Origin of the sequence: Streptomyces stoeckheimensis (assembly GCF_045822005.1) — a bacterium.
GTDB classification, from domain to species: domain Bacteria; phylum Actinomycetota; class Actinomycetes; order Streptomycetales; family Streptomycetaceae; genus Streptomyces; species Streptomyces stoeckheimensis.
Genome location: NZ_CP169550.1, coordinates 7,413,273 through 7,470,943 on the forward strand (window position 1 = coordinate 7,413,273; position 57,671 = coordinate 7,470,943).

General features: G+C 70.6%; 42 protein-coding genes, 3 rRNA genes, 1 pseudogene and 1 riboswitch (2 of these 47 cut by a window edge). Of the genes and pseudogenes, 32 read left to right on the plus strand and 14 right to left on the minus strand.

All coding sequences use genetic code 11. From position 1 onward, the window contains the following. A protein-coding gene (locus ACE1OC_RS33665; RefSeq protein ID WP_407840141.1) for a glycoside hydrolase family 31 protein crosses the window boundary here: on the minus strand, positions 1-1,550 show its 5' portion. The gene continues 901 nt to the left of window position 1, outside the view; the window shows 1,550 of its 2,451 coding nt (coding positions 1-1,550); its start codon is at positions 1,548-1,550; the stop codon falls past the left edge of the window. A 249-nt stretch (positions 1,551-1,799) separates the two neighbouring features. Between ACE1OC_RS33665 and ACE1OC_RS33670 the strand changes: the two genes are divergently transcribed. Continuing rightward, positions 1,800-3,779, plus strand: a complete 1,980-nt coding sequence (locus ACE1OC_RS33670; protein WP_407840142.1) for an acetoacetate--CoA ligase — start codon at positions 1,800-1,802, stop codon at positions 3,777-3,779. Positions 3,780-3,849: 70 nt separating this feature from the next. Further along, positions 3,850-4,773 carry a hypothetical protein gene (locus tag ACE1OC_RS33675; RefSeq protein WP_407840143.1) on the plus strand — a complete coding sequence of 308 codons (924 nt, stop codon included), beginning with the start codon at positions 3,850-3,852 and terminating at the stop codon, positions 4,771-4,773. 103 nt (positions 4,774-4,876) lie between these two features. Here the strand turns inward: ACE1OC_RS33675 and ptsP are convergent, their stop codons facing one another. Both ptsP and ACE1OC_RS33685 read right to left on the minus strand, forming a co-directional pair. Then, a complete protein-coding gene (ptsP, locus tag ACE1OC_RS33680; protein WP_407840144.1) occupies positions 4,877-6,547 on the minus strand; it encodes a phosphoenolpyruvate--protein phosphotransferase in 1,671 nt (556 codons plus the stop codon). A 74-nt stretch (positions 6,548-6,621) separates the two neighbouring features. Then, positions 6,622-7,071 (minus strand): PTS sugar transporter subunit IIA, encoded by a 450-nt coding sequence (locus ACE1OC_RS33685; protein ID WP_407840145.1) that lies wholly within the window; start codon positions 7,069-7,071, stop codon positions 6,622-6,624. A 736-nt stretch (positions 7,072-7,807) separates the two neighbouring features. Between ACE1OC_RS33685 and ACE1OC_RS33690 the strand changes: the two genes are divergently transcribed. From ACE1OC_RS33690 to ACE1OC_RS33750, 13 genes are all read left to right on the plus strand, one after another. Beyond that, positions 7,808-9,332: ribosomal RNA gene (locus ACE1OC_RS33690) — 16S ribosomal RNA — on the plus strand. Between the two features lie 283 nt (positions 9,333-9,615). Next, a 23S ribosomal RNA gene (locus ACE1OC_RS33695) occupies positions 9,616-12,739 on the plus strand. Positions 12,740-12,813: 74 nt separating this feature from the next. Continuing rightward, positions 12,814-12,931 (plus strand): 5S ribosomal RNA (gene rrf, locus ACE1OC_RS33700). The 16S, 23S and 5S rRNA genes sit together here, the layout of an rRNA operon. A 138-nt stretch (positions 12,932-13,069) precedes the next feature. Then, a complete protein-coding gene (locus ACE1OC_RS33705) occupies positions 13,070-13,660 on the plus strand; it encodes a CDP-alcohol phosphatidyltransferase family protein (protein ID WP_250745186.1) in 591 nt (196 codons plus the stop codon). 98 nt (positions 13,661-13,758) lie between these two features. After that, positions 13,759-16,254, plus strand: coding sequence for a mannose-1-phosphate guanyltransferase (locus tag ACE1OC_RS33710; protein WP_250745187.1), 2,496 nt, complete (start codon positions 13,759-13,761; stop codon positions 16,252-16,254). A 133-nt stretch (positions 16,255-16,387) separates the two neighbouring features. Continuing rightward, positions 16,388-17,290, plus strand: a complete 903-nt coding sequence (locus tag ACE1OC_RS33715; RefSeq protein WP_407840146.1) for a DUF881 domain-containing protein — start codon at positions 16,388-16,390, stop codon at positions 17,288-17,290. Continuing rightward, positions 17,287-17,619, plus strand: coding sequence for a small basic family protein (locus tag ACE1OC_RS33720; protein ID WP_112452698.1), 333 nt, complete (start codon positions 17,287-17,289; stop codon positions 17,617-17,619). Before ACE1OC_RS33715 ends, ACE1OC_RS33720 begins: the two co-directional genes overlap by 4 nt. Positions 17,620-17,624: 5 nt before the next feature. Beyond that, positions 17,625-18,569 (plus strand): DUF881 domain-containing protein, encoded by a 945-nt coding sequence (locus ACE1OC_RS33725; RefSeq protein ID WP_407840147.1) that lies wholly within the window; start codon positions 17,625-17,627, stop codon positions 18,567-18,569. Between the two features lie 483 nt (positions 18,570-19,052). Continuing rightward, the gene (locus ACE1OC_RS33730; RefSeq protein ID WP_274547808.1) at positions 19,053-19,592 is read left to right on the plus strand and encodes an FHA domain-containing protein; all 540 of its coding nucleotides are present in this window, start codon (positions 19,053-19,055) and stop codon (positions 19,590-19,592) included. Between the two features lie 19 nt (positions 19,593-19,611). After that, positions 19,612-20,385 carry a MerR family transcriptional regulator gene (locus tag ACE1OC_RS33735; RefSeq protein WP_407840148.1) on the plus strand — a complete coding sequence of 258 codons (774 nt, stop codon included), beginning with the start codon at positions 19,612-19,614 and terminating at the stop codon, positions 20,383-20,385. Between the two features lie 107 nt (positions 20,386-20,492). Next, complete coding sequence (locus tag ACE1OC_RS33740; RefSeq protein WP_250745191.1) at positions 20,493-20,966, plus strand: bifunctional nuclease family protein; 474 nt, start codon at positions 20,493-20,495, stop codon at positions 20,964-20,966. Between the two features lie 180 nt (positions 20,967-21,146). Next, the gene (locus ACE1OC_RS33745) at positions 21,147-21,803 is read left to right on the plus strand and encodes a MerR family transcriptional regulator (RefSeq protein ID WP_407840149.1); all 657 of its coding nucleotides are present in this window, start codon (positions 21,147-21,149) and stop codon (positions 21,801-21,803) included. Positions 21,804-21,892: 89 nt separating this feature from the next. Next, on the plus strand, positions 21,893-23,821 hold the full coding sequence (locus ACE1OC_RS33750; RefSeq protein ID WP_407840150.1) for a DNA polymerase IV: 1,929 nt from the start codon (positions 21,893-21,895) through the stop codon (positions 23,819-23,821). Positions 23,822-24,282: 461 nt separating this feature from the next. Here the strand turns inward: ACE1OC_RS33750 and ACE1OC_RS33755 are convergent, their stop codons facing one another. Continuing rightward, positions 24,283-24,648 (minus strand): PRC-barrel domain-containing protein, encoded by a 366-nt coding sequence (locus ACE1OC_RS33755; RefSeq protein ID WP_250745194.1) that lies wholly within the window; start codon positions 24,646-24,648, stop codon positions 24,283-24,285. 118 nt (positions 24,649-24,766) lie between these two features. After that, a riboswitch (glycine riboswitch) is annotated at positions 24,767-24,865 on the plus strand. A gap of 199 nt (positions 24,866-25,064) precedes the next feature. Here ACE1OC_RS33755 and gcvP point away from each other — a divergent pair. Next, positions 25,065-27,950, plus strand: coding sequence for an aminomethyl-transferring glycine dehydrogenase (gene gcvP, locus ACE1OC_RS33760; RefSeq protein ID WP_407840151.1), 2,886 nt, complete (start codon positions 25,065-25,067; stop codon positions 27,948-27,950). A 97-nt stretch (positions 27,951-28,047) separates the two neighbouring features. Here the strand turns inward: gcvP and ACE1OC_RS33765 are convergent, their stop codons facing one another. Together ACE1OC_RS33765 and ACE1OC_RS33770 are read right to left on the minus strand one after the other, a co-directional pair. Then, positions 28,048-28,254: a DUF5999 family protein gene (locus tag ACE1OC_RS33765; RefSeq protein ID WP_382979934.1), complete on the minus strand. Its 207-nt coding sequence runs from the start codon at positions 28,252-28,254 to the stop codon at positions 28,048-28,050. A 278-nt stretch (positions 28,255-28,532) separates the two neighbouring features. After that, positions 28,533-29,153, minus strand: coding sequence for a hypothetical protein (locus ACE1OC_RS33770; RefSeq protein WP_407840152.1), 621 nt, complete (start codon positions 29,151-29,153; stop codon positions 28,533-28,535). A gap of 513 nt (positions 29,154-29,666) precedes the next feature. Here ACE1OC_RS33770 and ACE1OC_RS33775 point away from each other — a divergent pair. Next, the gene (locus ACE1OC_RS33775; protein WP_407840153.1) at positions 29,667-31,202 is read left to right on the plus strand and encodes a glutamate-cysteine ligase family protein; all 1,536 of its coding nucleotides are present in this window, start codon (positions 29,667-29,669) and stop codon (positions 31,200-31,202) included. A 221-nt stretch (positions 31,203-31,423) separates the two neighbouring features. Continuing rightward, on the plus strand, positions 31,424-32,167 hold the full coding sequence (locus ACE1OC_RS33780; protein WP_274551693.1) for a CPBP family intramembrane glutamic endopeptidase: 744 nt from the start codon (positions 31,424-31,426) through the stop codon (positions 32,165-32,167). A 45-nt stretch (positions 32,168-32,212) separates the two neighbouring features. Here ACE1OC_RS33780 and ACE1OC_RS33785 read toward each other — a convergent pair whose 3' ends face one another. After that, positions 32,213-33,031 (minus strand): PhzF family phenazine biosynthesis protein, encoded by an 819-nt coding sequence (locus ACE1OC_RS33785; protein WP_407840154.1) that lies wholly within the window; start codon positions 33,029-33,031, stop codon positions 32,213-32,215. Positions 33,032-33,621: 590 nt separating this feature from the next. Here ACE1OC_RS33785 and ACE1OC_RS33790 point away from each other — a divergent pair. Then, positions 33,622-34,242 (plus strand): PadR family transcriptional regulator, encoded by a 621-nt coding sequence (locus ACE1OC_RS33790; protein WP_407840155.1) that lies wholly within the window; start codon positions 33,622-33,624, stop codon positions 34,240-34,242. Positions 34,243-34,366: 124 nt separating this feature from the next. On the opposite strand, the gene ACE1OC_RS33795 is transcribed toward ACE1OC_RS33790, so the two are convergent. Continuing rightward, positions 34,367-34,795: an SRPBCC family protein gene (locus ACE1OC_RS33795; RefSeq protein ID WP_266910679.1), complete on the minus strand. Its 429-nt coding sequence runs from the start codon at positions 34,793-34,795 to the stop codon at positions 34,367-34,369. 215 nt (positions 34,796-35,010) lie between these two features. Between ACE1OC_RS33795 and ACE1OC_RS33800 the strand changes: the two genes are divergently transcribed. Both ACE1OC_RS33800 and ACE1OC_RS33805 read left to right on the plus strand, forming a co-directional pair. Then, positions 35,011-35,973, plus strand: coding sequence for an EamA family transporter (locus ACE1OC_RS33800; protein ID WP_407840156.1), 963 nt, complete (start codon positions 35,011-35,013; stop codon positions 35,971-35,973). A gap of 171 nt (positions 35,974-36,144) precedes the next feature. After that, entirely contained in the window at positions 36,145-37,176 is a 1,032-nt protein-coding gene (locus tag ACE1OC_RS33805; RefSeq protein WP_407841764.1) for a DMT family transporter, read from the plus strand. Here ACE1OC_RS33805 and ACE1OC_RS33810 read toward each other — a convergent pair. Beyond that, on the minus strand, positions 37,163-37,864 hold the full coding sequence (locus ACE1OC_RS33810; RefSeq protein WP_407840157.1) for a pyridoxamine 5'-phosphate oxidase family protein: 702 nt from the start codon (positions 37,862-37,864) through the stop codon (positions 37,163-37,165). The two genes, ACE1OC_RS33805 and ACE1OC_RS33810, sit on opposite strands and share 14 nt — an antisense overlap. A 37-nt stretch (positions 37,865-37,901) precedes the next feature. Between ACE1OC_RS33810 and ACE1OC_RS33815 the strand changes: the two genes are divergently transcribed. Then, a complete protein-coding gene (locus tag ACE1OC_RS33815) occupies positions 37,902-39,233 on the plus strand; it encodes an aminotransferase class I/II-fold pyridoxal phosphate-dependent enzyme (protein WP_407840158.1) in 1,332 nt (443 codons plus the stop codon). A gap of 140 nt (positions 39,234-39,373) precedes the next feature. Here ACE1OC_RS33815 and ACE1OC_RS33820 read toward each other — a convergent pair whose 3' ends face one another. Further along, positions 39,374-40,354 (minus strand): DMT family transporter, encoded by a 981-nt coding sequence (locus ACE1OC_RS33820; RefSeq protein WP_407840159.1) that lies wholly within the window; start codon positions 40,352-40,354, stop codon positions 39,374-39,376. Positions 40,355-40,429: 75 nt separating this feature from the next. On the opposite strand from ACE1OC_RS33820, the gene ACE1OC_RS33825 reads away from it, so the two are divergent. Beyond that, the gene (locus tag ACE1OC_RS33825) at positions 40,430-41,341 is read left to right on the plus strand and encodes a LysR family transcriptional regulator (protein WP_407840160.1); all 912 of its coding nucleotides are present in this window, start codon (positions 40,430-40,432) and stop codon (positions 41,339-41,341) included. Here the strand turns inward: ACE1OC_RS33825 and ACE1OC_RS33830 are convergent. Further along, positions 41,338-41,841: a pyridoxamine 5'-phosphate oxidase family protein gene (locus ACE1OC_RS33830; RefSeq protein WP_407840161.1), complete on the minus strand. Its 504-nt coding sequence runs from the start codon at positions 41,839-41,841 to the stop codon at positions 41,338-41,340. The two genes, ACE1OC_RS33825 and ACE1OC_RS33830, sit on opposite strands and share 4 nt — an antisense overlap. Positions 41,842-41,917: 76 nt before the next feature. Between ACE1OC_RS33830 and ACE1OC_RS33835 the strand changes: the two genes are divergently transcribed. Further along, a complete protein-coding gene (locus tag ACE1OC_RS33835; RefSeq protein WP_407840162.1) occupies positions 41,918-42,538 on the plus strand; it encodes a cysteine hydrolase in 621 nt (206 codons plus the stop codon). Between the two features lie 185 nt (positions 42,539-42,723). On the opposite strand, the gene ACE1OC_RS33840 is transcribed toward ACE1OC_RS33835, so the two are convergent. Further along, positions 42,724-43,038 carry an anthrone oxygenase family protein gene (locus ACE1OC_RS33840; protein ID WP_407840163.1) on the minus strand — a complete coding sequence of 105 codons (315 nt, stop codon included), beginning with the start codon at positions 43,036-43,038 and terminating at the stop codon, positions 42,724-42,726. A gap of 161 nt (positions 43,039-43,199) precedes the next feature. Then, positions 43,200-45,218, minus strand: a complete 2,019-nt coding sequence (locus ACE1OC_RS33845; protein ID WP_407840164.1) for a glycosyl hydrolase family 8 — start codon at positions 45,216-45,218, stop codon at positions 43,200-43,202. A gap of 268 nt (positions 45,219-45,486) precedes the next feature. Between ACE1OC_RS33845 and ACE1OC_RS33850 the strand changes: the two are divergent. Next, positions 45,487-45,943 (plus strand): annotated as a pseudogene (locus ACE1OC_RS33850) (PHP domain-containing protein); the annotation flags it as partial. Positions 45,944-46,080: 137 nt separating this feature from the next. Here ACE1OC_RS33850 and ACE1OC_RS33855 read toward each other — a convergent pair. Beyond that, positions 46,081-49,440 (minus strand): CHAT domain-containing protein, encoded by a 3,360-nt coding sequence (locus ACE1OC_RS33855; RefSeq protein WP_407840165.1) that lies wholly within the window; start codon positions 49,438-49,440, stop codon positions 46,081-46,083. Between the two features lie 588 nt (positions 49,441-50,028). On the opposite strand from ACE1OC_RS33855, the gene ACE1OC_RS33860 reads away from it, so the two are divergent. From ACE1OC_RS33860 to ACE1OC_RS33890, 7 genes are all read left to right on the plus strand, one after another. Continuing rightward, on the plus strand, positions 50,029-53,457 hold the full coding sequence (locus ACE1OC_RS33860) for a CHAT domain-containing protein (RefSeq protein WP_407840166.1): 3,429 nt from the start codon (positions 50,029-50,031) through the stop codon (positions 53,455-53,457). Then, a complete protein-coding gene (locus ACE1OC_RS33865) occupies positions 53,454-54,200 on the plus strand; it encodes a hypothetical protein (RefSeq protein ID WP_407840167.1) in 747 nt (248 codons plus the stop codon). Before ACE1OC_RS33860 ends, ACE1OC_RS33865 begins: the two co-directional genes overlap by 4 nt. 14 nt (positions 54,201-54,214) lie before the next feature. Next, positions 54,215-54,886, plus strand: coding sequence for an RES family NAD+ phosphorylase (locus ACE1OC_RS33870; protein ID WP_407840168.1), 672 nt, complete (start codon positions 54,215-54,217; stop codon positions 54,884-54,886). Between the two features lie 74 nt (positions 54,887-54,960). Beyond that, positions 54,961-56,094 (plus strand): hypothetical protein, encoded by a 1,134-nt coding sequence (locus ACE1OC_RS33875; RefSeq protein ID WP_407840169.1) that lies wholly within the window; start codon positions 54,961-54,963, stop codon positions 56,092-56,094. Positions 56,095-56,231: 137 nt separating this feature from the next. Then, positions 56,232-56,462 carry a hypothetical protein gene (locus ACE1OC_RS33880; RefSeq protein WP_407840170.1) on the plus strand — a complete coding sequence of 77 codons (231 nt, stop codon included), beginning with the start codon at positions 56,232-56,234 and terminating at the stop codon, positions 56,460-56,462. Beyond that, positions 56,455-57,225: a vWA domain-containing protein gene (locus ACE1OC_RS33885; protein ID WP_407840171.1), complete on the plus strand. Its 771-nt coding sequence runs from the start codon at positions 56,455-56,457 to the stop codon at positions 57,223-57,225. The genes ACE1OC_RS33880 and ACE1OC_RS33885 overlap by 8 nt, the downstream gene beginning before the upstream one ends. After that, positions 57,222-57,671 carry the 5' portion of a protein phosphatase 2C domain-containing protein gene (locus ACE1OC_RS33890; protein WP_407840172.1) on the plus strand. The gene runs 381 nt beyond the window's last position, so only the first 450 of its 831 coding nucleotides appear in the window; it begins with the start codon at positions 57,222-57,224; the stop codon falls past the right edge of the window. The genes ACE1OC_RS33885 and ACE1OC_RS33890 overlap by 4 nt, the downstream gene beginning before the upstream one ends.

Consider the following 57,671-nt stretch of genomic DNA (forward strand, 5'->3'; position numbering starts at 1 on the left):
AGGGCGTACACGTTGTGCGCCTCGCGGTGGTCCCCGCCGGCCCCGTCCAGTGCGTGCCGCGCCGACCGGGGGAGCGTCCGCTCCCCGAACGGGGCGAAGGAGACCGGCTCGTTCATGTCGTGCCAGACCCCGGCGAAGCCCTGCGCGAGCCGCTCCTCGTACAGCCCGCCCCACCACCGCCGCACCGCCGGATCCGTGAAGTCCGGATACGCGCACTCGCCCGGCCACACCTCGCCCCGGACCTCCCGGCCCGCCCCGTCCCGTACGAAGGCCCCGTGCGCGCCGACCGCGAGCCCCGCGGTGTGCACCGGATCGCCGGCCTTGACCGCCGGGTCGACGATGGAGACCAGCCGGACGCCGCCGTCCGCCAACTCCCGGGCCAGCCCCGGAAGATCGGGGAAGCGCTCGTGGTCCACGGTGAAGACCCGGTGGCCGTCGTAGTGGTCGATGTCCAGATGCACGGCCGACAGCGGCAGCCCGTGCTCGGCGTACCCCGCCACGATCCGGCGCACCTCCGCCGCGCTGCCGAACCCCCAGCGGGCGTGCTGGTACCCGAGAGCCCAGTCCGGAGGTACGGCCGCGCCGCCCGTCAGCCCGGACCAGCCCTGCAACACGCGCCCGGGCGGCCCCACCAGCACCCAGCACCGCAAGGGGCCGCCCTCCATGCGCAGTTCACAGGAGCCGGGCCGGTCCGCCCCCGAGCCGGCGCCCTCCTCACCCTCCCGCAACACCACCCGGCCGTCCCAGGAGTTGTCGTGGAACACCAGGTGCGTACCCGCGTCCGCGACCACCAGCTGCACCGGCATCGTGATGTACAGGGGGTCCTCGCCGGGCCCGGACCCGAACCCGCCCTCGGGATCGGTGTTCCAGAGCCGGTAGCTCCCGTCCCGCAACCGCGGCCCCACCGCCCGCCCGCCCAGCCCGAACACCCGTGCGTCCGCCGCCACCTCGCTCCGCAACAGCCACCGCGCGCCAATGCCCCGCCCGCCCGCACCGTCGCCGCTGCCCGTTCCCCCGGCTCCGCCCGCCCCGCCACCACCAACGGAACCGGCCGCCGCACCACCCCCGGATCCGGCGGAGCGCCCCGGCACCGGGTCCCACCACCGCGGCGGCAGATCCCGCCTCAGCACCGTCCCGCCGGGGGTGCGCACCTCCACCGCCCCGTGCCGGGACACCGCCACCGTCACGCGCTCGGACACCACCCGCCACCCGCCGTCGGTGTCCGGCTCCAGCTCGGCGCGCGGATCCGGCTCCGGGCCGCTGCCCACCACCGCGTACGAGGGCGTCGGCGCGGCACCGTCCCAGCCCCAGAACACCGCCCCGCCCACGGTGACCCGGATCAGTAGCTCCGAACGGGTGAACCGGAGCACCCCACCGCCCGGCCGGGCCTCGGCACCGGTCAGCAGACCCGGCACACGCGCCCGCTCCGCACCCCGGGGTGCGAGCCCCACCGCGTCCACGCGCCGGTTGCGCCAGGCCGAGCGCCAGGCGCGCCGCCCCCGCTCGCCGCCGAGGTCCTTCACCGCACGCACCAGCCCACGACCGTCCATGGCGCCCACCCTGCCACCGCCACCCGGCCCAGAAGGCGCCGTTCAACTGCCGTTCACCCGCAAAAGGATCACTGCCGACCGCCGATGACGGCTCTGGTGCGGATGTCGATCACATGGCATCGTCCCTGTGAGCCCCCGTGCGCACACCCCGCGCGCGATGGCACCGTACGAACACCACATGTCACACCACACGCCAGACCACGACACGCCCACGAAGCGCGAACCGCAGACGTGACCGGGAGCCGACGCATGACCGCAGCAGCCACCTCCTCCGAGCCCCTCTGGTCCCCGGGCCCCGACCGGATCGCCGCGGCCCGGATCACCGCCTTCCAGTCCTGGGCCGCCGAACACCACGGCGCCCCCGCGGACGGCGGCTACCCGGCCCTGCACAGCTGGTCCGTCGACGAGCTGGACACCTTCTGGCAGGCCGTCGCCGAGTGGTTCGACGTACGGTTCACCACCCCGTACGAGTCCGTCCTCGCGGACCGCTCCATGCCGGGCGCCGTCTGGTTCAAGGGCGCCACCCTCAACTACGCCGAGCACGCCCTGCGCGCCGCCGAGGACCCGGCCCGCGCCGCCGACGCGGCGCTGCTCCACGTGGACGAGACCCACGAACCCACCCCCGTCACCTGGGCCGAGCTCCGCCGCCAGGTCGGCTCGCTCGCCGCCGAACTGCGCGCCCTCGGCGTGCGCCCCGGCGACCGGGTCAGCGGCTACCTCCCCAACATCCCCGAGGCCGTCACCGCACTCCTCGCCACCGCCGCCGTCGGCGCCGTCTGGACCTCCTGCGCCCCCGATTTCGGCGCGCGAAGCGTCCTGGACCGCTTCCAGCAGGTGGAGCCGGTGGTCCTCTTCACCGTCGACGGCTACCGCTACGGCGGCAAGGAACACGACCGCCGCGACACCGTCGCCGAACTGCGCGCCGAGCTCCCCTCGCTGCGCGCCGTCGTCCACATCCCGCTCCTCGGTACGCCGGCCCCCGCGGGCGCCCTCGAATGGTCGGCCCTCACCTCGGGCGAGGCCGAGCCCGTCTTCGAACCGGTCCCCTTCGACCACCCGCTCTGGGTCCTCTACTCCTCCGGCACCACCGGCCTGCCCAAGGCCATCGTCCAGTCGCAGGGCGGCATCCTCCTCGAACACCTCAAGCAGCTCGGCCTGCACTGCGACCTGGGACCCGAGGACCGCTTCTTCTGGTACACCTCCACCGGCTGGATGATGTGGAACTTCCTCGTCTCCGGCCTGCTCACCGGAACCACGGTCGTGCTCTACGACGGCAGCCCGGGCTTTCCCGACACCGGTGCCCAGTGGCGCATCGCGGAGCGGACCGGGGCCACGCTGTACGGGACCTCCGCCGCCTACGTCATGGCTTGTCGCAAGGCGGAGGTCCATCCCTCCCGCGACTTCGACCTCTCCGCGGTGAAGTGCGTGGCCACCACCGGATCCCCGCTGCCGCCCGACGGCTTCCGCTGGCTCCACGACGAGGTGGCCGAGGACCTCTGGATCGCCTCCGTCAGCGGCGGCACCGACGTCTGCAGCTGCTTCGCCGGCGCCGTCCCCACCCTCCCCGTGCACATCGGCGAGCTCCAGGCCGCCTGCCTGGGCACGGACCTCCAGGCCTGGGACCCCTCCGGCAAGCCCGTCATCGGGGAGGTCGGCGAGCTCGTCGTCACCAACCCCATGCCGTCCATGCCGATCCGCTTCTGGAACGACCCGGACGGCAGCCGCTACCGCGACAGCTACTTCGAGATGTTCCCCGGCACCTGGCGCCACGGAGACTGGATCACGATCACCGACCACGGCTCCGTCGTCATCCACGGCCGCTCCGACTCCACCCTGAACCGGCAGGGCGTCCGGATGGGCTCCGCCGACATCTACGAGGCCGTGGAGCGACTGCCCGAAATCAAGGAATCCCTGGTCATTGGCCTGGAGGAGCCGAACGGCGAGTACTGGATGCCGCTCTTCGTCCACCTCGTGCCCGGGGCCGTCCTCGACGACGCCCTCCGCTCCCGGATCAAGGCCACGATCCGCGAGGAGCTCTCCCCGCGCCACGTCCCCGACGAGATCATCGAGGTCCCCGGCATCCCCCACACCCTCACCGGCAAGCGCATCGAGGTCCCGGTCAAGCGCCTCCTCCAGGGCGCCCCCATGGCCAAGGCGGTCAACCCCGGTTCGGTGGACAACCTCGACCTCCTGCACTTCTACGAGGCGCTCGCCCGCACCCGCGGCTGACGCGAGAGGCCACTGTCAGTGGCGATGGTTACTCTGAGTGAGAAAGTGATCGCGCCACTCAGGGGGAACCATGCCACGCTCGAACGACACCGGGACCGCCACCACCACGGGGCGTCCCGCCCGCACCGGCAGGCGCCGCACCCTGCGCCGCGAAGTCCCCAGCACCGTCGGCCTCCTGGCCGACGCCGGGGACTTCGCGGCCATGCGGGCGTACCGCAGCTTCACCTTCGACGACCACCGCGACTACCTGGACCACGTGGACCGGCTGCTCCGCTCCCTCGCGGCCCGGGGCATCCACATCACCGTCGCCCTCTTCGACCCGGTGGAGTACGCCGACTTCTGCGCGGACCGCGGACTGGACCCGGACACCCCCGGGGCCCGCACCCGCTTCACCGCCGAACTGGGCGGCGCCACCGGCGGCCTCCCCTACGCCGGCCAGCCCATCGACGAACTGGTACCGCTCCTCGTGGACTCGGCCGTCCGGCAGGCCACCTGGGAGTACGCGAGCTCGCTGCTGGCCGAAGTGGGCCGCTGCGCCGACTGCGGGGAGGACATCGGGACCGCCTCCTTCGAGCGCGCCGCCGAGGCGCTCCGGCGCCTCGTGGACCGGGCCGGTCCGGGCCACCACCACCTGGTGTGCAGCGTCCCGGCCCCGGAGGAACAGCTCGTGGCGGTCCTGCACGCGGACACCGACACCGGCCCCGGCGGCCGGCCCCGGGTCGACGGCCGCGACGGCCTCGACTTCGTGACCGTCCTCGCCGCGGGCCTGGCCCTCGGCGGACCCGGGGGACTGGTCCTGCGCACCACCACCGAGGGAGACCGGGACCGCGTCCACGGCTGGCGCCTGGACTGCGGCCGCCTGGTACCGCTCTCGGCGGCGGCGGTCTTCAACGCCTACTGCACCGACGCCGACACCGGAGAGCCCGTGGGCCCCGAGCCCGGCGTCGAATACTGCCCCGGCTACGAGGTGGACGAACCGGGCCCGCACCACTGAGCCGGGCGCACCCCGCCCACCCGGCAACGGCCGAGGGGCCCCCGCCACCGGCGAAGGCCCCTCGAACGTCGCTCCACACCAACCGGCGCGGTCCTTCTACTTCCTACTCGCCGGACAGCACGGCCTGGGCGGCGACCCGGGCCTCCTCGGCGGTGTCCGAGGCACGCGCGGCGGCAGCCGCACGCTCGCACTGCGCGAGGGTGTACTTGGCCAGCGTCGCCCGCACGTAGGGAATCGAAGCGGCACCCATCGAAAGAGAGGTGACACCCAGACCCGTCAGCACACAGGCCAGCAGCGGGTCGGAGGCGGCCTCGCCACAGACGCCGCAGCTCTTGCCCTCGGCCTTGGCGGCCTCGGCCGACATGGCGATCAGGTCGAGCAGCGCGGGCTGCCACGGGTCCTGCAGCCGCGATACGGCACCGACCTGACGGTCGGCGGCGAAGGCGTACTGGGCCAGGTCATTGGTGCCCAGCGAGAGGAACTCGACCTCCTGGAGGATCGAGCGCGCCCGCAGCGCGGCGGAGGGGATCTCCACCATCGCACCGAACTTCGCCTTCAGACCGGCCTCGCGGCACGCGTCCGCGAACGCCTTGGCGTCGATGCGGTCGGCCACCATCGGGGCCATGACCTCGAGGTAGACCGGCAGCCCCTCGGCGGCCTTGGCCAGCGCGGTGAGCTGCGTACGCAGCACGTCAGGGTGGTCGAGCAGCGAACGCAGACCACGGACACCCAGAGCCGGGTTCGGCTCGTCGGCCGGGGTCAGGAAGTCCAGCGGCTTGTCGGCGCCGGCATCCAGTACGCGTACGACGACACGACCCTCGGGGAAGGCTTCGAGGACCTTGCGGTACGACTCGATCTGCTTCTCTTCGGTCGGCGCGTGCTTGCTGTCGTCCAGGAAGAGGAACTCGGTGCGGAACAGGCCCACACCCTCGGCCCCGGCATCGACGGCCGCCGGCACGTCCGCCGGACCGCCGATGTTGGCGAGCAGCGGAACCTTGTGACCGTCGGACGTGGCGCCCGGACCGGAAGAAGCGGAGAGAGCCGCCTTGCGCTCGGCGGCCGCCGCCTCCAGCTCGGCCCGCTTTGCCGCGCTCGGCTCCACGAACAGGTCGCCGGTGCTGCCGTCGACGGCGATGACCGTACCTTCGGCGATCTCACCGGCACCCGGCAGCGCCACGATGGCCGGCACGCCCAGCGCCCGCGCGAGGATCGCGCTGTGGCTGGTCGGGCCGCCTTCCTCGGTCACGAAACCGAGGACCAGCGCCGGGTCGAGCAGAGCGGTGTCGGCGGGAGCCAGGTCCCGCGCGATCAGCACGTACGGCTCGTCGCTGTCGGGCACACCCGGCATCGGCACGCCGAGCAGGCGCGCGACGATGCGGTTGCGCACGTCGTCCAGGTCGGCCACGCGGCCGGCCATGTACTCACCCGCACCGGCGAGCAGGTCACGGTAGGCGGCGAACGCGTCGTACACACCGCGCTCGGCAGTGCTGCCGACGGCGATGCGCCGGTCGACGTCCGCCATGAGCTCGGGGTCCGTGGCGATCATCGCCTGGGCCTCGAGCACGTGCTGGGCCTCGCCACCGGCCAGCTGGCCCCGGGCGATCAGGTCGGCCGAGACAGCTTCCACGGCCTGACGGGCGCGCCCCTGCTCGCGCTCCGCCTCGTCCGCGGTGATCTGCTTCGCCGGCGGTTCGAGAACCGCCGTGCCCATGTGCCGAACCTCGCCGATCGCCACACCGTGGCTCACGCCGACGCCTCGCAGCGTTGTCTCCATTTCACCCGTCTCCGATTGAGCGGCGGGTCCACCCGCCGCGTTGGATGTCCAGTTCGCCCGAGCAGGCGGATGTGTCACTGCCAGCCGAAGAGAACGTCTCCGGCCTTCATGTCTCCGGCCTCGACGACGTCAGTGAGGGAGTCGGCAGTCGCTTCCAGCGCTACGACGGGGCAGATGGGGGACTTGCCGGCAGCCTCGACGGCCGCGGGGTCCCAGCGAATGACCTCCTGGCCGCGGGTCACGGTGTCGCCCTTGTTGACGAGCAGCTCGAAGCCCTCGCCGTTGAGCTGGACGGTGTCGATGCCCAGGTGCGTGAGCACACCGTGGCCTTCGCCGTCGACGACGACGTACGCGTGCGGGTGCAGGGAGACCACTACACCGTCCACGGGGGACACAGCCGCCGAAGGCTCGCGCACGGGATCAATGGCGGTACCCGGTCCCACCATCGCGCCGGAGAACACCGGATCGGGCACTGCCGCGAGTCCGATGGCGGTCCCGGCAAGTGGGGACGTCACGCTGGTCATGGGGGCCTCCCAGGGGTGGGGCTTCGTCGTGTCGCCGTCACTACCTGTCGCGAACGGCGTACTCTCCAGAAGGATAAGTCACAAGATGTTCGGGTTCGCCCGATGTTGGTCCCGAACTGGACTGGTCCTTCGGCACGGAGACTAGTGGACTAGACCGGTGGACTAGACCATACGCCTGAATCGATTTGCTTGGGCCCTGCCCGACCTGTACTGTCGTGACTCCCGCCAGGAAGCCCCGCGTGAACATTTCGCGAACGGCCGATGGACGGGACTCCTCCTCTCTCTAGTTCCGATCTTGATCTCTCCTTCTTTCCGCATGCCTATTCGGCAAAACGGAGAGTGGTCAGAGAGAAGGAAAAGGGCTGATAGAGTCGGACCCGCCGGAAAGGGAAGACGCGAAAGCGGATGACCTGGAAGGCGGAAAACGAGCGAGACAGACTCTGATAGAGTCTGAAACGCAAGAACAGAACGAAAGCCCGGAGGAAAGCCCGAGAGGGTGAGTACAAAGGAAGCGTCCGTTCCTTGAGAACTCAACAGCGTGCCAAAAATCAACGCCAAAAAGTTGATACCCCGTCCATTTCGGTGGATGAGGTTCCTTTGAAAAAGACCTGTGAGGTCGCAGCTTCGGCTGTGGTGCTTGCAGGCAATTACACAGCGAGGACGCAGTGGACGGTCGGTCTTATTCCGACATGACTGTCCCGCTCTAAGTGCGTGTGCACCCGATTACGGGTAAACATTCATGGAGAGTTTGATCCTGGCTCAGGACGAACGCTGGCGGCGTGCTTAACACATGCAAGTCGAACGATGAAGCCCTTCGGGGTGGATTAGTGGCGAACGGGTGAGTAACACGTGGGCAATCTGCCCTTCACTCTGGGACAAGCCCTGGAAACGGGGTCTAATACCGGATAACACTCCTGCCTGCATGGGCGGGGGTTAAAAGCTCCGGCGGTGAAGGATGAGCCCGCGGCCTATCAGCTTGTTGGTGGGGTAATGGCCCACCAAGGCGACGACGGGTAGCCGGCCTGAGAGGGCGACCGGCCACACTGGGACTGAGACACGGCCCAGACTCCTACGGGAGGCAGCAGTGGGGAATATTGCACAATGGGCGAAAGCCTGATGCAGCGACGCCGCGTGAGGGATGACGGCCTTCGGGTTGTAAACCTCTTTCAGCAGGGAAGAAGCGAAAGTGACGGTACCTGCAGAAGAAGCGCCGGCTAACTACGTGCCAGCAGCCGCGGTAATACGTAGGGCGCAAGCGTTGTCCGGAATTATTGGGCGTAAAGAGCTCGTAGGCGGCTTGTCACGTCGGATGTGAAAGCCCGAGGCTTAACCTCGGGTCTGCATTCGATACGGGCTAGCTAGAGTGTGGTAGGGGAGATCGGAATTCCTGGTGTAGCGGTGAAATGCGCAGATATCAGGAGGAACACCGGTGGCGAAGGCGGATCTCTGGGCCATTACTGACGCTGAGGAGCGAAAGCGTGGGGAGCGAACAGGATTAGATACCCTGGTAGTCCACGCCGTAAACGTTGGGAACTAGGTGTTGGCGACATTCCACGTCGTCGGTGCCGCAGCTAACGCATTAAGTTCCCCGCCTGGGGAGTACGGCCGCAAGGCTAAAACTCAAAGGAATTGACGGGGGCCCGCACAAGCAGCGGAGCATGTGGCTTAATTCGACGCAACGCGAAGAACCTTACCAAGGCTTGACATATACCGGAAAGCATTAGAGATAGTGCCCCCCTTGTGGTCGGTATACAGGTGGTGCATGGCTGTCGTCAGCTCGTGTCGTGAGATGTTGGGTTAAGTCCCGCAACGAGCGCAACCCTTGTCCTGTGTTGCCAGCATGCCCTTCGGGGTGATGGGGACTCACAGGAGACCGCCGGGGTCAACTCGGAGGAAGGTGGGGACGACGTCAAGTCATCATGCCCCTTATGTCTTGGGCTGCACACGTGCTACAATGGCCGGTACAATGAGCTGCGATACCGTGAGGTGGAGCGAATCTCAAAAAGCCGGTCTCAGTTCGGATTGGGGTCTGCAACTCGACCCCATGAAGTCGGAGTTGCTAGTAATCGCAGATCAGCATTGCTGCGGTGAATACGTTCCCGGGCCTTGTACACACCGCCCGTCACGTCACGAAAGTCGGTAACACCCGAAGCCGGTGGCCCAACCCGTAAGGGAGGGAGCTGTCGAAGGTGGGACTGGCGATTGGGACGAAGTCGTAACAAGGTAGCCGTACCGGAAGGTGCGGCTGGATCACCTCCTTTCTAAGGAGCACAGTACCGATTGCAGACAAACGTTCTGCACGGTCAGCTCAGGGTGGAACGTTGATTAGTTGGCACCAGATGATCTGATGATTCTCGAGTACTGCTTCGGCGTGGAAAGAGGATTCGGAAGAGGTCTGGTGCTTGGCACGTTGTTGGGTATCTGAGGGTACGGCCGTAAGGCTTTATCTTCGCGATGCCGGCCCCAGTGAACTTCGTCTTCGGATGAGGGTGATGGGTGGCTGGTCGTTGCTTGAGAACTACACAGTGGACGCGAGCATCTGTAGGCCAAGTTTTTAAGGGCGCACGGTGGATGCCTTGGCACCAGGAACCGATGAAGGACGTGAGAGGCCGCGATAGGCCCCGGGGAGCTGCCAACTGAGCTTTGATCCGGGGGTGTCCGAATGGGGAAACCCGGCAGTCGTCATGGGCTGTCACCCACTGCTGAACACATAGGCAGTGTGGAGGGAACGCGGGGAAGTGAAACATCTCAGTACCCGCAGGAAGAGAAAACAACCGTGATTCCGGGAGTAGTGGCGAGCGAAACCGGATGAGGCCAAACCGTATGCGTGTGATACCCGGCAGGGGTTGCGCATGCGGGGTTGTGGGAATTCTTTTGATCGGTCTGCCGGCCGGTCGGCGAGTCAGAAACCGTTGATGTAGTCGAAGGACATGCGAAAGGTCCGGCGTAGAGGGTAAGACCCCCGTAGACGAAACATCAGCGGCTTGCTTAAGAATCTCCCAAGTAGCACGGGGCCCGAGAAATCCCGTGTGAATCTGGCGGGACCACCCGCTAAGCCTAAATATTCCCTGGTGACCGATAGCGGATAGTACCGTGAGGGAATGGTGAAAAGTACCGCGGGAGCGGAGTGAAATAGTACCTGAAACCGTGTGCCTACAAGCCGTGGGAGCGTCGCCGTTATTCTTCGGAATAACGGTCGTGACTGCGTGCCTTTTGAAGAATGAGCCTGCGAGTTAGCGGTGTGTAGCGAGGTTAACCCGTGTGGGGAAGCCGTAGCGAAAGCGAGTCCGAATAGGGCGATTGAGTTGCACGCTCTAGACCCGAAGCGGAGTGATCTAGCCATGGGCAGGTTGAAGCGGAGGTAAGACTTCGTGGAGGACCGAACCCACCAGGGTTGAAAACCTGGGGGATGACCTGTGGTTAGGGGTGAAAGGCCAATCAAACTCCGTGATAGCTGGTTCTCCCCGAAATGCATTTAGGTGCAGCGTCACGTGTTTCTTGCCGGAGGTAGAGCACTGGATAGGCGATGGGCCCTACCGGGTTACTGACCTTAGCCAAACTCCGAATGCCGGTAAGTGAGAGCGTGGCAGTGAGACTGTGGGGGATAAGCTCCATGGTCGAGAGGGAAACAGCCCAGAGCATCGACTAAGGCCCCTAAGCGTACGCTAAGTGGGAAAGGATGTGGAGTCGCAGAGACAACCAGGAGGTTGGCTTAGAAGCAGCCACCCTTGAAAGAGTGCGTAATAGCTCACTGGTCAAGTGATTCCGCGCCGACAATGTAGCGGGGCTCAAGCGTACCGCCGAAGTCGTGTCATTGCAGCAATAGGGCCAACGCCTGCTGTGATGGGTAGGGGAGCGTCGTGTGCCGGGTGAAGCAGCAGCGGAAGCTAGTTGTGGACGGTTCACGAGTGAGAATGCAGGCATGAGTAGCGATACACACGTGAGAAACGTGTGCGCCGATTGACTAAGGGTTCCTGGGTCAAGCTGATCTGCCCAGGGTAAGTCGGGACCTAAGGCGAGGCCGACAGGCGTAGTCGATGGACAACCGGTTGATATTCCGGTACCCGCTTTGAAACGCCCAATATCGAATCAGGCGATGCTAAGCCCGTGAAGCCGTTCCGGACCCTTCGGGGAAAGGAAAGTGGTGGAGCCGGCGAACCAGACTTGTAGTAGGTAAGCGATGGGGTGACGCAGGAAGGTAGTCCAGCCCGGGCGGTGGTAGTCCCGGGGTAAGGGTGTAGGCCGAGGGGTAGGCAAATCCGTCCCTCATATAAGGCTGAGACCTGATGCCGAGCCGATTGTGGTGAAGTGGATGATCCTATGCTGTCGAGAAAAGCCTCTAGCGAGTTTCATGGCGGCCCGTACCCTAAACCGACTCAGGTGGTCAGGTAGAGAATACCGAGGCGTTCGGGTGAACTATGGTTAAGGAACTCGGCAAAATGCCCCCGTAACTTCGGGAGAAGGGGGGCCAGTCCTGGTGATCGGATTTACTCCGTGAGCTGGGGGTGGCCGCAGAGACCAGCGAGAAGCGACTGTTTACTAAAAACACAGGTCCGTGCGAAGCCGTAAGGCGATGTATACGGACTGACGCCTGCCCGGTGCTGGAACGTTAAGGGGACCGGTTAGTCACATTTCGGTGTGGCGAAGCTGAGAACTTAAGCGCCAGTAAACGGCGGTGGTAACTATAACCATCCTAAGGTAGCGAAATTCCTTGTCGGGTAAGTTCCGACCTGCACGAATGGCGTAACGACTTCTCGACTGTCTCAACCATAGGCCCGGTGAAATTGCACTACGAGTAAAGATGCTCGTTTCGCGCAGCAGGACGGAAAGACCCCGGGACCTTTACTATAGTTTGATATTGGTGTTCGGTTCGGCTTGTGTAGGATAGGTGGGAGACTTTGAAGCGGCCACGCCAGTGGTTGTGGAGTCGTCGTTGAAATACCACTCTGGTCGTGCTGGATGTCTAACCTCGGTCCGTGATCCGGATCAGGGACAGTGTCTGATGGGTAGTTTAACTGGGGCGGTTGCCTCCCAAAAAGTAACGGAGGCGCCCAAAGGTTCCCTCAGCCTGGTTGGCAATCAGGTGTTGAGTGTAAGTGCACAAGGGAGCTTGACTGTGAGACCGACGGGTCGAGCAGGGACGAAAGTCGGGACTAGTGATCCGGCGGTGGCTTGTGGAAGCGCCGTCGCTCAACGGATAAAAGGTACCCCGGGGATAACAGGCTGATCTTCCCCAAGAGTCCATATCGACGGGATGGTTTGGCACCTCGATGTCGGCTCGTCGCATCCTGGGGCTGGAGTCGGTCCCAAGGGTTGGGCTGTTCGCCCATTAAAGCGGTACGCGAGCTGGGTTTAGAACGTCGTGAGACAGTTCGGTCCCTATCCGCTGTGCGCGTAGGAATATTGAGAAGGGCTGTCCCTAGTACGAGAGGACCGGGACGGACGAACCTCTGGTGTGCCAGTTGTCCTGCCAAGGGCATGGCTGGTTGGCTACGTTCGGGAGGGATAACCGCTGAAAGCATCTAAGCGGGAAGCCTGCTTCAAGATGAGTATTCCCACCTCCTTGAGAGGGTAAGGCTCCCAGTAGACGACTGGGTTGATAGGCCAGATGTGGAAGCCCGGTAACGGGTGGAGCTGACTGGTACTAATAGGCCGAGGGCTTGTCCTCAGTTGCTCGCGTCCACTGTGTTAGTTCTGAAGTAACGAACTGTGTTCATATCCGGTTGGTTAACTTCATAGTGTTTCGGTGGTCATAGCGTTAGGGAAACGCCCGGTTTACATTCCGAACCCGGAAGCTAAGCCTTTCAGCGCCGATGGTACTGCAGGGGGGACCCTGTGGGAGAGTAGGACGCCGCCGAACAATCATTGTGGGAAAGCCCCGCACCAGCCCTTACGGGTTCGGTGCGGGGCTTTTCTGCGTTTACGGACCGGTGTACCGGCTCCTGTAGGGTCAGGGGGCATCGTTCGACATTTCTACAGTCACAGTGGAGGCCCCCGGGTGGAAGTCCAGGAGACTCGGGTTCAGACTGACCGAATTTTCACCATTCCGAACATCCTGAGCATGGCGCGCCTCGCAGGCGTACCCCTGTTCCTGTGGCTGATCCTGGCCGAGCACGACGGCTGGGCTCTCGCCGTCCTCATGCTCAGCGGGATCAGCGACTATCTCGACGGGAAGCTGGCACGACGCTGGAACCAGATCAGCAGCCTCGGCCGGCTGCTGGATCCCGCCGCGGACCGGCTCTACATCCTGTCCACCCTGTTCGGTCTCACGTACCGCGAGATCCTGCCGCTCTGGCTCACCGGAGCGCTGCTCGCGCGCGAGCTGATGCTGCTGGTCATGGTCTGGATCCTGCGCCGGCACGGCTATCCGCCGCCCCAGGTGAACTTCCTCGGGAAGGCCGCGACCTTCAACCTGATGTACGCGTTCCCCTTCCTCCTGGTGAGCACCTGGTCGGGTTGGTTGGCCTGGATGGGGTCAGTTTTCGGATGGGCGTTCGCCGGATGGGGTACAACCCTCTATTGGTGGGCAGGAGTCCTTTACGTGGTGCAAGTCCGCCGGCTGGTGAAGGCGGACGCCACGGCCGATTGAGCTCGCTCGGCGCCTGACTGACGCGGGGGAGTGGTCCAGTCACCGTCCGAGACGGGTGAGGTCGGCTTACGCCGTCTCTCAAGGAGGACTCTTCCGACATGAAGGCCGTCGTGATGGCTGGTGGCGAAGGCACTCGGCTTCGCCCCATGACCTCAAGCATGCCCAAGCCGCTCCTGCCGGTGGCGAACCGGCCGATCATGGAGCACGTGCTCAGGCTGCTCAAGCGGCATGGGCTCAACGAAACCGTGGTCACCGTGCAGTTCCTGGCGTCGCTCGTCAGGAACTACTTCGGTGACGGCGAGGAGCTCGGAATGGAGCTCACCTATGCCAACGAGGAGAAGCCACTCGGCACCGCCGGCAGCGTGAAGAACGCCGAGGAGGCTCTGAAGGACGACACGTTCCTCGTCATCTCCGGCGACGCGCTCACCGACTTCGACCTGACCGACCTGATCCGTTTCCACAAGGAGAAGGGCGGACTCGTCACGGTGTGCCTCACCCGGGTGCCGAATCCGCTGGAATTCGGCATCACCATCGTGGACGAGGAAGGCAAGGTCGAGCGTTTCCTCGAGAAGCCGACCTGGGGCCAGGTGTTCTCGGACACCATCAACACCGGCATCTACGTCATGGAGCCGGAGATCTTCGACTACGTGGACGCGGACGTCTCGGTCGACTGGTCCGGCGACGTCTTTCCCCAGCTGATGAAGGAAGGCCGGCCCATCTACGGCTACGTCGCCGAGGGCTACTGGGAGGACGTCGGCACCCACGAGAGCTACGTCAAGGCCCAGGCCGACGTGCTCGAGGGCAAGGTCCAGGTCGACATGGACGGCTTCGAGATCTCCCCCGGCGTGTGGATCGCCGAAGGGGCCGAGGTGAGCCCCGACGCGGTGCTGCGCGGGCCGCTGTACATCGGGGACTACGCCAAGGTCGAGGCCGGCGTGGAGATCCGCGAGCACACCGTCATCGGATCGAACGTCGTCGTGAAGAGCGGGGCGTTCCTGCACAAGGCCGTCGTGCACGACAACGTGTACATCGGGCCGCACAGCAATCTCCGGGGCTGTGTCATCGGCAAGAACACCGACATCATGCGGGCCGCCCGGATCGAGGACGGGGCCGTCATCGGCGACGAGTGCCTCGTCGGCGAGGAATCGATCATCCAGGGGAACGTGCGGGTCTACCCCTTCAAGACGATCGAGGCGGGCGCCTTCGTCAACACCTCGGTCATCTGGGAGTCCCGGGGGCAGGCACATCTGTTCGGCGCCCGCGGGGTCACCGGGATCCTGAACGTGGAGATCACCCCGGAGCTGGTGGTCCGGCTGGCCGGTGCCTACGCGACGACCCTGAAGAAGGGGGCGACGGTCACCACGGCCCGCGACCACTCCCGAGGCGCTCGAGCGCTCAAGCGGGCCGTGATCTCGGCGCTCCAGGCCAGCGCCATCAACGTCCGGGACCTGGAGAACGTACCGCTGCCCGTGGCGCGGCAGCAGACCGCGCGCGGCAGCGCCGGCGGGATCGTGCTGCGGACCTCGCCGGGAGTGCCGGACTCCGTCGACATCATGTTCCTCGACGAGCGCGGGGCGGACCTCTCCCTCCAGCAGCAGCGCAAGCTCGACCGGGTCTATGCACGCCAGGAGTACCGGCGGGCGTTCCCCGGCGAGATCGGCGACCTGCAGTTTCCGGGAAGCGTCTTCGACGCCTACACCGGTTCGCTGCTGCGGCGCGTGGACACCACGGGGGTCGCGGACTCCGGGCTCAAGGTGGTCGTGGACGCTTCCAACGGCAGCGCCGGCCTGGTCCTGCCCAGCCTGCTGGGCCGGCTCGGGGTGGACGCCCTCACGGTGAACCCGGGACTCGACGAGTCCCGGCCCACCGAGAGCGCCGAATCCCGACGGGCGGGGCTGGTGCGGCTCGGGGAGATCGTGGCGTCCTCGCGGGCCGCCTTCGGAGTGCGCTTCGACCCGGTGGGCGAGCGGATCTCCCTCGTGGACGAGCGCGGCCGGATCATCGAGGACGACCGGGCGCTGCTGGTGCTGCTCGATCTGGTGGCCGCCGAGAAGCGCAGCGGCAAGGTGGCGCTGCCGGTGACCACGACCCGGATCGCCGAGCAGGTGGCGGCGTACCACGGGACCCAGGTGGAGTGGACGACGACCTCGCCCGACGACCTGACCCGGGTGGGCCGGGCGGAGAACACCATCTTCGGCGGTGACGGGCGGGGCGGATTCATCGTCCCCGAGTTCAGCAGCGTCTTCGACGGCTCGGCCGCCTTCGTGCAGTTGATCGGCCTGGTGGCGCGGACGCAGCTCACGCTGAGCCAGATCGATGCCCGGATCCCGCGGGCGCACGTGCTCAAGCGGGACGTGCCGACCCCGTGGGCGGTGAAGGGGCTCGTCATGCGGCGGGTCGTGGAGGCGGCCGGGGACCGGCAGGTGGACACCACCGACGGGGTGCGGGTCGTGGAGGCCGACGGGCGCTGGGCGCTGGTGCTGCCGGACCCGGCGGAGGCGGTCACCCACCTGTGGGCCGAAGGCCCCGACGATGCGTCCGCGCAGGCGCTGCTCGACGGCTGGGCAGCGGTCGTGGACGGCGCCGGGCACTGAGCGGCCCGTACGGCAGGACGTAGGCCGGAACGGAACGGCGCAGGGCCGAAGGTCCGGTGGAGCGGGCGGGGCGCAGACCCCGGCCGGTCCACCGGACGTCCGCATTCGGTGGGAGCGGCGCCGACATGCGACGATGTGCGGCATGTCGCAGCCGCCTCACAACCGCAGTTCGGCACCTCCCGCGCGGCCGGACGCCTCCATGTCGCTGCTGACGCACGTGATGGACCACTCCCTCGACGAGGGCTACGCGGAGGCTTCGGCCCGCCGCGAGGCCGAGGGCACGTCCGGCCTGCCGCGGACCCTCAAGGCCAAACTGGGTCTCGCCGCCGGGCTCGTGCTCGCCGCCAGTGTCGTCACCCTGGGCGCCGCGCAGGCGCGGGCGACCGCGCCGGTGCTGGCCAAGGAGCGTCACGAGCTCATCGACCGGGTCGAGCGGGCCGACGCGCACGCGGACGGTCTGGAGCGGGACATCGAGCGGCTGCGGGACACCGTCGCAGCCCGGCAGCGCGAGGCGCTCAAGCAGTACGGCGGCGAGCAGGGCCAGCTGGTGGCGCTGTTGTCCGGGGCCACCGAGGTGCACGGGCCCGGTATCAAGCTGACGGTGGACGACGCCAAGGGCTCGTCGAGCGGAGACGGCTCCGCGCCGCGCGAGAGCGCCGGATTCTCGGACACCGGGCGGCTCCGCGACCGCGATATGCAGAAGATCGTCAACGGGCTGTGGCAGTCGGGGGCGGAAGCGATCTCGATCAACGGGCAGCGGCTGACGTCGCTGTCGGCGATCCGGGCCGCGGGTGACGCGATACTGGTCGACAACAGGCCGCTGGTGCCGCCGTACGAAGTACTGGCGATCGGCGACAAGAAGCGCCTCGGGACCGCGTTCCAGGACTCCGCGGACGGCCAGTACCTGCACGTGCTGCAGGAGAACTACGGCATCCGCTACTCCTTGTCGTCCGAGGCCGAGATGCGCCTTCCGGCCGCGTCGAGCCTGACCGTACGTACGGCTACAGCAGCAGAGCAGCAGAAGGGTGCATCGTGATCGCGGTACTGGGCCTCGTGGTCGGAGTGGTGGTCGGACTTCTCGTCCGGCCCGAAGTGCCGGCCGTGGTGGAGCCTTATCTGCCGATCGCCGTGGTCGCGGCGCTGGACGCGGTGTTCGGAGGCCTGCGCGCGATGCTGGACGGCATCTTCGTGGACAAGGTCTTCGTGGTGTCGTTCCTGTCGAACGTGGTCGTGGCGGCGCTGATCGTCTTCCTCGGCGACAAGCTGGGGGTCGGGTCGCAGCTGTCCACGGGTGTGGTCGTCGTCCTCGGCATCCGCATCTTCTCCAACGCCGCGGCCATCCGCCGGCACGTGTTTCGGGCGTGAGGCCGATGAGTACGAACGACACCCCGCCCGAGGAGCCCGGGGCCGCGGCACAGCGGCCGAAGGCGCAGCCTCCGCTGGAGCCGCCGACCGGGCCCGTGGGCCACGAGCCCGGACCGGGGGGCGAGGAGCGGGGCCCGGAGGAGAGCGGAGCCGCGTCGAGCGGTCACGTGCCCGGCGGGTACGCGCCGGCCGGGTCCGAGCAGACCGCCCCCGAGCAGACCGCCCCCGAGCAGACCGGGCGGCAGCGGCTGGCGGCCGGGTTGTGGCCGCCGCGGGTGAGCCGTGCCCAACTGATCGTCGCGGTGCTGCTGTTCGTCCTGGGGCTCGGTCTGGCCATTCAGGTGCGGTCGAACAGCGACTCCAGCGCGCTGCGCGGTGCCCGTCAGGAGGACCTCGTACGGATCCTCGACGAGCTCGACGGGCGGACCAAGCGGCTGGAGGACGAGAAGCAGAAGCTCGACGACCAGCGCCGGGAGCTGGAGAGCAGCTCCAACCAGGCCGAGGAGGCCCGGAAGCAGACCGTGGAGAAGGAGCGCCAACTCGGGATCCTGGCCGGTACGGTGGCCGCGCAAGGACCGGGGATCGTGCTGAAGATCACGGACCCCAAGGGCCAGGTGCAGTCGGACAAGCTGCTGGACACCCTCCAGGAGCTGCGGGCGGCCGGGGCCGAGGCGATCCAGATCAACGGGGTGCGGATCGTGGCGGACTCGTACTTCTCGGACGAGGAGGACGGGGTCGCGATCGACGGTAAGAAGATCACACAGCCCTACGAGTTCAAGGTGATCGGCAAGCCGCAGGACCTGGAGCCGGCGCTCAACATTCCCGGTGGCGTCGTCCAGTCGCTGGAGAAGGAGCAGGCCGTCGTCAGCGTCACACGTCCGGCGAAGATCGTTGTGGATGCCTTGCGGGCTGCGAAGCAGCCTGACTACGCTCGGTCGTCATCGTCGTGATGCGGGAGGCGCGGGAGACGGGCTCACGCGGGCGAATGCCTGCGGGGGGTCGACGCACCGAAGTCGCGGTGCGTGGTGGAAACTGTCTGATGGTTACGGACGTTGTAAGTATGTCCGGGTCGGCAGGTGTTGCATTCGGAGTTCGTCCTGCCCCACGGGCGGGTCTGTTTCGGTCAAGGGGAATCGCCCGTGAAGTTGTTTGAGAAGTTGTTCGGCAAGAAGAACCGCGAGGAAAGCGGTGCGGCCAGGCATCGCGCGGGGCGTGGAGACGTGGAAGGGCAGGGCGACCGGCCGCTCTTCCGCGACGAGGTTGCCGGGGCGGGTGACAATTCGGGCGCGCACGGCGCGTCGGCTGTTGACCCTGCCGGTACCGGACGCATAGGTTTCGGTGAACCATCAACCTCAAGTACGGGTGGAGGGTTTGCCCCCGACCCGTATGCCACCAATGCCTCCGCGGGGCAGCCGCGGCGCGAGGAGCCGTCCATGTCGGCCGAGCAGATTTGCAGCAGGTGCGGGCACCGCAGCGATGCGGCGAGCCGGTTCTGCTCCAACTGCGGGGCGCCGCTGCGGGCGGGTCTGACGCCGGAGCGTGCCTCGGAGACCACGTCCACCATCTCGATCTCGGGCCTGGAGGCCTACGAGGCCGAGGTGTCGGGACAGACGCACGTGTCGTCCTCGCTGTCCCCCGAGGCCCAGGCCGCGGTGGAAGCGCTGCCCCCGGGTTCTGCTCTGCTGATCGTGCGGCGAGGCCCGAACTCCGGCAGCCGGTTCCTCTTGGACGGCGAGCTGACGACGGCCGGCCGGCACCCGCAGAGCGACATCTTCCTGGACGACGTCACCGTCTCCCGGCGCCATGTCGAATTCCGCAGGAGCCACGACGGTTTCACCGTCTCCGACGTCGGCAGCCTCAACGGCACGTACGTGAACCGTGAACCGATCGACTCCGTCGCCCTGCACAACGGCGACGAGGTGCAGATCGGCAAGTACCGGCTGGTCTTCTACGCGAGCCTGCGGGGGCACTGACCCTTCAAGGGAAGGTCCCATGCTGCGTATCCCGGCAGGCGGTGCCGCCAAGGGCGGCACCGCCACCGCCGCCTCTTCGGGCGTGCGGCTGGTGAGCATCGGCACGGTGCTCACGATGCTGCGTGACGAGTTCCCCGAAGTCACGATCTCGAAGATCCGTTTCCTGGAAGCGGAGGGGCTCGTCGAGCCCCGGCGCACACCTTCCGGATATCGCAAGTTCAGCACCGACGACGTGGAGCGCCTCGCCCACGTCCTGCGGCTCCAGCGCGACCACTACCTCCCGTTGAAGGTCATCCGCGAGCAGCTCGACGCGCTCGCACGGGGTGAGCAGATCCGTATCCCGGCGCCCACGGCGCACGGGGAGTCCGTCGACCCCGCGAGCCCCGTCGCCCTCTACGGCGAGGTGGGCCGGGAGCGGCCGACCGTGGCCCGCGTGGGCCGGGCCGAGCTGATCGCCGCGGCGGAGGTGGACGAGGTCCAGCTCGTGGAGTGGGAGTCGTACGGGCTCCTCGCAGAGGCGCCCGGCGGCGGTTTCGACGCCGAGGCCGTCACCGTGGCCCGTCTGGTGGCCGATCTCGGCGGATTCGGTCTGGAGCCGCGCCACCTGCGGGCGATGAAGGCCGCCGCCGACCGGGAGGCCGGTCTGGTGGAGCAGGTGGTCTCGCCGCTGCGCCGGCACCGCAATCCGCAGACCAGGGCCCATGCGGAGGCCACCATGAAGGAGCTCGCGGGGCTCTCCGTACGGCTGCACGAGGCACTCGTACAAACTGCTCTCGGGGTGCGGCTGCGCTGATCCAGAGGGGTTTTCGGGCCGACTTCGGGCGACTTCGGAGGGGCTTCGGGGCAGGCTTGGGGGAGCCCGACTACCCAAACCTGCCGGGCAGGTCCTAGGGTTGCTGTGTGAACGAGCTCGACGTTGTGGGTGTCCGGGTGGAAATGCCCTCGAACCAACCGATCGTGCTCCTGCGTGAAGTGGGAGGCGACCGGTACCTCCCCATCTGGATCGGACCAGGGGAGGCGACCGCCATTGCCTTCGCGCAGCAGGGCATGGCCCCTGCCCGGCCGCTGACGCACGACCTTTTCAAGGACGTGCTGGAGGCGATCGGCGAGGAGCTCACCGAGGTCCGGATCACGGATCTGCGGGAGGGCGTTTTCTACGCGGAGCTCGTCTTCGCCAGTGGAGTCGAGGTGAGCGCGCGGCCATCCGATGCCATAGCGCTCGCCCTGCGGACCGGGACGCCGATCTTCGGCAGCGACGGCGTGCTCGACGACGCCGGAATCGCGATCCCGGACGAGCAGGAGGACGAGGTGGAGAAGTTCCGCGAGTTCCTCGACCAGATCTCGCCAGAGGACTTCGGCACCGGCCCGCAGTGAGGCGCGGGTCGCGCCGTCCTCCCGGATATTTCAGCCCATTCGAGTAGCCTTTCCCCGCAATGGGGTACGGGAAACCACTCTCAGGGTGATTATCACTCGGCGTGCCGAGTGTGGCGATCGTTGACGCACCCCTGGTGACTGCCTACCTTCGAGATGGCAGGTCAAGGACGGAGGGTCGGCGTGAGAGTCACGGGCGACGGTATGACCGGGGGCATCCCCGCACGGAGTGACGGTGGGCCGTACCCGCTGCACGGTGGTGCGGGCAACTCCGCGCGCCGTCAGCCGGAGCCCGCGCCGGTCGGTTCGGTGGGGCCGGTGGGGTCAGTGGGTGGTGAGACCGCACCCGAGCAGGTCGGATACCGAGGGCCGACGGCGTGTGCCGCGGCCGGCATCACGTACCGGCAGCTCGACTACTGGGCGCGCACGGGGCTGGTGGAGCCCACGGTGCGCCCCGCCTACGGGTCGGGGACGCAGCGCCTCTACAGCTTCCGGGACGTGGTCGTCCTCAAGATCGTGAAGCGCTTCCTGGACACCGGGGTGGCGCTGCAGAACATCCGCACCGCCGTGCAGCACCTGCGCGACCGGGGATTCTCGGACCTGGAGCGGATGACGCTGATGAGCGACGGCGCCACCGTGTACGAGTGCACCTCGCCCGATCAGGTCGTCAGCCTGCTCCAGGGCGGCCAGGGTGTCTTCGGGATCGCCGTGGGCGTGGTCTGGCGCGATGTCGAGAACGCCCTGTCGCAGCTCCACGGGGAGCGCGTGGACACGGGCGAGACGGTGGTCGGGCACAACCCGGCCGATGAGCTGGCCGCCCGTAGGAACCGGGCCGTCTGAGGCTCGGCCCCGCCTGACGGCGGGGCCGGCGTTCGTGTCCGTGTTCGCACTCGGGCCGATTGTCAGTGGTGTAGGGCAGCATCGGAGCTGTGAGATCCGCGCCGACCATCCTGCACCTGGACATGGACGCCTTCTACGCCTCCGTGGAGCAGGCGTCGAAGCCGAGCCTGCGCGGCAAGGCCGTCATCGTCGGCGGGCTCGGGCCGCGCGGGGTCGTCGCCACCGCCTCCTACGAGGCCAGGCGCTTCGGGGTGCATTCGGCCATGCCGATGGCCCAGGCGCGGCGGCTCTGCCCGAACGGCGCGTGCCTGATTCCGCGCTTCAGCCTGTACCGCGAGGTCAGCGACACGGTCATGGGGATGCTCCGGGAACTGTCCCCCCTCGTGGAGCCGCTGAGCCTGGACGAGGCCTTCGTGGACCTGGAGGCGGGGGGCGTCGCCTTCGACGCGGAGACCGCGCGGGCCGTCGGTGAGCGGCTGAGGGCCGACATCGCCGCCGTGACGGGGCTGAGCGGGTCGGTGGGGCTCGCGGGGTCCAAGATGCTGGCCAAGGTCGCCTCCGAGGAGGCCAAGCCGGCCGGGCTGCTGCTGATCGAGGTGGGCACGGAGCGGGCGCACCTCGCCCCGATGTCGGTACGGACCCTGCCCGGGGTGGGGCCGGCCACGGGGGAGCACCTGCGACGGGCCGGGATCACGACGGTGGGGGAGCTGGCGGAGGCCGGTGAGGACGAGTTGGTCCGGATGGTGGGCCGCTCGCACGGGGTCGGGCTGTACCGGATGGCGCTGGGCGTGGACGAGCGGCCGGTCGTCGCCGAACGCGATGCGAAGTCCGTGTCCGTGGAGGACACCTTCGACGTCGACCTGCACGACCGGGTGCGGATCCGCACCGAGGTGCAGCGGCTCGCGGACCGGTGCGTGGAGCGGCTGCGGGGGTCGGGGCACTCGGGGCGGACGATCGTGCTCAAGGTTCGGCGGTACGACTTCTCCACACTGACGCGCTCGGAGACCCTGCGGGGGCCCACGGACGACCCCGCGGTGGTGCGGGAGGCGGCGGCGCGGCTGCTGGAGGCCGTGGACACCACGGGCGGGGTGCGGCTGCTGGGGGTGGGTGTCACGGGGCTGGCGGACTACACGCAGGAGGACCTGTTCGCTTTCGCCGATGCGATGGCTGCGCGGGCGGGGGCGGATGACGCGGCTGCGGGGCCGGCTGCGGGAGTGGGAGTGGCTGCGGCTCGTGCCGACGGTGTTGCGCCGTTCGGCGGGGGCTCGGGGCAGGGCGCGGTCGACGCTGACGGGGGTCAGGAGAGCCACGCGTCGGGTGAGGGCGCTGGACAGGGACCCGGGCCGGTTCGGGATGGGGGCACCGGGCGGGCGCGGGGAGCACAGCAGGGCCAGGGGCAGGGTGCTGGGGAAGTGCTGGGTGAGGCCGCGGGCCAGGGGCGAGGTGCTGGGCCGGGGCGGGTGGGGAGTGCCGGGGCGGGCCGGGTAGCCCAGGAGGGGCAGGAGCAGGGCGCTGGGTCCCGGCGGGTGGGGAGTGCCGGGGAGGGCCAGACACCCCGTGAGGGGCTGAGCCAGGGGCAGGGCCACGGTCACGGGCAGGGCCAAGGCCCGGGCCATGTTCAGGGGCAGGGGCAGGGGCAGGGGGCTGGGTCCGGGCGGGTGGAGGGTGCCGGGGAGGGGCAGGGATCCCGCGAGGGCCACGGTCACGGGCCGGGTCAGGACCAGGTTCAGGGGGCGGGGCAGGCGGGTGGGCAGGGGCGGTCGGGGGGTGGCGAAGGCGTGGGTGAGCGCTCGTGGCCGGCCGGGAGCGATGTGCGGCATGCGGTGTACGGGCCGGGGTGGGTGCAGGGCAGCGGGGTCGGGCGGGTGACCGTACGGTTCGAGCAGCCCGGATCCGAGCCGGGTCGGGTGCGAACGTTCCTGGTCGACGATCCCGAGCTGGAGCCGTCCGACCCGATGCCGCTGGTAGGGGACCGGGCCGTGGGGGTCGGAGGCTCGACGGCTCCGCAGGGAGCCTGAGAGGTTGCGGGCGCGGGCGGTCAGGGCGGCGCTTGCTCCGCACCGGCGGACCCGAGGGCGATTCCTCCTCCTGGCTGGAGCAGCCGTTTCGCCGGGCCGGGCGGAAGCCTGCGTACTGGACGTACTTGGGATTTCGCCCGGTGCGCAGAGAGCGCGTGCCAGGCGCCGCGGGCCCGGCAAGATTCGGAAGAGACGGCCTAGCTCGCGGGCTGCTGGGTGACGGGCCGCTCCCGGCTGCGGCGTACGGGACGGGCAGATCGCCGGGGCGCGGCCGTCCTGGACTACCGGGCCAGGACTCGGAGAACCTCCCGGTGGCCCGGCCTCCGCGGTCGCTTGTGCCGGCTGTCGGTACTGGTTTGAGTGCCTGCTGCCTGCTGAGCGCCCCTGCTCCGCTGTCCGCAGGCGGCTTTCTGCGGAGCGCTGCCTGGAAGGTCGGGCTTGCCGGCCCCGGTGGGGGTGGGTCAGGGGGTGTCGGGGGTTTTGTGGCCGAAGTCGTGCTGGAAGTCCGTCGGGAGGGCCAGGTCCAGGCCGTAGTGGTGGTAGAGCTGCAGCTCCTGTTCGGGGGAGAGGTGGCGGCCGACGCCGAAGTCGGGGGCGTCCTTGATGAGGGAGCGTTCGAAGGGCACGCGCAGGGTGTCGCCCACCATCTCGCTGGGCTCCAGCGGGACGAAGGCGTCCCGGCTGAAGAGTCCGGTGCGTACGGCGGCCCATTCCGGGACGCCCGTGGCATCGTCGAGGTAGACCTCGTCGACGGTGCCGATCTTGGTGCCATTGCGGTCGAACGCCTTGCGGCCGATCAGGCTGCGGGGATCGATGTCGGTCTGCACGGTCCGGTCCCTCCATTGGGCGCAACTCCTCCGTAAGCACTACAAAAGTGCATTTCCGGAGAGGGGGCCACTCGAGGGAGGTCCGCAGATCCTCGCTGGTAGGCTGGGTGACGGCTGTTGACCCTGTGCGGGAGAGTCCTCCGAGTGAGTGAGACGGAGGCGCCGAAGGAGCAAATCCTCCCCGGAATCTCTCAGGCATACGTACCGCACGTGGTGAGGCCACTCTGGAAAGCAGGGGCGGGTACCGGGCGCGCAGTGCCGGTCCCTCTCCTCACCGACGGTGAAAGCCGGACCTCGTGGGCGACCCCCGCGCGGCCCGGTGAAGCTCTCAGGTTGTGATGACAGAGGGGGAGGCCGTCCGGGTGCCCGCGCCGTGGTGCCCCTCGCAGGTCGTACGACCCAGGAGGCCTCCGTACATGACCGCCAACCGCATTCCGCTCTCCCAGCTGGAGCGAGGCATCCCCTTCGAGCAGCGCCACATCGGCCCGGACGCCGAGGCGCAGGCGAAGATGCTCGCCCATGTGGGCTACGGCTCGCTGGACGAGCTCACCGCAGCCGCGGTGCCGGATGTGATCAAGACCACCGCCGCGCTGAACCTGCCCGAGGCGCGGACCGAGGCCGAGGTGCTCGCCGAGCTGCGTGAGCTCGCCGACCGCAACCAGGTGCTGTCGTCGATGATCGGTCTCGGTTACTACGGGACCTTCACGCCGCCGGTGATCCTGCGCAACGTCATGGAGAACCCGGCTTGGTACACGGCGTACACGCCGTACCAGCCGGAGATCTCCCAGGGCCGCCTCGAAGCCCTGCTGAACTTCCAGACCGTCGTCGCCGAGCTGACCGGCCTGCCGACCTCCGGCGCCTCCCTGCTCGACGAGGGCACGGCTGCCGCCGAGGCCATGACCCTGGCCCGCCGCGTGGGCAGGGCCAAGGGCAACGTCTTCCTCGTCGACGCCGACGCGCTGCCGCAGACCATCGCGGTGATCCAGACCCGCGCCGAGCCGATCGGCATCGAGGTCGTCGTCGCGGACCTGTCGGACGGGATTCCGGCCGAGATCGCCGAGCGCGGCGTCTACGGCGTGCTCCTCCAGTACCCGGGTGCTTCCGGCGCCGTGCGGGAGATCAAGCCGGTCATCGAGCAGGCGCACGCGCTCGGCGCCATCGTCGCCGTCTCCGCCGACCTGCTCGCCCTGACGCTGCTGACCTCGCCGGGCGAGCTGGGCGCGGACATCGCGGTCGGCACCACCCAGCGCTTCGGCGTCCCGATGGGCTTCGGCGGACCGCACGCCGGCTACATGGCCGTCCAGGCCAAGCACGCCCGCTCGCTGCCCGGCCGCCTCGTCGGCGTCTCCGTGGACGCGGACGGCAACAAGGCGTACCGCCTGGCGCTGCAGACCCGTGAGCAGCACATCCGCCGCGAGAAGGCCACCAGCAACATCTGCACCGCCCAGGTGCTCCTCGCCGTCATGGCCGGCATGTACGCCGTCTACCACGGCCCGGACGGGCTGCGGACGATCGCCCGCCGGACGCACCGGTACGCGGCTCTGCTCGCGGCCGGTCTGACGGCCGGCGGGGTCGAGGTCGTGCACGGCGCCTACTTCGACACCGTCACCGCGCGGGTCCCGGGCCGGGCCGCCGAGGTCGTGGCCGCGGCCCGCGAGGGCGGGGTCAACCTGTACCAGGTGGACGCCGACCTGGTCTCCGCCTCCTGCGACGAGACCACCCTGCGCGCCGACGTGGACGCGGTGTGGGCGGCCTTCGGTGTCACCGCCGACCTGGAGGCGCTCGACGCCACCACGGCCGACGCGCTTCCCGAGGGGCTGCTGCGCTCGGACGAGTACCTGACCCACCCGGTCTTCCACCAGCACCGCTCCGAGACCGCGATGCTGCGCTACCTGCGCAAGCTCTCGGACAAGGACTACGCGCTGGACCGCGGCATGATCCCGCTGGGCTCCTGCACCATGAAGCTCAACGCGACCACCGAAATGGAGTCGGTCACCTGGCCGGAATTCGGCCAGTTGCACCCGTTCGCCCCGGTCGAGCAGGCCGAGGGGTACCTCACGCTCATCACCGAGCTGGAGGAACGTCTCTGCGAGGTCACCGGCTACGACAAGGTCTCCATTCAGCCGAATGCCGGCTCCCAGGGTGAGCTCGCCGGCCTGCTGGCCGTCCGCGCCTACCACCGGGCGAACGGCAACGAGCAGCGCACCGTCTGCCTCATCCCGTCCTCCGCGCACGGCACCAATGCCGCGAGCGCCGTGATGGCCGGCATGAAGGTCGTCGTCGTCAAGACCGCCGACGACGGCGAGGTGGACGCGGACGACCTCCGTGCCAAGATCGAGCAGTACCGCGACGAGCTCGCCGTGCTGATGATCACGTACCCCTCCACGCACGGTGTGTTCGAGGAGCACGTCGCCGACATCTGCGCCCAGGTGCACGACGCCGGCGGCCAGGTCTACGTGGACGGCGCCAACCTCAACGCCCTGGTGGGCCTGGCCAAGCCGGGTCACTTCGGCGGCGACGTCTCGCACCTGAACCTGCACAAGACCTTCTGCATCCCGCACGGCGGCGGCGGCCCGGGCGTCGGCCCGGTCGGTGTCCGGGCGCACCTGGCTCCGTACCTGCCCAACCACCCGCTCCAGCCGACCGCCGGTCCGGAGACGGGCGTCGGCCCGATCTCGGCCGCTCCGTGGGGCTCGGCCGGCATCCTGCCGATCTCCTGGTCGTACGTGCGCCTGATGGGCGGCGAAGGCCTCAAGCGCGCGACCCAGGTGGCGGTGCTCGGCGCCAACTACATCGCCAAGCGCCTGGAGCCGCACTACCCGGTGCTCTACACCGGCCCGGGCAACCTGGTCGCGCACGAGTGCATCATCGACATGCGCCCCCTGTCGAAGGCGACGGGCGTGAGCATCGACGACATCGCCAAGCGCCTGATCGACTACGGGTTCCACGCGCCGACCATGTCCTTCCCGGTCGCCGGCACGCTCATGATCGAGCCGACGGAGTCCGAGGACCTCGCCGAGATCGACCGCTTCTGCGATGCGATGATCGCCATCCGCGCCGAGATCGAGCGGGTCGCGGGCGGCGAGTGGCCGGTGGACGACAACCCGCTGGCCAACTCCCCGCACACGGCGGCGGCCCTGGGCGGCGAGTGGAGCCACCCGTACACCCGCGACGAGGCCGTCTTCCCGGGCGGGGTGTCGGCCGCGGAGAAGTACTGGCCGCCGGTGCGCCGCATCGACGGTGCCTTCGGCGACCGGAACCTGGTGTGTTCCTGCCCGCCGCTGGACGAGTACGACAACTGATGCAGTGACATGCAGAAGTGACATGACGAAGTGACATGACGAAGGGGCCGGTCCGGGAGTTCTCTCCTGGGCCGGCCCCTTTCGTTTCCGTCGTCGGCTAGGCCGCCTTCATCACCTGCGTCGCCGCGAGCGGGCGGTGCGGGGCGATGATCCGGCCGTCCGGCAGCAGCTCACCGGTGTCCTCGAACAGCAGGACGCCGTTGCACAGCAGGCTCCAACCCTGCTCCGGGTGAACGGCCACGGGGTGCGCGGCCTCCCGGTCGGCGGAGTCGGCGGACGGGCATGCTGGCTTGTGCTGGCACATGGATGCGTTCTTTCGCTGCGGTGTGGTCTGTGTGCTGCGGCTCGGTGCGTTGTGCGCGTGGTTCATGGCCGCCCCCCGTATCAACGACTTGGCTCGGTCAGAGTCCCCAGTGTTCCCCCACGGCGCGGTGTCCGGAGGGATTTCCCAGCAGCTGTCCTCATAGATTGATGACGCATCACCCGTGCGGGCGGTTCAGCTCAACTCCCCTGTCATTTCGGATGGTTAGCTGGGGGCCCGAGTGGGCTAGGCCGAATGGGCAGAACCGGCCGGGGGTCGGGTCAGGCGGCCGGTGCGGCCATGGAAGGCGGCACCGGGGGAGCCGTCGGCGTGAGCCGGTGGGTCAGTACGGGCAGCAGTTCGGACACGGGGTGCGGGCGGTAGGCGGCGATGCCGGGCGGGGCCGGGGCGAGGGGGACCAGGAGGTCGGCGGCGGCCGGCAGGCCGGCGGAGGCGTCGGCGCCCACCGATCCGTGCAGCCACAGGGTCAGCATGTACAGCTCCGGTACGGACAGCAGGCGCGGCTGGTAGTTCTTGCCGAGCGATTCGGCCTGGCGCAGCGCGCGTTCGGTGGCGGTGACGTAGGGGCCCTCGAAGAAGTGGGAGAAGACCCAGCCGTCAGGGGTCAGCCGGGTGTCGGCCGCCGCGACGTAGCGGTCCCCACTGCGGATCAGGAACCGCCAGCCGGTCAGCCGGGTGCGCGGCGGCCTGCCGCCGGCGGTCAGGCCGGAGATGTGCAGCCGGTCCAAGACGTGGACGGGCAGCGGCAGTTCGGCGGTCATCGGTCCCTGGAGGGAGCGCAGGGCCGGAGTGTGCGCCTCGTGGACGGCGGTGGGGGAACCGAGGGCCGCGAGGACGCTGCGCAGGGCGGGCGCGGGAGCCGGAGGGACGTGCAGCGGCATGGTGGGTCGCCTCTCGCTTGGGAGACCTGTGGAACGGGGCGGGTGCGGGGTGCGGACGACGCTGTCGCATTCTGGGGTCAGAGGGGGGCTGAGGGGCAATGGCCGCGCGCCAACTCTCTGCCTCGCATGCGGAGTTTATCTGACATGTGTTCACGCAGTGTTTCGGCTAGCTGTCCCGCCTATTGCCGACAAGGCGCTTACCGGTCCCTCTGACGTGGGATTCATGCCGGGTGCGCGCAAAATTTCCGCGCTGACCTCGGAGGTTACCGGATGGCGGCTCGGCTGAAAAGCGCCGGTTATCGATAACCGGCAAGGTCTACGCTGTATTTGCGCAAGGCGGCTTGCCAGGTGAATGTGCCAAAGCGCCCGTCGGCCAAACCGGCGCGCGCTCCCCGCCAGTCGCGCCCCTTCCGCGTTATCGATCACGCCGCCGGGGCATCATCGACCGTAACGCGCGCCCGGGCGGGGGGATCCATTGCCAGCCGCCGGGCCCAGTCGAGGAGGGACGCTCCGATGGGGGAGAAGGTCGTGGCGGGCGGATTCGACCTGTCCGATCGGCAACGGTACCGGAGGAAGCTGCACGAGTGCCTGGAGGTACTGGAGCGACTTCTGGAGGAGAAGAGGTTCGATCGCCCCAAGAACATGATGGGGCTGGAGATCGAGTTGAATCTCGCGGGTGCCGACGGGTTGCCGAGAATGGTGAATGCGCAGGTCCTCGAGCGTATTGCGAGCAACGATTTCCAGACCGAACTGGGAATGTTCAACCTGGAGGTGAACGTACTTCCGCACCGGCTCGGCGGCCGGGTATTCGACCAGCTCGCCGAGGAACTGAGCGCGGGTCTCGGCTATGCCCACCGGCAGGCTCTGGAGGTCGACGCCGGGGTGGTCATGATCGGAATTCTGCCGACGATCTCCCGCACCGACCTGGTCACCGCCAACCTCTCGGCGGTGGACCGCTACTCGCTGCTCAACGAGCAGATCCTGATGATGCGGGGAGAGGACTTCGTCCTCGACATCGAGGGGGTCGAGCGGCTGACCTGGACCTCCGGGTCGATCGTGCCGGAGGCCGCCTGCACCTCCGTACAACTGCACCTGCAGGTGACCCCGGCACGGTTCGCGGACGTGTGGAACGCGGCGCAGGCGGTGGCGGCCGTACAGATAGCCGTCGGCGCCAACTCGCCCTTCCTGTTCGGGCGCGAGCTGTGGCGGGAGTCGCGGCCGCCGCTCTTCCAGCAGGCCACCGACACCAGGCCGCCCGAGCTCCAGGCGCAGGGGGTGCGCCCGCGCACCTGGTTCGGCGAGCGGTGGGTGGACTCGGCGTACGAGCTCTTCGCCGAGAACGTCCGCTACTTCCCGGCCCTGCTCCCGATCTGCGACGAGGAGGAGCCGCTGCGGGTGCACGCCGAGGGCGGGGTGCCGAGCCTGCAGGAGCTGGTGCTGCACAACGGCACCGTCTACCGCTGGAACCGGCCCGTCTACGGGGTCGCCGACGGGGTGCCGCACCTGCGCGTGGAGAACCGGGTGCTGCCCGCGGGCCCGACGGTGGCCGACGTCGTCGCCAACGCGGCCTTCTACTACGGGCTCGTACGGACGCTCGCGGACGAGCAGCGCCCGGTGTGGAGCCGGCTGCCCTTCGCGGAGGCGGAGGCCAACTTCGACGCGGCCTGCCGCTACGGCATCGACGCCCGGCTGCGCTGGCCGCGCCGGGGCAGGGGCGGGGGACTGGCGAGCGTGCCCGCGGTCCGGCTGGTGCTGGAGGAGCTGCTGCCGATGGCTGCCGCCGGGCTGGACGCGTGGGGCATCGAGCCCGCCGACCGGGACCACTACCTCGGCATCATCGAAGAGCGGTGCCGGCGCCGGGTGAACGGGGCCACCTGGCAGGTGGACACGTACCACCGGGCGCTCGCGGGCGGGCTGGAGCGGGACGCGGCGCTCGCCGCGACCACGCGCCGCTACAGCGAGCTGAGTCACCGGGGCGATCCCGTGCACACCTGGCCGGCGGGTCTGGGGGGTGGCGCCGCGGGGGCCGGAGCGGCGGCCGCGGACTGATCCCGGGGGTCCGTGCGGTCCCGTCCGGTCCCGAGCGGGCTCGTCCCGTCCGGTCCCGCCCGGTGATCCCCTTGCTCCGCGGAGGAGGCAGTATGGGGTGATCGGGGCGGGACGCCCCGCGAGATGTCGCAGCGGTGGCGGGACGGGAGACGGGCGTGCGGACGGAGCCGGAACCGGAGGTCGGGGAGCTCGAGCTCGGCGAGCGCTCGAGCGAGCGCAGGATGCTGCGCTCCGAGACGCTGCTCGTGCTCGCGCTGTCCCTGGGCGCGAGCGGGGTCTCGGCGCTGATCAGCTTCATCGGCTCGCTGACCAAGCCGGGCGGACTCAAGGACCAGGCCGCCACGCTCAACGGTTCGTACGCCCCCGGCCGGCCCTGGCTGGACCTGGCCTGGCAGTTGTTCGGCATCGCGAGCGCGCTCGTCCCCGTCCTGCTCGTCGCGCACCTGCTGACCCGTGAGGGCGCGCCCGGGCTGAAGGTGCTGGGCTTCGACCGCACCCGGCCCTGGTGGGACCTAGGCCGGGGCGCGCTCGTCGCCGCCTGCATCGGCAGCGCGGGACTGGCCTTCTACCTGGGGGCGCGGGCGACCGGCTTCAACCTCACGGTGGTGCCGGAGGCGCTGCCCGACGTGTGGTGGAAGTTCCCCGTGCTGATCCTCTCCGCGGTGCAGAACTCCGTGGTGGAGGAGGTCATCGTGCTGGCCTACCTGCTGCGCAGGCTCGGGCAGCTCGGCTGGTCGCCGATGGCCGCACTGATGGCCAGCTCCGTGCTGCGCGGCTCGTACCACCTCTACCAGGGCATCGGCGGATTCATCGGCAACGTGGTGATGGGCGTGGTGTTCGTGCTCGCCTACCGGCGCTGGGGCCGGGTCGGTCCGCTCGTCGTGGCGCACGCGCTGCTCGACATCGTGGCCTTCGGCGGGTACGCCCTGCTGGCGGGCAAGGTGGGCTGGCTGCCCACGCCGTAGGCCCGATCCCGTAGGCCCGACCCCGTAGGCACACCGCCCGGCCGCCTACGGTGCGGTGAGCAGCTCGCCGTCGACGACCGTGACCGCGCGCCCGATCAGCAGAGTGCGGTCGCCCTGCAACCGGACCCGGACGAGGCCGGTGCGGGCTCCGCCCTGGAGGCCGACCAGCTCCGTGCGGCCCAGCCGCTGCGCCCAGAAGGGGGCCAGCGCGGTGTGGGCGCTGCCGGTGACCGGGTCCTCGTCGATGCCGAATGCGGGGAAGAAGCCCCGCGAGACGAAGTCGTAGCCGCGGGAGGGGTCCTCGGCCGCCGCGGTCACGATGATCCCGCGCCGGGCATAGCCGCGCAGGGCGGCGAGGTCGGGCGTGAGCTCCCGTACGGTCCGCTCGTCGGCCAGCTCCACCACGAGGTCCCCGATGTGCTCGGAGGTGTCGTGGACCGACTTGGCCGTCGCGCCGAGCGCGCGCTCCACGGCGGCGTCCGGCTCGACCTCGGTCAGGGAGGAGGTCGGGAAGTCCATGACCAGGCTCCCGTCCTCGACGGCGGTGACCTTCAGGATTCCGCAGCGCGCCGCGAAGCGGACCGTCCCCGTGGCCAGGCCGCTGGTGGCCAGGACGTGGGCGGTGGCCAGGGTCGCGTGGCCGCACATGTCGACCTCTGCGGCCGGGGTGAACCAGCGCAGCTCCCAGTCCGCCTCGCCGCCGGGCGGGAGCGGATGGGCGAAGGCGGTCTCGGAGAGGTTGACCTCGGCGGCGACCTGCTGGAGCCAGGCGTCCCGGGGGAACCCGTCTTCGAGGAGCAGGACCCCGGCGGGATTGCCGCCGAAGGGGCGGTCGGTGAAGGCGTCGACGATTCGGATGCGCATGTCATCGACCGTAGGGACGCGGCGGAGCCGGCCGCAAAGGCCAATCCGGGATGACTGGACTGCCTGCCTGCCTGCCCATGTCCGGGGCCACCCTCCCGGTGGCCGCCGCGACCTGGCCGACTTCGTCGCACTGGCCACCGACTGGATCCTGCGCCACCTGCCCCCTGCTCGCCGTCGACGGTGAGCCTGACGGTATCGCCGAAGCGCTCGGCCATGGGCGACATCGGGTCGTGGCCGAATCCGAGCAGGCTGCCACCGTCGGCGCATTCGTGCCAGTCACGCCAGCCCTCCAGCCCGTCGCGGCAGCCCCGACCTCGGCGGATGAGAGCTCCTCGCCGAGGGCAAGGAAGCCGAACCGCTCGGTATCGGCCACGGGCCAGAGGTCGAAGCCGGCAGGGGTGCACATCCACAGCGCCCCCCAGAGTGAGACACGGTCCGATTCCGGTGAGACAGGTCGACAGTCGTCAGGTGGGCGTGGCTGTTCGTTGAGGAAGTTTCCGATATATCGTTGACGCATCGCGATGGGTCAGTGATAGTGGAGACATCGCATCAGCGACAACGAATCACCGAATGAGGAAAGGAGCGCAGTCATGCGTTCACACGGACAGCACGGACACGACCACGGACATGAGCACGGACGGGGTCACGGCCACTGCGGGCCGGACCGTCGGGAGGAGTTCCAGCGGCGGCGTGCCGCCTTCGGGCCGTTCGGGCCGCCCTTCGGCGGCGGGCCCTTCGGCGGGCGCGGTGGCCGCGGCGGACCGCGCGGCCGGGCCCGGCGGGGTGATGTGCGCGCCTCCATCCTGGCGCTGCTCACCGACCGGCCGATGCACGGCTACGAGATGATCCAGGAGATCGGCGAGCGCAGCGGCGGGGCGTGGAAGCCCAGCCCGGGGTCGGTCTACCCGACCCTGCAGCTACTGGAGGACGAGGGCCTCATCACCAGCGAGAGCGAGGGCGGCAAGAAGCTGTTCACGCTCACCGACGCCGGTCGCACCGAGGCCGAGTCCGGCCCGGACGCCCCCTGGGCGGAGGCCGGCCGGGGCTTCGACTTCGAGGCGATGAACGAGGTCCGGACGGCCGGTTTCGGCCTGATGGAGGCCTTCGGGCAGGTCTTCAAGACCGGCACGCCCGCGCAGCGGGAGAAGGCCCTCACCGTCATCAACGACGCCCGCAAGAAGCTCTACCTGATTCTGGCCGACGAGCACTGAGTGTGTGAGTGAGTGAGTGCGAGTCGGGCGGACCTTCCCGTACGACGGCGCGCCCCGCGGGACTTCTCGCGGGGCGCGCCATCGTGTTCGTACGCGTACGGACCTGCTCGGTCGGGGGTGGTGCTCAGGCGACCAGGCCGGAGAGCTTGCGGAGCGACTCGTTCAGGGCGGCGGTGGCCGAGTCCTTGAGCTTGCCCGCCATGAGGGAGACCGCGGCGCCGGTGAACTCGCCGTCGATGCGGACCGTGGTGGCCCCGCCGTCCGGGATCAGGGTGTAGCGGGTCAGGACGGCGACGCCCATCGGGCCCTTGCCGGTGATCGCGAAGACGCGCTCGTCCTCCAGCTCCGAGACCGTCCAGAGGACCTCGGCGGGGAAGCCCATCATCTTCATGTTCTCGGCGAAGGTGGATCCCACCGCCAGGGTCTCGGGTCCGCCCTTCGGGAAGTTGGTGTGGGTCATGCTCCACTGGCCGTAAGCGTCCCAGTCGGTCAGCTGGGACCAGAGCTTCGCGGCGGACGCCTCGATGCGTGATTCCGCGGTGACTTCAGCCATGCGACCACCCCTTCTCGTCAGGTACGTGCGGCGGAAGGTAGTCCCGGCGGACGCAACATTCAAGACTGACGACCTGTCAGATATTGCGGAGCGGGGTGGGTGGGGAGGCGGGTGGGGAGTGGGTGCGGACCCGGCCGGTGTCGGGTCGGTCTCGGGAGCGTCTCAACAGGTGTCACGGGTCTGTCGCTCCTGACGGGGCCTGCCATGATGTCCGAATGCAAGCGTCAGGGAGACATGCCGGACTGGGCCTCGCCCTCATTTCGGCTATCGCGTTCGGTGGTTCGGGTGTGGCGGCGAAGCCGCTGATCGAGGCGGGTCTGGACCCGCTCCACATGGTCTGGCTCAGGGTGGCCGGGGCGGCGCTCGTGCTGTCCCCGCTGGCCTGGCGCCATCGCGATCTCGTACGCCGCAAACCCCTGCTGCTCGCGGGCTTCGGGCTCGTCGCCGTGGCCGGTGTCCAGGCCTTCTACTTCGCCTCGCTGTCCCGGATCCCGGTCGGCGTGGCCCTGCTGCTGGAGTACCTCGGCCCGGCGCTGCTGCTCGGGTGGATCCGCTTCGTGCAGCGCAGGCCGGTGACCCGGGCCGCCGCGGCCGGCGCCGCCGTGGCCGTCGTGGGGCTCGCCTGCGTGGTGCAGATCTGGGCCGGCCTGAGCCTCGATCTGCTGGGCGTGCTGCTCGGCCTCGCGGCCGCCTGCTGCCAGGCCTTCTACTTCGTCTTCGCCGACCAGGGCAGCGACGGGGACGACGTGCCCGACCCGATGGGCATGATCGCGTACGGCATGATCGTCGGCACCCTCGTGATGACGGTGATCGCCCGGCCCTGGCAGATCGACTGGCAGGTACTGGGCGGCGACGCGGCGCTCGGCGACCTGATGGTGCCCGCGCCGGTGCTGCTCGGCTGGGTGGTGCTGATCGCGACGGTGTTCGCGTACCTGACCGGTGTGGTCTCCGTGCGCAAGCTGTCGCCGCAGGTCGCGGGTGTGGTGGCCTGCCTGGAGGCGGTCGTGGCGACCGTACTGGCCTGGGTGCTCCTCGGCGAGCACCTCTCGACCTGGCAGATCATCGGCGGTGCCCTCGTGCTGGGCGGGGCCTTCATCGCGCAGACCTCCCGGCAGGCCGCGCCGCCCGGGGTCGCGGAGCCGGTGGCCGCCCTGGACCGCGACCCGAGCAAGGTCTAGGCTCTCGATCATGCTGACGACCGTGCTTCCGCCGCCCGCCGCCTAGCGCGGGCGGCTGCCACCACGTAGAAGAACTCGGCCCGGGCCGTGACCCGGGCGGATTCGCGCTGCCCGCGAAGCGATGACCTGCTCCTTTCATCCTTCACGCACGCGCGGAGACCTCTCGTGTCGATCCAGTCGGACCAAACGCCCGCCACGCCCGCCACCGGGCGCAGCCTGCTCTTCCTCGTCATCGCCGGAACCGCCTGGGGCACGGCGGGGGCGGCGGCCTCGCTGCTCTACCTCGCCAGTGACCTCGGCCCGCTCGCCCTGTCGTTCTGGCGGTGCGCGGGCGGGCTGGCGGTACTGCTCCCGGTCCTCGCCGTACGCCGCCGCCCGCGGGGCGCAGGGGCAGGGGCAGGGGAGCGTGCCGTTCGGGCGCGGGCCTCGGTGGGCTCGCTCATCGGGACCGGGCTGCTGTTCACCCTCTTCCAGTCCGCGTACTTCGCCGCCGTGCGCGAGACCGGCCTCGCCGTGGCCACCGTGGTCACCCTCGGATCCGGGCCCGTGCTCATCGCCCTCGGGGCCCGCTACTGGATGGGCGAGCGGCTCGGCCGGGGCGGGACCGTCGCGGTCGGCGGGGCGCTGGCCGGGCTGGCCGTGCTCGTCCTCGGCAGCGGGGGCGGCGAGGTGCGGCCGCTCGGCGTCGGCTGGGCGCTGCTGTCCGCCGCCGGCTACGGGGCCATGACCCTGCGGGCCAGGCTGCTCGGGCGGCGCGGCACGGGCGGGGAGCCGCTGGTCACCACCGTCTGGTCGGTCGGGGTCGGCGCGGCGTGCCTGTTGCCGTTCGCCCTGGTCGAGGGGCTGATGCCGCACACCGCGGAGCCCGTCCGGGTGCTCTGGCTGCTCGCCTACATGGCCACCGTGCCGACCGCGCTGGCCTACGCGCTCTACTTCAGCGGGGCCGCCGCGGTGCGGGCCGCGACGGTGTCCGTGATCATGCTGATCGAACCCGTCGGCGCGGCGGCGATCGCCGTCCTGGTGCTCGGGGAGCGGCTGACCGGCCCGGTGGCGCTGGGCACCGTACTCCTGTTGACGGCCGTGGGGGCGCTGATCGCCGCCGAGTCGCGGCGGCCTGCGGACGTCCGGGACCCGGAAACGCGGGAGGGCGGGCCGGAGGTCCGGCCCGCCCTTGCCGCCGAGGCGGCCGTCAGAGCGCGGTGATGTAGTCCGGGACGGGGATGCCCGGGGCGAGGTCGGCGGCCGGGACCGGGGTCCCGTACGCCGGCGCGACCGGGATCACGCCCGTCCAGTAGGGCAGGGCGACGTCCTGGGGGTCGTCGCCCGGGCCGCCGGTGCGGACCTTGGCGGACACCTCGTTCAGGTCCAGGCGGATCACGGCGGTGGCCGCGAGCTCCTTGGCGTTCGCGGGCCGGGAGTCGGCCGAGCGGCCCGGAACGACCTGGTCGACGAGGGCGTCGAGCGCGATCCGGCGCTCCTCCGGGTCGGTCACCTCGTAGGCGGTGCCGTGCACGACCACCGAGCGGTAGTTGAGCGAGTGGTGGAAGGCGGAGCGGGCCAGGACAAGGCCGTCGAGGTGAGTCACGGTGAGACAGACCGGTAGCCCCGGGTCGGCCTTGCCGGCCGCGAGGAGCGGGCGCGAGCCCGTGGAGCCGTGCACGTAGAGGGTCTGGCCGACCCGGCCGAAGAGGGTCGGCAGGACCACCGGCGCGCCGTCGCGGATGAAGCCGAGGTGGCAGAGGTAGGCCGCGTCCAGTATCGAGTGCACCGTCTCGTGGTCGTAGTGCGCGCGGTCGCGGTACCGGCTTGGAACGGTACGGTCGGTGGGCGCGTACCCGGCCGCTGCCGTCGACGTCTCCGTAGTGGTCTCGGGGGCAGGCGTGACGCTCATCGTGCAGGCTCCGTTGTATTAGTGCATACTTGGCTTTGTGCTAGGAGAGTATCTGATCATCGGGCGGCGCGCATCGGAAATCGCCGCGAGTGTGGAAGCGGGCGTCGCCTCGGGCGCGCTCGCGCCGGGAGCGCTGTTGCCGCCGATGCGGGAGCTCGCCGGTGTGCTGGGGGTGAACCCCAACACCGTGGCGGCCGCGTACCGCACGCTGCGCGAACGCGGGGTCATCGAGACCGACGGGCGTCGAGGCAGCCGGGTGCGGGCCCGCCCGGCGACCGCGCCGCGCGACGAACTGCGGATGGCCGTCCCGGCGGGGGTGCGCGACATCGCCTCCGGCAATCCGGACGTGCGGCTGCTGCCCGCGCTGGACGGGGCGCTGGCGGGCGCGGCCCGCCGGTACGCCGCCGAGCCGACGCTCTACGGCCAGGACCCGGTCGTCCCGGAGCTGGCCCGGCTCGCCAGGGCCGCCTTCGACGCGGACGGGGTCCCGGCCGGCGAGGTGGCGGTGACCTCGGGGGCGCTGGACGGCATCGAACGGGTACTGGCCGCGCACCTGCGGCCCGGCGACGCGGTCGGGGTCGAGGACCCGGGGTGGGGGAGCGTGCTCGACCTCGTCCCGGCACTGGGGCTACGGGTCGTGCCGGTGGCCGTGGACGACGACGGGCCGCTGCCCGACTCGGTGGAACGGGCGCTGGCGCAGGGGGTCCGGGCGCTGCTCGTGACGGCCCGGGCGCAGAACCCGACCGGGGCGGTGGTGAGCGCGGAGCGGGCCGCGGAGCTGCGGGCGGTGCTCGCCGGACACCCCGAGGTGCTGGTCATCGACGACGATCACGGACACGGCATCGTGGACCTGCCGCTCAACGCGCTCGGCGGGGTGACCCGCCACTGGGTGCTGATCCGCTCCACCGCGAAGGGGTACGCGCCGGACCTGCGGCTCGCCGTGCTGACCGGTGACGGGGTCACGCTCGACCGGGTCCGGGGGCGGCAGCGACTGGGCCCCGGGTGGGTGAGCAGGCTGCTGCAGTACACCGTGGTGGAGTTGTGGAAGGCCGGAGCGGTCGACCACGCGGCGGTCGCGCGGTCCTACGGGGAGCGCCGGGACGGACTGGTCGCGGCGCTGGCCCGGCGCGGGGTGCACGCGCAGGGGCGGAGCGGGATGAACGTGTGGGTGCCCGTCGCCGAGGAGACGGCGGTGGTGACGCGCCTGCTGGGCGCGGGCTGGGCGGTCGCTCCGGGAGCCCGGTTCCGGGTGGAATCGGGGCCGGCCGTGCGGATGACGATGTCGACCTTGTCCCCGGCGGACGTACCGGGGCTGGCGGAGGCGGTGGCCTCGGCCGTCCGCCCGGCGGCCGGGGGGCGGCTCGACTGACGGCCGGGAGGCGGGGGTGGGGCGATCTGTGGTGTGGCGATCGCCCCCCGGCCTAGGGCCTGTCGTCAAAATCCCGTCGTCGCCCGAAGGGCGGTCGCGTGCCAGGCGTCGCGCGGCAGACGGGAGTTTGACGACAGGCCCTAGCGGCGTCGGGTCTGGGTGAGGGCCGCGCCGGCCAGGACGACGACCGCGCCCACCGGGGTGTTCCAGTGGAGCTGTTCGTCCAGGAGGAGGACGCCCGCCGTCGTCGCGATGACCGGGATGAAGTACGTGACCATCTGCGCGGTGGTCGGGCCGATCTCCGTGACCAGGCCGTACTGCATCTGGAGGGCCATGCCCGTGCCCAGGGCGCCCAGCGCGATCACCGACAGGGTCGGCCAGAGCGGGAACGAGGTGGGGGCCGAGGTGAACAGCGCGCTGACCACGGCCAGTTGCAGGGTGGAGACCAGGAGCTGGGCGCCGGTCAGGGCGACCGGGGAGCCCGGCGTGGAGGCTAGGGTGCGGCGTACGTAGATCCAGCCGATCGGGTAGCAGAGCGCGGCCAGCAGGGCGAGCGCGGTGCCCTTGGCGTCGAGGCCCGAGAAGCCCTGCCAGGCGCCGAGGACGGTCAGGACGCCGAGGAAGCCCAGGCCCAGACCCGCGACGCGGCGGCGCGTCGGGCGGTCCTCGGAGAGCGCGACCAGCGACAGGGCCATGCCCCACAGCGGTGAGGTGGCGTTGCAGATGCCCGCCAGGCTGGAGGGGATGCTCAGTTCCGCGTACGCGAAGAGGGAGAACGGGGCGGTGTTGAGCAGCAGCGCCGCCACCGTCAGGTGGGCCCAGGTGCGCCGGCCTCGGGGGAGCGGTTCGCGGCGGATCAGCAGCACGGTGAGCAGGGCGAGCGCGCCGAAGAAGACCCGGCCTAGGGCGACCTGGAACGGGGCGTACGCCTCCGTGCCCACCTTGATCAGCAGGAAGCTGAAGCCCCAGATCACCGAGAGGACCGCGAAGCGCAGGCGCCAGTCCAGCCGGCGGCCGGTGGGTCGCACCTTCGCGGCGGGGGCGCCGGCGGGGGGCGGGGTGGCGGCGGCCGGGGTGGGGGTCGGGGGCAGGTGGGGGACCGGGGTGCTGGGGGCGCTCATGACAGCCACCTTCGCCCTTCGCGACCTCGTAGGACAAGCGAAAATTGTTGAGAGTGACGTCGTAGGATTGCTTACATGTTGAACTTGGAGCGGCTGCGCACCCTCGATGCCCTCGCCCGCCACGGCTCCGTCAGTGGCGCCGCCGACGGGCTCCATGTCACCACCTCCGCCGTGTCCCAGCAGATGGCCAAGCTGGAGCGGGAGGTCGGCCAGCCCCTCCTGGCCAAGAACGGGCGCGGGGTGCGGCTCACCGATGCCGGCCGGCTCCTCGCCGAGCACGCGGCCCGGATCATCTCCCAGGTCGAGCTCGCCCAGGCCGATGTCGAGGCCCGGCGCGGGTGCGCGGTCGGCGAGCTGCGGATCGGCGCCTTCCCCACCGCCATGCGGGGGCTGCTGCCTCAGGTCCTGGCGGAGCTGCGGGCCGACCACCCCGAACTGCGGCCCCGGGTAAGGGAACAGGAGCCGGGGGAGAGCATGCCCGCCGTGGTCCGGGGCGACCTGGACATGGCCCTCGCCATCGACTGGCCCAGCAAGCGGATGCCGGTGCCGGCCGAGCTCACGCGGGCCCATCTGCTGGACGACTCCATAGACATCGCGGTGCCGGCGGGGCATCCGCTGGCCGACCGCGCCGGGATCTCCCTGGCCGAGTTCGGCGAGGACGACTGGATCTCCTGGACCGAGGGGCAGTTCTGCCACGAGTGGCTCGTCTCCACCCTGCGCGGCACCGGCATCGAGCCCCGGATCACGCACATCGCCGAGGAGCACCACACCCAACTGGCCTTCGTCGAGGCCGGACTGGGCGTGTGCGTGGCCCCCCGGCTGGGGCGCGGGCCCGTGCCGCCGGGGGTTCGGCTGCTGCCGGTGTCCGACAGCGTCCGGCGCCACGTGTACGTCGTCTGGCGGGCCGACGCCGACCGCCGGCCGTCGATCCGGGCCGCCGTCGAGGCCTTGAGGAGAGCGGCTTCCGCCGCTGCCGGGGCGGCCTAGATCTTGCGGAAGTCCCAGGACACGATCGAGTCCGGTGTCAGCCGGATCCAGGCGTGCCGGCCGTCGTGCGGCATCTCCGTGATGCCGAAGTTCTTGACGGGGAAGAGCCGCTCCGGTTCCGCCAGTTCCTCGCACGGCTCGCCCGTACGGGGAGCCTCGCCCACGAAGACGGCCGTACCGGACAGTTCGACGCCGCGCAGCTCGTCGTAGGCCTCGCCGGCGTCCACGACCACCGAGATGCGGGGATCCTTGCGGAGGTCGGACCAGCGGCGGCTGCGGGTGATCGAGTACAGCCACAGGGAAGTGCCGTCCCAGACGAACCAGAGCGCGCCGACGTGCGGGCGACCGTCCGGGGAGACCGTGGCCACCCGGCAGGTGCGCTGCTCGCGCAGGAAGGCGTCCGTTTCCTCGCCGGTCATCATGATGCGGCGGCCCCGCCGCTGCGCCCTGTCCGCGGGAGTGTCGTCCACGAGTGTCCCGTCCACCGGTGTGCCGTCCATATGGTCCGCGCCCCTTCACATCTGACTGTGTGTCAGGAATCATGCGTGCTCTTCCGTCGCCACGCCAGGGGGAGCCATGGCCGATCTCGATCCCGCCACCACCGCACTGCTCACCGTCGAGTGCCAGAACGGTGTCGTCGGCGAGGAGAGCGCCCTTCCGGAGCTGGCGAAGGAGGCTCGGGACTCCGGCATGCTCGACCGGGTCGCAGCGCTGGTCGAGGCCGCGCGCGGGGCCGGGGTGCAGGTGCTGCACGCGGTGGCCGAACGGCGGCCCGACGGGCTCGGGGCCAATGCCAACGCCCGGCTGTTCCGGGCCGCGGGGAAGCTGCCGGTGCGCCAGTTGACCGGCAGCCCGGCCGTGGAGGTCGCCGCGCCCATCACCGTCGCCGAGCAGGACCTCGTGGTGCGCCGGCTGCACGGACTCTCCCCGATGGCCGGCACCGACCTGGACGCCCTGCTGCGCAACCTCGGTGTCCGCACGCTCGTCGTCACCGGGGTCTCGTCCAACATCGCGATCCCGAACACCGTCTTCGACGCGGTGAACCTCGGCTACCAGGTGGTGGTCCCCTCCGATGCCATCGCGGGAGTCCCCGCGGCCTGCACCGCCGAGGTGATCCGCAACTCCCTGTCCCTCGTCGCGGCCATCACCACGGCCGAAGCCCTCATCGCCCAATGGGCACGACCGCTCGACCTTTAGCCGAAGGGGCTCTAGGGCCTGTCGTCAAACTCCCGTCTGCCGCGCGGCGTCTGGCACGCGCTCTCGCCGCACCGGACGGAAGCCAAGTACGTCCAGTACGCGGGCTTCCGCCCGGCACGCCGAGAGCACGCACCAGACGCCGCGCGGCCGCCCTTCGGGCGACGACGGGATTTTGACGACAGGCCCTAGGGAGACGCCGGCCCGGACTCCCGCCGGCCCCGGAGGGGCGCCACCGCGGTGATGACGAGCAGGATGAAGGCGATCAGGGCCGTGGAGGTGCGCATCCGGTTGAACAGGTCCCAGCGGTGCAGGATCTCGGCGTAGTCGGCCGGCGCGGACGTGGTGGCCCACACCTTGATCTGCCCGTTGATCGGCACGTTCCCGAAGCGGGTGACCAGGAAGGAAGTCCCCACCAGCAGGGTCGCCGCCGCCGCGAGCGCCCGCTCCCGGCCGCGCGTCTGCAGGGTCAGTGCCAGTGAGCTGATTCCGGCGACCGCCATCGCGGACAGCGTGACCGGCCACGGTATCCGAACCCGTTGTCCCTCCATCTGAGCTGCCGGGCCCATGAGTTGCGCCCGCCACCCGGAGGTCCCGTGGCGCGGTCGACCCACGGGTACGGCCGCGCCCGCCGGCGCGGCCGTACCTGCACCTCACCGTCCGGTTACGGGACCCAGTGGTTTCCGGAGGCGGTGATCATGACCTGGAGCTGGATGCTCGCCGAGAAGTAGCTGCTGGTGTCGATCGGAGCGGCCAGCATCTTGTTCCAGAGCGCGTCCAGCCAGGCCTGGCTGCCCGGGTCGGTCATGGCCGCCAGGGCGAACGGGGCGAAGTACGCCGCCTCGCTTCCTGCGGAGATCTGCGTGCCGTCCAGCTTGTAGCCGATGGCTATCTTGTTCGGGTCGCCGCCGGTCTTGGCCTTGATCCAGGTGTTGACCTTCCGGGCCGCCGCGAGGGACTTGGCGTCCCCGCTGGTCACCGCGTCGTCCGCGATGCGCCACGGGGTGCGGCAGGCGTTCCACCAGTAGGCGCCGTCGTTCGGGTCCTCGAGGACCTGACCGGGGGCGGGCTTGGGGGTGGAGTTCGTGTTGACGACGAAGTCGGGCAGGAGCCCGGTGTTCGGCGCGTACGAGGCCTGCAGGTTCGTGATCTGGTTCTGGTGCGCGGTGCGGACGGTGTCCCATGCCGAGTCGCCGGTCGCCGTGCGGAAGGCCCGGAAGTGGTCGACCATCCAGTCCGAGGTGCGGGTGATGTAGTAGTACTGGTCGCCGGAGCTGCTCCAGTCGCCCAGCTTGAGCAGGTTGGTGGACGGGTTGAGCTCGTCCTTCTTGATCGCGTTGATGTGCTTGATCGCGAGGGCCTTGTAGTTGTACGTGCCCGCGCTGCCCCACTGCTTGTCGGCGAGGAGCAGCCCGTAGGCGACGTCCATGTCGCCGTCGGTCGCGCCGTCACCGCCGTTGACGCTCCGGCAGGCGGTGTCCTGCTCCGCGGCGAGCAGGTCCGGGTTGACCGACGAGGGGTGGTCGATCGTCCACTTGGTCAGACCGTCGAAGATCTTCTTCGCGTCCGGGTCGGCGCCGGCCATCGTCGCGGCGATCACCATGCCGTACCCCTGCGCCTCGGCCACGTAGGGGTGGTCGGCGTCGGGGGAGATGACCTGGTACCAGCCGTTGCCGCAGTTCTGCCGGACGAACGCGGACTTCCAGTGGGTGTAGTAGTCGATGGTCTTCTGGTCGAGCGTGCCCTGGGCGCCGGTCGGCTTCAGTGTCCCGGCGGTGTAGGGGCGGGTGTGGCTGCCGAACGGGACGGCCGGGCCGGAGCCGCTCGCGGGCTGGGTGGTGACGCTGAGCGCATTGCTCGCCGCGGAGGTGTTGCCCGCCGCGTCCCGCGCCTTGACCGTGTAGCCGTAGCCGGTGGAGGCCGTGAGGCCGGTGTCCGTGTACGAGGTCCCCGCGGCCGTTCCCACCCGCGTGGCGCCGCGGTAGACGTCGTAGCCGGTGACGCCCACGTTGTCGGTGGCGGCGTTCCAGGCCAGCGAAACGCTGTTCGAGGTGGTGGCCGTCGCGCGCAGACTGCCCGGAGCGGTCGGCGCGGTGGTGTCGGAGCCGCCGGAGACCGGGGAGCCGTAGACCTCGAACTCCCAGAGGGAGTAGCCGTACGCGGTGCCCCGCGCGGTGCCGTGCATGCGGACGTAGCGGCCGGTCCCGGTGACCGTCAGGTCGTCGGTCGCTCCGTTCCCGGCGCTGGTGGAGTAGACGTCGGTCCAGTTCGTCCCGTCGTTCGAGGTCTGGATCTTGTACGTCTTCCCGTACGCGGCCTCCCAGTTGAGCTTCACCCGGCTGATGGTGTGCGCCGATCCGAGGTCGATGCGGATCCACTGCGGGTCCACGCCCTCCGCGCTGGCCCAGCGGGTCGAGGCGTTGGCGTCCACGGCCTTGGCCGCGTCGAAGCCGCTCGCCTCGATCGAGGACGCGGTCGTGGGCTTTCCGGTCGAGACCAGCACCGGGGCGGCGGCGGTGGCGGCGCGGGCCGATACTCCGGCTATGGCGGCCGTCGCCGCCGGGGCGCCGAGGCCGCTGAGGCCCGCCATGGCGGCGGCGAGGGCGGCGACGCCCGCCAGCGGGCGGTGCCAGTGGGGGCGGCGGTCTCTGTGTGCGGAGCGTTGCTGATGTGCTCGTGACATCGGGCGTCCTCGGGTGGGTGCTGCGCGAGTGGGGGGAGCGGCCGGGTCGGCCTCTCGGCCAATGGTTAGGAATGGTTCCTAACCATTGGCCGAGAGAGTAGAAACGGAACAGGGTGTCGCGCAAGACCCCGGGCGCGATCCGTCAGCGCGATCCACGGAGCGATGCACGCCGGTTCACGCCGAACGCATCTCGACCGGCGATGCTCGCCGCCACCCCCTCCGTCGCGGCCGCGGCCGCGGACACGGAGCCGACCACACCACCACGACGCTGCGCGGCACGATCCCGCCCGGCGCCCCGGACTTCGTGTACGTCCCCGTGGACATCCCTCCGGGCGTACGCGAGTTGTGCGTCTCCTACCGCTACGACGAGCCGCCCACCCCGCCCGGCACTCCGGGCAACGCCCTCGACATCGGCCTGTTCGACCAGCGCGGCACCGCCCTCGGCGGCCGTGGCATCCGCGGGTGGTCCGGCGGCGCCCGCAGCGAGTTCTTCCAGCGTGACCCACCCGCCCGAACGGGTTCCCGGCCGCGGCCGCGCCCGGTACCGCGGGGACTGCCACGTGCACTCCGTGCACTCCGACGGCCGCCGCACCCCGGCCGAGATCGTCGGCCTCGCCCGGGCCGCGGGCCTGGACTTCGTCGACTGGCGCTAGCGCTCCCGTGACGGTCGCTTCGGGCGGTTCGCCCGTGCCGTCCGGCAGGCCGGCGGACTCGTCGTACCCGCGCCGGCCGCGCCCACGCCGCCGAATCCTCCGCCGTCTCCCTCGACTTCACCGCCGTCGGCCCGCGCGGGCCGCGTACGTCCGCGCGGAAGTCCGCCACCCGGCGCAGGCGCCACCGCTGCCCGGCGCGCCGGCCGCGTTCACGAACCCGATCTGGCTCGATTCCCGACCCGGGACGGGCCCGGATGACCCTGATGGACGAAGGCGGCCCAGACCGCCGGGTGGTCCAGCTCCGGACCGCCGGCCAGTTCCTCCAGCAGGCTGTCGCTGAGAGAACCCGGATTCTCGCGCTCCGGGTCGAGCATCCAGCTCTGGGCCGAGTGGAGCGCGTCCACGGGGCTCAGTCCCTCGACGGTCAGGTAGTGGTGGAACACGGCCATCATCAGGGCCGCGGCCGAGTCCCTGGTCGCCCACCGGGATCCCACCACGTCCCGCGCGCCGTTCGCCACGAAGGCGCTCGTCAGGGTGAGCGCCTCGTCGTGGTCGCGCTTGCTCAGGTCCGTCTCGCAGGCACTGAGCACGACCAGGGGGCCGTCGGGGGCGTTCTGTTCCCCCGCGGGGTGATCGAGCAGCCGCGCGACGGTCAGCAGGTCGGTGGTCCGGTCTCCCCCCGGCCCGTCCGTCTCGGGGGCCAGGCGCAGCGCCGATGCGGTCGGGTTGGTGCCCGCCGAACCGTGACAGGCCACGTGGAGCAGGGACGGGGCCCCGGCGAGGGCGGCGAGGAGGTCGTTCGGAGTGCCGGCCGCCGCGGGTGCGACGGGGGGCTCGTAGAACTCCCCGTACAGGCGCGCCCGCGGGTACAGGCTCTGCTGGAGCGCGACGACTTCGAGCTCCGCGTACGGGAGGCTCATGGTCGGGTCCGCCACCAGTACGGGGGCGTCCGCCGGGGCGCGCCTGCCGCGCCGGACCGTGTTGAGGAACTGGCGGCCGGACGCCGCGTAGCTGATGACCATGATCTGGCACACGTAGTCGCTGGGCGCCTCGGCCGGCAGCCGCGCCGCGTGCCAGGGCACGACACCCAGGCGGCCGCAGGGCACCAGCACGATCCTGGGGCCGCCGGGGCGGTCGCGGCGCCGGTTCTCGTTCGCGGCGAGCCGTTCCGCGACGCCCGAGATCACCGGGAGGATCACCGCGTCGGTCGCCCAGTCGCAGAGCTCGGACAGCGCGGCCTCCCAGGTCTGCGCGGCCCCGGGCGCGGGGGGCCGGACCTGATACGCGGCCGAGGCGTCGAGGAACCGCTCCAGGGGGCCGCTCTTCTCCCCGGACAGGAGCGGCAGGGCCCGGACGCCCGTGCCCATGTCCGGGCCCAGCACGACGGCCATGCCGGGCGTGCTGCCCTCGCCCGCGAGCAGGTACACCAGCGCGTCCGCGTCGCCCTCGGCCAATCCGGCCTTGAGCTCGTCGACCGTGGGGGTGCGGAAGAGGGCGCCGTCCCGCTCGCGGTGGGCCAGGGCCTCCAGGGCCCGGCGCCGCAGGGAACTGGGCAGCTCACGGGGGAGGGCGTCGGGTACCGCTCCGGCTCCGGGCGCGGGTCCCTCCGGTGCGGGTGCGGGTGCCGCTGCGCGCCACTCCTGTGCGAGGCCGTGGTGGCCGCGGGCCTCCAGCAGTTCGGGTACGGCCCGAGAGGCCGACGCGGCTTGCAGCACCAGGGCCCGGCCCAGTTCCAGCGCGGCCACCGCTTCCTCGACGCGGCCCTGGGAGGCTGCCCAGATGGCGGCCTGCACCCCGCGCTCGGCACCGGTGCGGGCGGTCAGCAGGCCGTGGTCGGGGCCGGACTGCAGGACGACGTCACCGGCGAGCGCCTGCAGCGATTCCATCGCCGCGTCCGTGGCGGCGTCCTGGTCGGCCGGGTCCCGGGAAAGGCGCAGGCGGAGCCGGTAGTACTCCGCGAGCTGCCACAGCGCGGAGAAGGCCAAGAGCTGCGACCGGCCCTGGCGGACCTCCTCGCGGACGTGCTCCAGTCCGCTGATGGCGGCGTCCAGATCGGCGGGGTCCTGCGAGGTGGAGTACCGGAGGCCCGCCGTCATGGCGGCGAGGTACCGGGTACCCGTCGTGCCGCCCGCGGCCGGCGCGGCGGGGCCGGGCATGAGGTCCGGCGTACGGCTCACCACGGCCCGGGAGGCCCGCAGTCCCTCGATGACGGTGGCGACCTGTGCCGGGAAGAACGCGGTCTCGTCCTGGGGCCTGGTCGTCAGGGCGGCCTCCTGCTCCTCCAGGCCGCGCACGACGGCCTCGTCGTCGCGAGTGAGTTCGCCGAGCGATACGAGTGCGGAACCGTGGACGAGCAGCACCATCCAGCGGAACGGGTGATCGGCTGGCACGGAGGCTTCGAGCGCGTCCAGTTCGCGCATCAGCCGCAGTGCCCCGTTCTCGTCCTGCGCCTCCTCGGCGGCCCGCATGCCGATCATCAGGCGGACCGCCCGGGCCGAGACGACGAGGTGGGCATCTTCGGGGTGAACGACTCCCCTCTGCGTGTAGTGGTCGACGATGGAGTCCATGTGCCGGAGGGCTTCGACGCCGTCGACCCGGCTGCCCCCGAGCGGCGCAGCCGTCTGGAGCACCATGCGCATCAGGTTCTGGATCTCGGAGGCCTGGTCGTGCCCCGTCGGCAGGCTGTCCAGATGTCCGCCGAGCCGCTCGAGAAGTTGGTTGACGGACTCGGGCTCGCCGGATCGCATGGCCTCCGCCAGGCCTACCAGGGCGGTGAACCACGCGCCTGTGACGGCGGGGTCGGTCTGGTCCTCAGCATTCTCCGTCGCGGGCGCGGACTCCGGAGTCGAAGGGACGGTGCTCGATTCCCGCGGGGCTGAGGGGCCGGGGCTCGGCGGGATCAGGCCCGCCAGGGTCTGCAGCTGATCCAGGAGCGGAAAATCGGGGGGCAGCATGGTCAGGAGCGTGTCGGGGTCGAACCGGTCGCCCTTCGCGTACGACAGGATGTCCTGCATCTGCTGCAACTGGCCGCGGAGTTCCGGCGGCAGCGTCGGCAGCTTACCGATCTCGGCCGCCAGCGCCGAGACCCGCGCGATCTCGGCGGCGTTCTGTGCGGGATCCGTCACCAAGGCGCGGTCGATGAGGGACCACATGTCCGGGGGCAACCCGGCCGCGCGGCCCGGCGGGGTGGGGCTCGACACCATCAACAGGAACGTCGCCGCCCACTGCCTGTCCTCGTCCGTCATCAGCTCCCCGGCGGCCGTCGCCGGATCCCGTACCTCCTCCAGGAGGCGCCGGGCCCGTTCCGGGTCGTCCGGTGCGCCGTGCCCCTGGGAGTGGCGCATGGCGAGCAGGCCGCCGAGCACCAGGGTGATCCTGCCGAGCAGCAGCCGGTCGTGGTCCAGGAGCTCCCGCAGCCTGGAGAGTTCGGCGACCGACGCCTCGAACTCTTCCGCCGAAACCGGGTGGTTCTCGTCCTCCGGCCCGAGCAGACGGGCCGCGCGCTCCGCCGCCCCGTCGGCCCAGGCCCGCAACGCCCGGACCCCGCCGGTCTCCTCCTCGTCCACCATGTCTCCACGCCCCCGTCAGCCCCGGTGAATCCATCCGGTCGTTCCGTGCGGCCCATGATGGCCGGACGATGCCCTCCGTCGGTACCTGATAGCCGCCAACTTCCCACCAGCCGACCTGAATTCGCCCGCAGGACACCCCGGGCGGCGCCCCGTCGGGGCGGGAACGGGGCGAACAACGGGCGAGATCCGGGTGCGGCCTTCACCGGTGACCCGTCCGGTGCTTCGCTGATCGTGTGGGGGGAGCAAGGTGCTGTCGTCGAACTCGCGTCGTCTCCCGAAGGCGCGAGGCGGACGGGAGTTCGACGACAGGCCCTAGGGGGAAACGGCGGCGCGGACAACGGTGTGGTGAGCGCCGCACCGGTGCCGGTCGTGGGCATCGTCGGCACACCGATGTCCGCGCCGCCGAACCGGCGGGCGGCCGGCGGGAGTCGGCAGCGAGCTTCCCGGGCGGAGTCCCGGGTCGTGGGTGGGGCGAAGCGCGTGAAGTCGAGGCGGTTGGCGCGTCGGATCGGCATAGTGGGGGTGATCCACGGACCGGCGAAGGCTGTTGAGGGCTGTGTGCGGGGGCCCGGAGAGGCGGGGATGCGGGTGAGTGGGGAGGAGAACGGTGGCGTCGAGGGCCTGCGCACGTGGGTATCGGACGCCATCGAGCGGGTGAAACGGCAGCTCCCCGGCATGGGCGGCGGTCCGCTGTCGCCGCATGCCTCCATGGCGTCGGTCGCCGAACTCGACCAGCTCGCAAGGCTGTTGGACCATGACGAGGCCCTGCGCGGCTCGGTGAACGTGTGGCTGGCAGGTGCGCTGACCCTGCGGGACGCGGCGGGGGCCGGCTCGGCCGGGGACCGGGAGCGGGCCGAACGGCTGCTGCGGGACGCCCGGGACCGTACGGCGCCGCTGGGAGCGGTGGTGACCCGGGAAGAACAGCGGTGGGCGGCGCTGTTCCTGATGAGCCACGTCACTCCGGTCCAGCCGCAGCAGGGACACTTCGCGACGGCTCCGGACCTCTCCGGCTACCTCGACTGGCTGCGGCAGGCGGGAACCGCCGGGATGGTGGCCAAGGCGGCCGAACTGGGCACGCTGATGAACGAAGCGGCGGAGCTGTCGCTGTCGCCGGAGCTGCTCGGTCCGCTGCGCCAGGCGCAGGCGCTCTTCGCCGCCCCTTCCGCCCAGGGACTCTCCGATCTGCTGGCGGGCATGGTGCCGCCCGGTTCGCCGTTCGCGGATCAGCTGAACCAGATGGTCGACGGCATGTTCGGGGCGATGGCGTCGGCGGGCCCGTCTTCCGCCGCGCCCCCCGGGCCGGTGTGGGAGCGGGACGTCGACCCGGATCCTGTGCAGGAGCAGGAGCAGGAGCAGGAGCAGGAGCAGGATCCGAAGCCGGATCCGCAGTCGAAGCCTGATCCGCAGCCGGCCCCCGAAGCGAAGCCGGCCCCGGATCCCGGGCCGCGGTCCCCGCTCGACCCCGAGGCCTTCCGCAACATGGTCGCCGCTCTGGACGCCGTGAACGCGACCAGCCAAGGGCTCGACTCCCTCCTGGGCAGCGGTGACCCGCACGCGCTCAACGAGCTGCTCCAAAGGCTCCGTTCGGTACAGGACCTGCCCATGCCGGGCCTGGAGTCGGCGACGGGGGCCCTGGAGAGCCTGAGGGCACTCCTGCTGAGCATCAGTTCGACCGTGGGCGGAAGCTACCAGGACCTGTCGGCCGGCCGTGCCCATATCGGCGCGGTCGCCGACCACTTGGAGAGGTCGGCCGGGAAGCTGCCTCCGGAGTTGGGGGACCCTGCCGCCTTCACCCGTGCCATGGAGATCACCTTCCGGGCCATGGAGGCGAGGGAGGCGGAGGACGTCCCCAGGACCCGGGAACTCGTCGAGGAGGCCGAAGCCCTGGGGGCGGACGTCGCCGAGAGCGTCCCGCTCCGGTTCGCCGTCGACTGGGCACTCGGTACGGTCCACGCCTCGCTCGGCATGCTGACCCGGGACAAGGAGGCCCTGCTGAAGGCCCTGCCCCACATCGAGCGGGGGATGGCCCGTGCCGAGGGGAGCGGGCTGCCGTTCGCCGGCGAGCTGTCCACGCCGTGGGCGAGGGAGCTCGACCTGATCCGCGCCGCCCTCACGGGGGACCGGGCGGGCCCGGTCCCCGACTACGTTCCCCCGCCCCCGGACGCCTCGATGGAGGATCTGTACACCTCCACGCTCTCCCTCGGCATGCGGTTCGGCCTCGACGGCGACCCGGCGGTGCTCGATGCCCTGATCGAGGAACTCGAACGGCTCCGGGTCGGCGTACGGGAGGGCCGGGCGCCGCGGATCGCCGCCGACGCGCTGTGGCAGCTGGCCGAGTCGTACCACCTGCGCCGGCTCCTCGCGAAGGCCGAGCCGGACCCGGAGGACACGGGCGTCGTGGACGCCGCCGCGGAGGCGCTGACGGCGCTCGCCGCCGACGTCCTCCTCCAGTCGGGCGTCGAGCACGGGCTGCTGGCTGCCCGTACCGGGGCGAGCCGAGGCGTACGGGCGGCCCGCATGGCGGCCTCGTACGGCAGGCTGCACGAGGCCGTGGCGGCCCTCGAACTGGGGCGGGCCCTGGTCCTGCAGGCGGCCTCCACCGCCTCGGCCGTACCCGAACTGCTGGAGGCCGCCGGACGCCACGACCTCGCGGAGGCCTGGCGGGCGGCCGCCGGGGGCGAGGCCCCCGGCGACGCGGGAGAGGTTCCCGGACTGCTCCCGAGCACGCTGCGCCGCGAAGCCCTCGATGCCCTCGGCTACCGCGGGGAAGGGGGCCTCCTGGGCACTCCCACGCTGAGCGAGCTCGCCGACGGGCTCGCCGACGCCGGTGCGGACGCACTCCTCTACCTGGTGGCCGGAGACACCGCGGGCCCGGGCCTGGCGATCGTGGTGGGGCCGGAGCTCGGAGTCGGTGCGGGCGCACTGCAGGAACTCCGCGACGTCGAGGACGGACCCCTCGCACGGTACGTGGAGGCAGCGGCGGCGCGGGACGGCAGCCCGCACGACCCGTCCCTCGCCCGGACGTGGGAAGAGGCCCTGGAGGAACTGTGCGACTGGGCCTTCCAGGCACTGGGCCCGCTCCTTGGCGAGATCGAGGAACGCCTGGCGGCGGACGGTGACGGGCGCCGGGACCGGCTGCCGCGCATCGTCCTCGTGCCCTGCGGGCGCCTGGGCATCGTGCCGTGGCACGCGGCGAGGCTCCCCGCCGAGGCGGCCCACGACCGGCTCTGCCAGACGGCGGTCATCAACTACGCGGCGTCCGGAGGCCAGTTCCTGCGCACGGCGCGGCGCGCGCCGAGGGACCCGGCCGCCTTCCCCGTTCTGGTGGCCGACCCGATGATGAGCCTGGCGTACGCCGATACCGAGGTCACCACCCTGCGCGACGTCTTCTATCCGCAGGCCCGGCTGTGCGGCGCGCTCTACGACGAGGAACTGCCGCCCGGCACGCCCGACACGGTCCTGGGCTTCCTTGCCGACGGCACCTCCGTGCTGCACGTGGTCTCGCACGGATCGGCGGGCACCCGGCCCACGGTCTCGGCCCTGGACCTCGTGGCCGACGACGCGTACACGCCGGAACCGCTGACGGTGACCCGGCTGCTCGACCACGGGGGCCGACAGGAGGCGTCCGACGGGCCGTTGGTCGTGCTGAGTGCGTGCCAGACCGATCTGAGCATGCGGGACCACGACGAGGCGCTGACCCTCACCACCGCGTTCGTCGCCGCCGGGGCGCGGGACGTCGTGGGGTCGCGCTGGCTGGCCCAGGACAGTGCGTCGGCGCTGCTGATGGCGGTGTTCCACCACCACCTGGTCGTCGACGGGCTCAGCGCCGTGGACGCCCTGAGGGCCGCGCAGCTGTGGATGCTCGACCCCGAACGGAAGAACCCGGGTTCCCTCCGGGGCGACCTGCTCCGGGAGATGGAACAGCCGGGACTGGAACGGACCGCGCTCTGGGCCGCCTTCATCCATCAGGGACATCCGGGCCGGAGCTCGGCGAACACGGCAGAAGGGACAGCATGAACGAGGAGGGCCGCGGGCCGTCCGCGGAGCCGTTGCTCGCCCTGATCGGCGAGCACCTGGAGTCCATCCGCACCGCGCTCGACGACGCGCAGCACGCGCTGCTGCTCACCCGGCTGAAGGCGCTCGCCGAAGCGTCACCGGGCGACGGCATGGCGGTCCGCAGGGCGCTGCAGGGGGTCAGGCTGGCCCTGCGGCAACTGCCGTTCGGTCATCCGGTACGCACCATGGTGGACGGGGTGCGGCTGGTTGCCGCGCCTCCCGGGCCGCAGGCCGTGACGGAGGCGCTGAAGCTGGTCGACCTGCTGGCGGCACCGGGCGGGGCCCCCGTCCCGGAGCCCGAACCGCAGGCGGTTCCGGAGGCGGTCCCGGAAGCCGCCCCCGCGGTGGACCCGGCAGACCGCGGCGACCGCGCGGCCGACCCGCTGCTCCGGGAACCGGCCCTCTCGGCGGCCGAGGCGACGGCCCGCTGCGGTGGGGCGCCGCCGCCCGAGCTGATCAGACTGCCGGACCCGCCGAACGGCGACCGCTACCCGGAGTTCCAGTTCCCCGCCGGCGGCGGCACCCCGTACGAGGTGGTGCTCGAGGTCAACCGGCTGCTCATGGCGGAGGTCGATCCCCGGGGCGCCGCCGCGTGGTGGTACGGCGGCAACAGCTGGCTGAGCGGGCCCCCGGTGTCGTTGCTGGGCCGGATGCGGGACCACGAACTCGTCGGTGCGGCCACCGCACTCGTGGAGGGGGAGTGATGAGGGGCAACTCCATGCCGATGATCAGGCTGTTCCCCATGATCAAGGAGGAACTGCACCCCCACTTCAGGGTGATCCCGGCCGGCACGGAACTGTGGCGGGTGCACAAGGCCAAGTACAGGCCGACCCAGTTCAATCCCACCCTTGCGGACATCCACTTCGAGGGCGGCCGCTTCGAAGGCACCGTGCTGGACCCGTACCACAGTCTGTACCTGGCCGACAGCGCACTGACGGCCGTCGCGGAGAGCGTGCTGCGCTCCGTGCCCTGGACGGGCGAGAAGCGGGTGATCCCCTACGCCCTGGTCCAGGGACGGTCGTTGAGGGTGCTGCGCACCACGTGCGACCTGACCGTGGTCTCCCTGGTCGGGGAGGCCGACCTCGCGGCCGTACGCCGAAACGCCGAGCTCCTCGACGACGAGAGGAACTATGCGAAGGCGCGGCGCTGGGCGAGCGAGATCCGGGCTCAGGCGCCCGATGCCACGGGGCTCGTATGGCAGTCCCGCCGGAACCGGCCCGAGAACGCCGTGGTGCTCTTCCACGATCGCTTCGACGACCGCCACGGCCGGGCCCTGGAGGTGCTGCCGGAGCGGGGTGTCGAGGACCTCGGATCCCCGGCGGGCCTCAAGGAGGTGAACCGGCTCCTCGACCCGTTGTGGGCGGAGGTGTCCGAGCCCATGGGGTGGTGACGCCCCGTACGGAGGACCGCCGGGCGTCCGCCCGCGGCTTGTCCGGCTGTGAAGGGTGATGTCATCGTGAGCCCATGGCCTTACCTCTTTCTGATGACACGTCACTTCTCGCTGAACTGAAGGAGGTCAGGCGCGCGGGACTGATCCGGCTGCGGGGGCGTGCGCTGCCCGGCCTGGAAGCGGCGGCGACGGCGGTCACGTCCGGCGGCGCCCGGCCGCCGGGGGCGCCGATAGAGGTGTTGCTGCGGAGTGCGGTGGCCCGCCTGGACGCGGGGACGCTGCGCACCGCCGCCGAGTACACCCTGGGCCTGGCCCAGGGAACCCGGGACTGGCCGGCGTCCTCCCGCCGTGCCAGGGCGGCCTCGGTCTACGGAGTGAGCGTCGAGCGGTTCCGCAAGGACCAGGAGGTGATGGTCCTGGACCAGGTTGCCGAGCAGATCGTGCGGCTGGCGGCGGACGCGGCCGCGGCCGCCGCCTCGCCCGGTGGGCCGGGCGGACCGGCGGGTCCCGTGGACGGGGGCGGGGCGGGCACCCATCGGTCCGTGCAGGTCCGGGCGGCCGGCCGGACCGTCGGCCTCACGGTGCACGTGCACCCCGTGGACCTGCTGCGCGACGTGGACGTGGTCGTCTCCCCGTCCAACGTCCACTTCGCGCTGCCCGAGGCCTACAAGTCGTCCATCGCCGCATCGCTGCGGCGGGCGGCCGCGGTGCACGGGATGACCGGTGAGCTCCTGGATGACCCGCTGCCCACGGAGCTGCATCGGTGGGCGGAGCGGCACGGCACTACGGGACGTGCGGTGCGGCCCGGCACGGTGGCGGCCACCGGGGCGGGTGCGCTGGCGGCGCAGGGCGTACGGCGCATCTACCATGCGGCGATCGCCGTGCCCCGGGCCGGGACCAACGACTACGACGTGCTGCCCGCCGATGTCACCCGGGCGGTGTCCCGGGTCCTGGCACTGCTGGCCGAGGAGCGCGACCGCCACGTACCGCCGCTGCGCTCGGTGTGCTTCCCGCTGATCGGCTCCGGCCGCGGCGGCCTGTCCTACGAGGTCAGTCTGGGTGCCGTGTGGGCGGCGGTGGAGGCGGAGCTGGCGCGCGGGGCGCGCTGGGACGTGCACTTCGTGGTGCGCACCCCGCAGGCCGCCGCGGTGGTGGAGCGCATCGCCGCCGGAATCCGCCCGGCGCACGACCAGAGGCCGACCGGCTGACCCGGTGCAATGGAGGGGCGCCCCGGTGCGCACGAGGGGCGCACCGGGGCCGCGCAAGGGGGGTGCGGGGGGATCATGGCCTGGGTAATCTTCGCTGTCACGACCATAGTTGACGATCTGTCACCTAGCGTGGGCGCATGAGCGGTGGGATGGAAGAGTGGGGGCACGGGGCGGCGGGCCGGGTGATCACCTGGCCCGATCCCGACGCGTACGTCCTGGTCGAAGGAGTGCTGCTGCGCATGCTCCCGGAGCCCCCGGGCGCGGCGCCGGGCACGGAGGTGGTCGTGAGGTACGAGGCCTCGCGGCATGTGCGCGTCGCCCGCGAGGCGGCCCGGACGGACCAGGGTGGGGTGTCGGGGGATGAGTGAGTACGGCTTCGGACTGGCGCAGGGCAATGACGAACGGCAGCCCGTCGTCCTGCTCCTCGACACGTCGGCCTCCATGGGACGCCCGGCCGGGAGTCCCCGGATCGACGAGCTCAGCCGGGCGCTGACCGGCTGGTTCGACGGGGTGCGGGCGGAGCCGAGGCTGCGTGCGCGGGTCGAGGTGTGCCTGATCACCTTCGACTCGCGGGTCCGGGTCTTCGACCCGGACCGGGAGCAGCTGGTTCCGGTCGAGGAAGCCGTGACCGACCGGCTCTTCGTACCGGTGGACCGGATGCGTCCGCCCCGGCTGGAGGCGTCCGGACTCACCCGGATGACGGAGGCCGTCGAGATCGCGCTCGACCTGGGGCGGGCGCGCCACCGGACGCTGCAGGAGCAACGGGTCCAGGTGCGCAGGCCGTTCCTGTGGGTGCTGACGGACGGGGCCCCGAGCGACGCCGACGGGGAGCGGATGGACCCCGCCGCCCTGGCCGGTACGGCGGAGAAGGTGCGGCGCGGCGAGGAGCGGGGCGAATGCGTGCTCCAGGCGATCGGCGTGAGCGGCGCCGACCTGGAGCTGCTGCGGGTCCTCGCCCCCAAGGGGGCGCTGATGCTGGAGGGCCTGGACTTCGGGCAGATCCTCGATCTGCTGTTCCAGAGCTCGGACCGGATCGGGGCGGTCCAGGCCGCCGACGAGATCCACGGACAGGTGGCCGACTTGGTGGAGCGCCAACGGCGCCTGCGCCTGCTCGACGAGCGGTACCGGTGATCGTCGCGGGGGCCGCGGTCCAGGGGACCGCGCACCTGGCCCGTGGGCAGGGCTGCCAGGACGCCTTCAAGGCAGTCGAGTTGGGCGGGACGGCGGTACTGGCCGTCGCGGACGGCGCCGGCGGCAGGGAGCGCAGCGCCCTCGGCGCGCACCTCGCCGTGGACGCCGCCTGCCGGATCCTGGCCGAGGACGTCCCCGGGGCGGGGGACGCTCCGGAAGTGTGGACCGGGTGGATCGCCAAGGCCGGCGCCAGGATCATCGGGGACTACCGGCGGGCGGTGGAGGGCGTGTTGTCGGCGGTGGCCGAGCCGTCGTCGCCCTCGGAACCGGTGGACGCCGGGGCGCTGGCCGCCACGCTGGCGGCGGCCGTCGTCCGGCCGCCCTGGGTGGCGTTCCTCTCGGTCGGCGACTGCTTCGGGACGGTACTGACCCGGGACCCCGACGGG

Bases quoted from the DNA above. Each gene is read 5' to 3' on its own strand.
- ACE1OC_RS33670 (WP_407840142.1), top strand. From the start codon at position 1,800: ATGACCGCAGCAGCCACCTCCTCCGAGCCCCTCTGGTCCCCGGGCCCC.
- ACE1OC_RS33675 (WP_407840143.1), top strand. From the start codon at position 3,850: ATGCCACGCTCGAACGACACCGGGACCGCCACCACCACGGGGCGTCCC.
- ptsP (WP_407840144.1), bottom strand. From the start codon at position 6,547: ATGGAGACAACGCTGCGAGGCGTCGGCGTGAGCCACGGTGTGGCGATC.
- ACE1OC_RS33685 (WP_407840145.1), bottom strand. From the start codon at position 7,071: ATGACCAGCGTGACGTCCCCACTTGCCGGGACCGCCATCGGACTCGCG.
- ACE1OC_RS33710 (WP_250745187.1), top strand. From the start codon at position 13,759: ATGAAGGCCGTCGTGATGGCTGGTGGCGAAGGCACTCGGCTTCGCCCC.
- ACE1OC_RS33715 (WP_407840146.1), top strand. From the start codon at position 16,388: ATGTGCGGCATGTCGCAGCCGCCTCACAACCGCAGTTCGGCACCTCCC.
- ACE1OC_RS33725 (WP_407840147.1), top strand. From the start codon at position 17,625: ATGAGTACGAACGACACCCCGCCCGAGGAGCCCGGGGCCGCGGCACAG.
- ACE1OC_RS33730 (WP_274547808.1), top strand. From the start codon at position 19,053: ATGTCGGCCGAGCAGATTTGCAGCAGGTGCGGGCACCGCAGCGATGCG.
- ACE1OC_RS33735 (WP_407840148.1), top strand. From the start codon at position 19,612: ATGCTGCGTATCCCGGCAGGCGGTGCCGCCAAGGGCGGCACCGCCACC.
- gcvP (WP_407840151.1), top strand. From the start codon at position 25,065: ATGACCGCCAACCGCATTCCGCTCTCCCAGCTGGAGCGAGGCATCCCC.
- ACE1OC_RS33765 (WP_382979934.1), bottom strand. From the start codon at position 28,254: ATGTGCCAGCACAAGCCAGCATGCCCGTCCGCCGACTCCGCCGACCGG.
- ACE1OC_RS33770 (WP_407840152.1), bottom strand. From the start codon at position 29,153: ATGCCGCTGCACGTCCCTCCGGCTCCCGCGCCCGCCCTGCGCAGCGTC.
- ACE1OC_RS33775 (WP_407840153.1), top strand. From the start codon at position 29,667: ATGGGGGAGAAGGTCGTGGCGGGCGGATTCGACCTGTCCGATCGGCAA.
- ACE1OC_RS33780 (WP_274551693.1), top strand. From the start codon at position 31,424: ATGCTGCGCTCCGAGACGCTGCTCGTGCTCGCGCTGTCCCTGGGCGCG.
- ACE1OC_RS33785 (WP_407840154.1), bottom strand. From the start codon at position 33,031: ATGCGCATCCGAATCGTCGACGCCTTCACCGACCGCCCCTTCGGCGGC.
- ACE1OC_RS33790 (WP_407840155.1), top strand. From the start codon at position 33,622: ATGCGTTCACACGGACAGCACGGACACGACCACGGACATGAGCACGGA.
- ACE1OC_RS33795 (WP_266910679.1), bottom strand. From the start codon at position 34,795: ATGGCTGAAGTCACCGCGGAATCACGCATCGAGGCGTCCGCCGCGAAG.
- ACE1OC_RS33800 (WP_407840156.1), top strand. From the start codon at position 35,011: ATGCAAGCGTCAGGGAGACATGCCGGACTGGGCCTCGCCCTCATTTCG.
- ACE1OC_RS33810 (WP_407840157.1), bottom strand. From the start codon at position 37,864: ATGAGCGTCACGCCTGCCCCCGAGACCACTACGGAGACGTCGACGGCA.
- ACE1OC_RS33820 (WP_407840159.1), bottom strand. From the start codon at position 40,354: ATGAGCGCCCCCAGCACCCCGGTCCCCCACCTGCCCCCGACCCCCACC.
- ACE1OC_RS33825 (WP_407840160.1), top strand. From the start codon at position 40,430: ATGTTGAACTTGGAGCGGCTGCGCACCCTCGATGCCCTCGCCCGCCAC.
- ACE1OC_RS33830 (WP_407840161.1), bottom strand. From the start codon at position 41,841: ATGGACGGCACACCGGTGGACGGGACACTCGTGGACGACACTCCCGCG.
- ACE1OC_RS33835 (WP_407840162.1), top strand. From the start codon at position 41,918: ATGGCCGATCTCGATCCCGCCACCACCGCACTGCTCACCGTCGAGTGC.
- ACE1OC_RS33840 (WP_407840163.1), bottom strand. From the start codon at position 43,038: ATGGCGGTCGCCGGAATCAGCTCACTGGCACTGACCCTGCAGACGCGC.
- ACE1OC_RS33845 (WP_407840164.1), bottom strand. From the start codon at position 45,218: ATGTCACGAGCACATCAGCAACGCTCCGCACACAGAGACCGCCGCCCC.
- ACE1OC_RS33855 (WP_407840165.1), bottom strand. From the start codon at position 49,440: ATGGTGGACGAGGAGGAGACCGGCGGGGTCCGGGCGTTGCGGGCCTGG.
- ACE1OC_RS33865 (WP_407840167.1), top strand. From the start codon at position 53,454: ATGAACGAGGAGGGCCGCGGGCCGTCCGCGGAGCCGTTGCTCGCCCTG.
- ACE1OC_RS33870 (WP_407840168.1), top strand. From the start codon at position 54,215: ATGCCGATGATCAGGCTGTTCCCCATGATCAAGGAGGAACTGCACCCC.
- ACE1OC_RS33875 (WP_407840169.1), top strand. From the start codon at position 54,961: ATGGCCTTACCTCTTTCTGATGACACGTCACTTCTCGCTGAACTGAAG.
- ACE1OC_RS33880 (WP_407840170.1), top strand. From the start codon at position 56,232: ATGAGCGGTGGGATGGAAGAGTGGGGGCACGGGGCGGCGGGCCGGGTG.
- ACE1OC_RS33885 (WP_407840171.1), top strand. From the start codon at position 56,455: ATGAGTGAGTACGGCTTCGGACTGGCGCAGGGCAATGACGAACGGCAG.